At 57.8% G+C, this 56,659-nt stretch carries 51 protein-coding genes, 1 tRNA gene and 1 pseudogene (1 of these 53 running past the window's edge); 19 read left to right on the plus strand and 34 right to left on the minus strand.

All coding sequences use genetic code 11. From position 1 onward, the window contains the following. Window positions 1–81: 81 nt before the first annotated feature. On the minus strand, window positions 82–486 hold the full coding sequence (locus HCI85_RS16030; RefSeq protein ID WP_167145978.1) for a MerR family transcriptional regulator: 405 nt from the start codon (window positions 484–486) through the stop codon (window positions 82–84). Window positions 487–563: 77 nt separating this feature from the next. Here HCI85_RS16030 and HCI85_RS16035 point away from each other — a divergent pair, with 77 nt between their 5' ends. Continuing rightward, a complete protein-coding gene (locus HCI85_RS16035) occupies window positions 564–1,790 on the plus strand; it encodes an NADH:flavin oxidoreductase/NADH oxidase family protein (protein WP_167145980.1) in 1,227 nt (408 codons plus the stop codon). Here HCI85_RS16035 and HCI85_RS16040 read toward each other — a convergent pair. From HCI85_RS16040 to arsS, 9 genes are all read right to left on the minus strand, one after another. After that, the gene (locus HCI85_RS16040; RefSeq protein WP_167145983.1) at window positions 1,787–2,443 is read right to left on the minus strand and encodes a cupin domain-containing protein; all 657 of its coding nucleotides are present in this window, start codon (window positions 2,441–2,443) and stop codon (window positions 1,787–1,789) included. The genes HCI85_RS16035 and HCI85_RS16040 overlap by 4 nt on opposite strands. Before the next feature lie 25 nt (window positions 2,444–2,468). Then, window positions 2,469–3,152 carry a type 1 glutamine amidotransferase domain-containing protein gene (locus HCI85_RS16045; protein ID WP_090254298.1) on the minus strand — a complete coding sequence of 228 codons (684 nt, stop codon included), beginning with the start codon at window positions 3,150–3,152 and terminating at the stop codon, window positions 2,469–2,471. A 120-nt stretch (window positions 3,153–3,272) separates the two neighbouring features. Beyond that, entirely contained in the window at window positions 3,273–4,844 is a 1,572-nt protein-coding gene (locus HCI85_RS16050; RefSeq protein WP_176600650.1) for a methyl-accepting chemotaxis protein, read from the minus strand. Between the two features lie 258 nt (window positions 4,845–5,102). Beyond that, a complete protein-coding gene (locus HCI85_RS16055) occupies window positions 5,103–6,176 on the minus strand; it encodes an FAD-dependent oxidoreductase (RefSeq protein ID WP_167145985.1) in 1,074 nt (357 codons plus the stop codon). A 60-nt stretch (window positions 6,177–6,236) separates the two neighbouring features. Further along, window positions 6,237–6,941, minus strand: a complete 705-nt coding sequence (locus HCI85_RS16060) for a DUF3047 domain-containing protein (RefSeq protein WP_167145987.1) — start codon at window positions 6,939–6,941, stop codon at window positions 6,237–6,239. Beyond that, on the minus strand, window positions 6,941–9,082 hold the full coding sequence (locus HCI85_RS16065) for an FAD-dependent oxidoreductase (protein ID WP_167145990.1): 2,142 nt from the start codon (window positions 9,080–9,082) through the stop codon (window positions 6,941–6,943). Before HCI85_RS16065 ends, HCI85_RS16060 begins: the two co-directional genes overlap by 1 nt. Further along, window positions 9,075–10,043 (minus strand): hypothetical protein, encoded by a 969-nt coding sequence (locus HCI85_RS16070; protein WP_167145992.1) that lies wholly within the window; start codon window positions 10,041–10,043, stop codon window positions 9,075–9,077. Before HCI85_RS16070 ends, HCI85_RS16065 begins: the two co-directional genes overlap by 8 nt. Continuing rightward, entirely contained in the window at window positions 10,043–11,434 is a 1,392-nt protein-coding gene (locus HCI85_RS16075; protein ID WP_167145994.1) for a sodium:solute symporter, read from the minus strand. Before HCI85_RS16075 ends, HCI85_RS16070 begins: the two co-directional genes overlap by 1 nt. A gap of 10 nt (window positions 11,435–11,444) precedes the next feature. Then, window positions 11,445–12,410 carry an arsenosugar biosynthesis radical SAM (seleno)protein ArsS gene (arsS, locus tag HCI85_RS16080; protein WP_206678001.1) on the minus strand — a complete coding sequence of 322 codons (966 nt, stop codon included), beginning with the start codon at window positions 12,408–12,410 and terminating at the stop codon, window positions 11,445–11,447. Window positions 12,411–12,600: 190 nt separating this feature from the next. On the opposite strand from arsS, the gene HCI85_RS16085 reads away from it, so the two are divergent. From HCI85_RS16085 to HCI85_RS21385, 5 genes and pseudogenes are all read left to right on the plus strand, one after another. Continuing rightward, window positions 12,601–13,017 (plus strand): hypothetical protein, encoded by a 417-nt coding sequence (locus tag HCI85_RS16085; protein WP_090254313.1) that lies wholly within the window; start codon window positions 12,601–12,603, stop codon window positions 13,015–13,017. Window positions 13,018–13,028: 11 nt separating this feature from the next. Beyond that, the gene (locus tag HCI85_RS16090; RefSeq protein ID WP_167145998.1) at window positions 13,029–13,463 is read left to right on the plus strand and encodes a BLUF domain-containing protein; all 435 of its coding nucleotides are present in this window, start codon (window positions 13,029–13,031) and stop codon (window positions 13,461–13,463) included. An 85-nt stretch (window positions 13,464–13,548) separates the two neighbouring features. Then, a complete protein-coding gene (locus HCI85_RS16095) occupies window positions 13,549–16,440 on the plus strand; it encodes an EAL domain-containing protein (protein WP_167146000.1) in 2,892 nt (963 codons plus the stop codon). Window positions 16,441–16,952: 512 nt separating this feature from the next. Beyond that, window positions 16,953–17,225 (plus strand): annotated as a pseudogene (locus HCI85_RS21380) (methyl-accepting chemotaxis protein); the annotation flags it as partial. 27 nt (window positions 17,226–17,252) lie between these two features. Next, a complete protein-coding gene (locus tag HCI85_RS21385) occupies window positions 17,253–17,618 on the plus strand; it encodes a CZB domain-containing protein (RefSeq protein WP_241693812.1) in 366 nt (121 codons plus the stop codon). A gap of 73 nt (window positions 17,619–17,691) precedes the next feature. Here HCI85_RS21385 and HCI85_RS16105 read toward each other — a convergent pair whose 3' ends face one another. From HCI85_RS16105 to HCI85_RS16130, 6 genes are all read right to left on the minus strand, one after another. Then, window positions 17,692–18,399, minus strand: a complete 708-nt coding sequence (locus tag HCI85_RS16105) for a hypothetical protein (protein ID WP_167146004.1) — start codon at window positions 18,397–18,399, stop codon at window positions 17,692–17,694. A 244-nt stretch (window positions 18,400–18,643) separates the two neighbouring features. After that, on the minus strand, window positions 18,644–19,054 hold the full coding sequence (locus tag HCI85_RS16110; RefSeq protein ID WP_167146006.1) for a DUF4189 domain-containing protein: 411 nt from the start codon (window positions 19,052–19,054) through the stop codon (window positions 18,644–18,646). Between the two features lie 151 nt (window positions 19,055–19,205). Then, complete coding sequence (locus tag HCI85_RS16115) at window positions 19,206–19,697, minus strand: DUF4189 domain-containing protein (protein ID WP_167146009.1); 492 nt, start codon at window positions 19,695–19,697, stop codon at window positions 19,206–19,208. A gap of 97 nt (window positions 19,698–19,794) precedes the next feature. Beyond that, window positions 19,795–20,169: a hypothetical protein gene (locus HCI85_RS16120; protein ID WP_167146011.1), complete on the minus strand. Its 375-nt coding sequence runs from the start codon at window positions 20,167–20,169 to the stop codon at window positions 19,795–19,797. 193 nt (window positions 20,170–20,362) lie between these two features. Continuing rightward, complete coding sequence (locus HCI85_RS16125) at window positions 20,363–20,653, minus strand: hypothetical protein (RefSeq protein WP_167146013.1); 291 nt, start codon at window positions 20,651–20,653, stop codon at window positions 20,363–20,365. A gap of 148 nt (window positions 20,654–20,801) precedes the next feature. Further along, entirely contained in the window at window positions 20,802–21,500 is a 699-nt protein-coding gene (locus HCI85_RS16130) for a class I SAM-dependent methyltransferase (protein ID WP_167146015.1), read from the minus strand. 100 nt (window positions 21,501–21,600) lie between these two features. On the opposite strand from HCI85_RS16130, the gene HCI85_RS16135 reads away from it, so the two are divergent. Continuing rightward, window positions 21,601–22,485 (plus strand): LysR family transcriptional regulator, encoded by an 885-nt coding sequence (locus HCI85_RS16135; RefSeq protein ID WP_206677998.1) that lies wholly within the window; start codon window positions 21,601–21,603, stop codon window positions 22,483–22,485. A 22-nt stretch (window positions 22,486–22,507) separates the two neighbouring features. Here HCI85_RS16135 and HCI85_RS16140 read toward each other — a convergent pair whose 3' ends face one another. From HCI85_RS16140 to gabD, 3 genes are all read right to left on the minus strand, one after another. Further along, window positions 22,508–23,719, minus strand: a complete 1,212-nt coding sequence (locus HCI85_RS16140) for an HDOD domain-containing protein (protein WP_167146017.1) — start codon at window positions 23,717–23,719, stop codon at window positions 22,508–22,510. Between the two features lie 330 nt (window positions 23,720–24,049). Next, on the minus strand, window positions 24,050–25,330 hold the full coding sequence (gene gabT / locus HCI85_RS16145; RefSeq protein WP_090254332.1) for a 4-aminobutyrate--2-oxoglutarate transaminase: 1,281 nt from the start codon (window positions 25,328–25,330) through the stop codon (window positions 24,050–24,052). Window positions 25,331–25,506: 176 nt separating this feature from the next. Next, window positions 25,507–26,955, minus strand: a complete 1,449-nt coding sequence (gene gabD / locus HCI85_RS16150) for an NADP-dependent succinate-semialdehyde dehydrogenase (RefSeq protein ID WP_167146019.1) — start codon at window positions 26,953–26,955, stop codon at window positions 25,507–25,509. Between the two features lie 337 nt (window positions 26,956–27,292). Between gabD and HCI85_RS16155 the strand changes: the two genes are divergently transcribed. The 4 genes from HCI85_RS16155 to HCI85_RS16170 all read left to right on the plus strand — a co-directional run bounded on the left by HCI85_RS16155 (window position 27,293) and on the right by HCI85_RS16170 (window position 31,504). Then, window positions 27,293–27,369: transfer RNA gene (locus HCI85_RS16155), tRNA-Arg, on the plus strand. A gap of 769 nt (window positions 27,370–28,138) precedes the next feature. Next, window positions 28,139–29,305 (plus strand): PP2C family protein-serine/threonine phosphatase, encoded by a 1,167-nt coding sequence (locus tag HCI85_RS16160; RefSeq protein WP_167146021.1) that lies wholly within the window; start codon window positions 28,139–28,141, stop codon window positions 29,303–29,305. Between the two features lie 10 nt (window positions 29,306–29,315). Then, window positions 29,316–30,386 (plus strand): serine/threonine-protein kinase, encoded by a 1,071-nt coding sequence (locus HCI85_RS16165; protein WP_167146023.1) that lies wholly within the window; start codon window positions 29,316–29,318, stop codon window positions 30,384–30,386. Continuing rightward, on the plus strand, window positions 30,383–31,504 hold the full coding sequence (locus HCI85_RS16170) for a serine/threonine-protein kinase (RefSeq protein ID WP_206677999.1): 1,122 nt from the start codon (window positions 30,383–30,385) through the stop codon (window positions 31,502–31,504). Before HCI85_RS16165 ends, HCI85_RS16170 begins: the two co-directional genes overlap by 4 nt. Window positions 31,505–31,537: 33 nt before the next feature. On the opposite strand, the gene HCI85_RS16175 is transcribed toward HCI85_RS16170, so the two are convergent. The 6 genes from HCI85_RS16175 to HCI85_RS16195 form a co-directional block, all read right to left on the minus strand. Next, window positions 31,538–32,104, minus strand: a complete 567-nt coding sequence (locus tag HCI85_RS16175) for a recombinase family protein (protein WP_167146025.1) — start codon at window positions 32,102–32,104, stop codon at window positions 31,538–31,540. A gap of 453 nt (window positions 32,105–32,557) precedes the next feature. Further along, window positions 32,558–32,899, minus strand: coding sequence for a DUF6527 family protein (locus HCI85_RS21045; protein ID WP_342636246.1), 342 nt, complete (start codon window positions 32,897–32,899; stop codon window positions 32,558–32,560). Beyond that, on the minus strand, window positions 32,900–34,279 hold the full coding sequence (locus HCI85_RS16180) for a ThiF family adenylyltransferase (protein WP_167146027.1): 1,380 nt from the start codon (window positions 34,277–34,279) through the stop codon (window positions 32,900–32,902). Further along, a complete protein-coding gene (locus HCI85_RS16185; protein WP_167146029.1) occupies window positions 34,276–35,364 on the minus strand; it encodes a multiubiquitin domain-containing protein in 1,089 nt (362 codons plus the stop codon). Before HCI85_RS16185 ends, HCI85_RS16180 begins: the two co-directional genes overlap by 4 nt. Window positions 35,365–35,779: 415 nt before the next feature. After that, complete coding sequence (locus tag HCI85_RS16190) at window positions 35,780–36,340, minus strand: winged helix-turn-helix transcriptional regulator (RefSeq protein WP_167146031.1); 561 nt, start codon at window positions 36,338–36,340, stop codon at window positions 35,780–35,782. Between the two features lie 20 nt (window positions 36,341–36,360). Next, entirely contained in the window at window positions 36,361–37,392 is a 1,032-nt protein-coding gene (locus HCI85_RS16195) for an ATPase (RefSeq protein ID WP_241693798.1), read from the minus strand. Window positions 37,393–37,703: 311 nt separating this feature from the next. Between HCI85_RS16195 and HCI85_RS16200 the strand changes: the two genes are divergently transcribed. Beyond that, window positions 37,704–38,279: a hypothetical protein gene (locus tag HCI85_RS16200; protein ID WP_167146033.1), complete on the plus strand. Its 576-nt coding sequence runs from the start codon at window positions 37,704–37,706 to the stop codon at window positions 38,277–38,279. Here HCI85_RS16200 and HCI85_RS16205 read toward each other — a convergent pair. Continuing rightward, entirely contained in the window at window positions 38,276–39,004 is a 729-nt protein-coding gene (locus HCI85_RS16205) for a hypothetical protein (protein WP_167146035.1), read from the minus strand. The two genes, HCI85_RS16200 and HCI85_RS16205, sit on opposite strands and share 4 nt — an antisense overlap. A gap of 280 nt (window positions 39,005–39,284) precedes the next feature. On the opposite strand from HCI85_RS16205, the gene HCI85_RS16210 reads away from it, so the two are divergent. Continuing rightward, the gene (locus HCI85_RS16210) at window positions 39,285–40,199 is read left to right on the plus strand and encodes an HNH endonuclease (protein WP_167146037.1); all 915 of its coding nucleotides are present in this window, start codon (window positions 39,285–39,287) and stop codon (window positions 40,197–40,199) included. An 863-nt stretch (window positions 40,200–41,062) separates the two neighbouring features. Here the strand turns inward: HCI85_RS16210 and HCI85_RS16215 are convergent. Continuing rightward, on the minus strand, window positions 41,063–42,100 hold the full coding sequence (locus tag HCI85_RS16215) for a hypothetical protein (protein ID WP_167146039.1): 1,038 nt from the start codon (window positions 42,098–42,100) through the stop codon (window positions 41,063–41,065). Window positions 42,101–42,423: 323 nt separating this feature from the next. After that, the gene (locus tag HCI85_RS16220; RefSeq protein ID WP_167146041.1) at window positions 42,424–42,624 is read right to left on the minus strand and encodes a helix-turn-helix domain-containing protein; all 201 of its coding nucleotides are present in this window, start codon (window positions 42,622–42,624) and stop codon (window positions 42,424–42,426) included. A gap of 104 nt (window positions 42,625–42,728) precedes the next feature. On the opposite strand from HCI85_RS16220, the gene HCI85_RS16225 reads away from it, so the two are divergent. Next, window positions 42,729–43,316, plus strand: a complete 588-nt coding sequence (locus HCI85_RS16225) for a hypothetical protein (RefSeq protein ID WP_167146043.1) — start codon at window positions 42,729–42,731, stop codon at window positions 43,314–43,316. Between the two features lies 1 nt (window position 43,317). On the opposite strand, the gene HCI85_RS16230 is transcribed toward HCI85_RS16225, so the two are convergent. The 4 genes from HCI85_RS16230 to norR all read right to left on the minus strand — a co-directional run bounded on the left by HCI85_RS16230 (window position 43,318) and on the right by norR (window position 48,597). After that, window positions 43,318–44,529, minus strand: a complete 1,212-nt coding sequence (locus tag HCI85_RS16230; RefSeq protein WP_167146045.1) for a site-specific integrase — start codon at window positions 44,527–44,529, stop codon at window positions 43,318–43,320. 442 nt (window positions 44,530–44,971) lie between these two features. Then, window positions 44,972–45,484 (minus strand): DUF4410 domain-containing protein, encoded by a 513-nt coding sequence (locus HCI85_RS16235; protein WP_167146047.1) that lies wholly within the window; start codon window positions 45,482–45,484, stop codon window positions 44,972–44,974. A gap of 143 nt (window positions 45,485–45,627) precedes the next feature. Continuing rightward, on the minus strand, window positions 45,628–46,863 hold the full coding sequence (locus tag HCI85_RS16240; RefSeq protein ID WP_167146049.1) for an HD-GYP domain-containing protein: 1,236 nt from the start codon (window positions 46,861–46,863) through the stop codon (window positions 45,628–45,630). Between the two features lie 180 nt (window positions 46,864–47,043). Beyond that, window positions 47,044–48,597: a nitric oxide reductase transcriptional regulator NorR gene (norR, locus tag HCI85_RS16245; RefSeq protein ID WP_167146051.1), complete on the minus strand. Its 1,554-nt coding sequence runs from the start codon at window positions 48,595–48,597 to the stop codon at window positions 47,044–47,046. Window positions 48,598–48,771: 174 nt separating this feature from the next. Between norR and hmpA the strand changes: the two genes are divergently transcribed. From hmpA to HCI85_RS16260, 3 genes are read left to right on the plus strand one after another with little or no spacing between them, the layout of a single operon-like run. Continuing rightward, window positions 48,772–49,953: an NO-inducible flavohemoprotein gene (gene hmpA / locus HCI85_RS16250; RefSeq protein ID WP_167146053.1), complete on the plus strand. Its 1,182-nt coding sequence runs from the start codon at window positions 48,772–48,774 to the stop codon at window positions 49,951–49,953. Window positions 49,954–49,975: 22 nt separating this feature from the next. After that, window positions 49,976–50,230, plus strand: coding sequence for a transmembrane sensor/regulator PpyR (locus HCI85_RS16255; RefSeq protein WP_167146055.1), 255 nt, complete (start codon window positions 49,976–49,978; stop codon window positions 50,228–50,230). Next, window positions 50,217–51,407, plus strand: a complete 1,191-nt coding sequence (locus tag HCI85_RS16260) for an NnrS family protein (RefSeq protein ID WP_167146057.1) — start codon at window positions 50,217–50,219, stop codon at window positions 51,405–51,407. Before HCI85_RS16255 ends, HCI85_RS16260 begins: the two co-directional genes overlap by 14 nt. Window positions 51,408–51,413: 6 nt before the next feature. Here HCI85_RS16260 and HCI85_RS16265 read toward each other — a convergent pair whose 3' ends face one another. Next, entirely contained in the window at window positions 51,414–52,637 is a 1,224-nt protein-coding gene (locus HCI85_RS16265; RefSeq protein WP_167146059.1) for a CaiB/BaiF CoA transferase family protein, read from the minus strand. Between the two features lie 120 nt (window positions 52,638–52,757). Continuing rightward, complete coding sequence (locus HCI85_RS16270; protein ID WP_160014009.1) at window positions 52,758–53,936, minus strand: acyl-CoA dehydrogenase; 1,179 nt, start codon at window positions 53,934–53,936, stop codon at window positions 52,758–52,760. Window positions 53,937–54,132: 196 nt separating this feature from the next. On the opposite strand from HCI85_RS16270, the gene HCI85_RS16275 reads away from it, so the two are divergent. Both HCI85_RS16275 and HCI85_RS16280 read left to right on the plus strand, forming a co-directional pair. Continuing rightward, complete coding sequence (locus HCI85_RS16275; RefSeq protein WP_167146063.1) at window positions 54,133–55,041, plus strand: LysR family transcriptional regulator; 909 nt, start codon at window positions 54,133–54,135, stop codon at window positions 55,039–55,041. A 554-nt stretch (window positions 55,042–55,595) separates the two neighbouring features. Further along, on the plus strand, window positions 55,596–56,659 hold the 5' portion of the coding sequence (locus HCI85_RS16280) for a Re/Si-specific NAD(P)(+) transhydrogenase subunit alpha (RefSeq protein WP_090254353.1). Its footprint extends 58 nt past the window's final position; 1,064 of the gene's 1,122 nt are visible here — the first part of the coding sequence; it begins with the start codon at window positions 55,596–55,598; its stop codon lies off the right edge, out of view.

A 56,659-nucleotide genomic window follows, 5' to 3' on the forward strand; every position in this document is an offset into this window, starting at 1 on the left:
GGTTCACACAGGGCCATGCGTTGGTTAAATGCGGTTTTTTACATGCTTGGTTGCTGTTGGGCTAAACATTACGCGCGTCCATCAGCCACCGCGTAGCTGTGCCATCACCCGCTCGGCATTCTCGGCGCAGGGCATGCCCTCGGGTTTGCTTTCGATGCTGGCGATGATGCCCAGCAGTTGCGCCTTGTTCTGCGCCAGCCGTTGCTGCATGACCTCGATTTCACCGACTTTGCGCTGCAGGCTGGCCAGCAGCTCCGCGTGCGCCAGGCCCTGTGATTCGCCTTGCGGCAGCAGCCGGCGGATTTCGTCGAGGCTGAATCCGGCTTGCTGCGCACAGCTGATGATGCCCAGGGTCTGCACCGCCTGTTCAGGGTAGTGGCGGTAGCCGTTGGCCTGACGTTGCGCGCTGATCAGCCCACTGGCCTCATAGAAACGTATGCGCGACGCCGCCAGCCCCGTGCGGCTGGCCAGTTCACCGATTTTCATCCTCAGTACTCCGGGCTATTGACCTTAAAGTTGACTTTAACCTTAGCCTTGCTCCACCTGCTACCTCGGAGTACGCCATGACTGCCTTTCAACCGCTGCACCTGCCCAACGGTACTGTCATCCCCAACCGCATTGCCAAGGCGGCGATGGAAGAAAACCTGGCTGACGCCAGCCAAGGCCCGTCCGCTGAATTGCTGCGCCTTTACCAGGCCTGGGCCGAGGGTGGTGCCGGGTTGCTGATCACCGGTAACGTGATGGTCGACCGCCGCGCCATGACCGGCCCCGGCGGCGTGGTGCTGGAGGATGAGCGCCAGCTGGATAAATTCCGCGAGTGGGCCCGGATCAGCCGCGCTCAAGGCGGGCAGGTCTGGATGCAGATCAACCACCCTGGTCGGCAAATGCAGGCCAACCTTGGCCAGCAGACCGTTGCGCCGTCAGCGGTCGCGCTGGAGCTGGGTGGCCTGTCGAAAATGTTCCCCGTGCCCAAGACGCTGGATGAAGCAGAAATCCAAACTCTGATTCAGCGCTATGCGCGCACCGCACAGTTGGCCGAACAGGCCGGCTTTACGGGCGTGCAGATCCATGCGGCGCACGGTTATCTGCTCAGCCAATTCCTTTCGCCGATCAGCAACAAGCGCAGCGATCGTTGGGGTGGTCCGCTGGAAAACCGTGCGCGCTTTCTGCTTGAGGTGGTCAAGGCGGTACGGGCTGTGGTGGCCCCTAGCTTCTGCGTAGCAGTCAAACTCAACTCGGCGGACTTCCAGCGTGGCGGCTTCGACGCGGCCGATGCCAAGCAGGTGGTGCAGTTGCTCAATGAGCTGGCGGTCGATCTGGTCGAATTGTCCGGCGGCAGCTATGAAGCGCCCGCCATGCAGGGCGATGCCCGCGACGGCCGTACCCTGGCGCGCGAAGCCTACTTCCTGGAGTACGCCGGTGAGATTGCCGCTGTGGCGAGCATGCCGGTGATGGTCACCGGTGGGATTCGTCGTTTGCCAGTGGTCGAGCAGGTGCTGGCCAGCGGCGTGGCCATGGCTGGGATCGCCACGGCCCTGGCGATCAACCCGGCGCTGCCGAAACAGTGGCAGGTCGGGCAGCCCAGCAGCGCTGAATTGCCGCCTATTCGCTGGAAGAACAAGGCGTTTGCCTCCCTGGCATACATGGCCGTGGTGAAGTTTCAACTGCGCCAACTCAGCCTAGGCAAGCACACCCACGCTGGGGTCTCGCCGCTACGCGCGCTGTTGTTGGAACAGCTGAAAAGCGCGCGACGTACCCGCCACTACAAACGCCTGATGGCAGCGGGTTAATCGGGCAAATGCCCGGTTTTGACCCAGATCAGGCAGCCTGCTTCGCTGAACGGTGTGTGCTGTGACAGGTGTGGGCTGCGCAGCCAGCTGCCGGCCGGGTAGTCGCCGAACTCGTCCTGAAAGGTGCCTTCAAGCACCAGGATTTCTTCGCCGCCCCAATGCCTGTGTGCACTGAAGTAGGTGCCGGGGGCCCAACGCACCAGCGCCACGTGCTCGGTACCGTGCTGGTGCAACGGCAACACCTGCAGGCCCGGCACCAGTCCGGGTCGCCATTGCGCCTGGGTGCTGTCGATCACCACGGGCTGATCATCAGCTTCATCGAACTGCATCAGTTTGACGAAGATCGTGCAGCCTTCGCGGCTGAAGGGTGCGTGGTGGCTGCCGATGGGGTTACGTACGTAAGTGCCGGCGGGGTAATCGCCGCGCTCATCGGAGAACACCCCATCGAGCACGAGAAACTCCTCGCCGCCGGGGTGGTGATGCTCGCTGAAGCGCGAACCTGCCGCGTAGCGCACGATGCTGGTGGCGCGCGCCACCTCCTCGCCGATGCGGTCCAGCATGCGCCGCTCCACCCCTGGCATGGGTGAAGCCACCCAGGGGCTGTCGGCCGGACGGATCAAGGCGCGCTGACTAAAGTCGGCATTCAGTTGCATGGTCGCCCCCTTCACTCCGTCTGATTCAAGCCTGCTTGAGCAGGTGGATCAACGCGTCTGCGGTGGCATCCGATGAGGCCGGGTTTTGCCCGGTGATCAGCAGACCATCTACGGCTACATGGCTCTGCCAATCGTTCGTGCTGGTGTAATGGCCACCGTTGGCTATGAGCATATCCTGCACCAGGAATGGCACCACGTCGGTTAGCTGCACCGCAGCCTCTTCGCTGTTGCTAAAGCCGGTGACTTTCTTGCCGCTGACCAGCGGCAGACCGTTGGCCGCTTTGACATGACGCAGCACACCCGGAGCGTGACAGACCGCCGCTACCGGTTTGTTTTGTGCCTGGAAGTGTTCGATCAGTGCGATGGAGGTGCGGTCTTCGGCCAAATCCCACAGTGGGCCATGGCCGCCCGGATAGAACACGGCGTCGAAATCATCGGCCTTCACCTGGCTCAGCGGCACGGTGTTGGCCAGCGCCTGTTGCGCTGCCGGATCAGCACGGAAGCGCTCGGTAGCGGCTGTCTGTGCATCAGGGGCGTCGCTCTTAGGGTCCAAAGGTGGCTGGCCGCCTTTGGGCGAGGCCAGGGTCAGTTGCGCGCCGGCATCCTTGAACACGTAGTACGGCGAGGCGAATTCCTCCAGCCAGAAGCCGGTCTTCTGCCCGGTGTTGCCCAGTTGGTCGTGTGAGGTCAGTACCAGCAGGATCTTCATGGGTATTCCTTGGGGCGCAGGCCCTGATGAGCAAAGAGGCATGCAGCTTACGCGCGTTAGCCGCTGGCGATAATGTAAACGGCTTAATGGTGCCTATCACGTGCAGGCATACAGCGCCGATCAGGGTTCGGGTTTGTATCCGAGGCGAATGCCGCCCCAATGCCGGCCGTTGACCATAATTGGCACCGACAGGTCATGCATCAGCTCACCGGTGTCGCGCATATAGGTCTGCAGCAGCACCGGTTTCTGATGGCTGCCACAGCGGATGCCGGTGCGGTCGTTGAACAGGCGCTTGCTGCGACTCTTCAGCGTGTCCACAGCGCGGTCACCGCATGGTGGGTGGTTGAAGGCATTGTTGTGCGTTGGTACGTAGCCTTCGGCGGTGCAGGCGATGGCGAACACCAGGCCTTCGTGCTGGCTGAGCAGGGGTTCCTGAATGGCCGGCAGTACCTGATCGGCATAGCCGTCAAAGCGCGTTTTGTACTTGGCCGGGAAGCTGCCGGCAATCGGCTGGTAATGACGGTCGAACAGGTCACTGGCGCTGATCCGTCCGCTTTGCAGATCAGCCTCGAACTGCGCGGCAATCTGCACTGCGGCGCTGCGTGCGAGGTCGTAGATGCGCTGGTGGTAGTCATCCAGGCCGACTTCGGCGAGCTGTTCGCTGACGCTTTCGGCCTGCGCGACTAACCGCTCGGCGGCGCTGCTGAGTTGACGCGTCTGCCCTTCGCTGTCGCTAACATCGCCGCGCAGCTGGCCGACCGCCACAGACAGTTCAGCCAGGCGTTCGTGGTTCTGCCGGGTGCCGCTGTCGATCTGGCTGACCTGATCCTCTACATTTGCCGCCAATCCGGCAATGCCTTGCAGTTGCGCGCCGGTGTGCTCGACCTGCTGCGCGGCCAGGGTCAGTTGTTCGGCCTGCTGCTGCATATGGCTGACCACCGCCGCGCTCTGTTGGCGGATATCGCTGACGATCTGCCCGACTTCCTCGGTGGCGCTGCTGGTGCGGCCGGCCAGGTTACGCACCTCATCGGCGACCACCGCAAAGCCGCGGCCGAGTTCACCAGCGCGGGCCGCCTCGATGGCCGCATTGAGCGCCAGCAGGTTGGTCTGGCTGGCAATCGACTGGATGACCTGGGTGACTTTCTCGATCTGCTCGGTGCGACTGCTCAGGCCGTCAATCAGCTCGCGGCTGGTGGCGGTCTGCGCACTCAGGTGCTGCATGGCGTCGATTGCCTGACGCAGCTCCTGCTGCCCGCTGCTGCTGTCTTGCCGCACGCTTTGCGCGGCAATCAGGGTCTGTTCGGCGCGCTGGGCACTGTCCTGTTCGGTGTGGGTGATGGCCTCGGCGGCCTGGTTGATCTGCTCGGTGGCGCTCAGTTGCGATTGCAGTTTGCCGGCCAGCTGCTGCGCCGCATGCGCCACTTCAGCGGCGGCCAGGGCGTTGTGGCAGGTGTGCCGCGACAGGTTCTGGCTCAGGGTGCTGAACGCATCATGTGGCGTCTCGGCGGATACGGGCAGCTCTTCATGCTGGCGCTGCCAGGGCCCCAGCCACGGCCACAGGGCCAGCAGCAGAAAGGACGGAATGCTGATAAACCAGGGCAGCTGGATCTGCTGGTACGTCACCATCAACCCGGCCAGCCCGATGGCATGCAGCAGGCAGGCCTTGGGGTAGGTAATAAACGCAGAACGCATGACAAACCTCGTTATTTTTATTCTGGTCGAACCACGACCAGAAACTGCCTCGGCACGCCACCATGAAGTGGACGGGCCATGCCTGCTGAAATGGGAGTGCGTGCAGCTGGAGATGCCTGGGTAGGCAATCGGCCGCTGTCAGCGAATCTATAGACCATAGCGGGTGTCGCTCCCTGCGGCCAACCTTTGCTGGGAGGATGATTCGAGCACCCGTGGCGGTTCAGGGCCATGGCACTTTGGTAGCAGGTGGATCAGTCCTTACAGGCGATGGCGCTGAATAAAGCCCTTGTCGAGAAAATCCTTCCAGCGCCCGTAGAAACGCCCGCCGGCACTGTGTCCATGCCAGTCCAACAGGGCGCCGCCGTCGCCGGTGGCCAGCAGCGCTAAGCTCTGGCGTTGCGGCCGGTAGCGTTTGAGGGGCAGGCCGCGCAAGGCGGCGCTGAGGTTGTTCGCCAGCACCGGCCCCTGGCGCACCGCGTACACCCCGCTTTTGCGTGCGCCGGGCAGGCTGGCGCAGTCGCCCACGGCGAAAATCGTCGGGTGGGTGTAGCTCTGCAGCGTCGGCGCAATCAATACAAAGCCCTGCTCATCGCAGCCCAGCCCGCTGTGCGCCGGCCAGGCAAAAGCCTTGGCTCCGCTGGCCAACAGCAGTCGCTGACCACGCCAGACCGGTTCGTCGCCGCTGAACAGGCAGTCGTCCTCAATGCGGCTGATTGGGCAATCCTCGCGCACCCACACACCACGCTGACGCAGATGGCCGAGGGCACGCAGACGCACACCAGCAGACAAACCATCGAGCAGATGCCCGGCACAGAACAGCGCAAGTTGCGGCACCTTCCCGGCCAAGGCCAGCGCCAGTTCAACTCCCGCCGCGCCGCCGCCGAGAATCGCCAAGGGCTGAGGCTCGGCCTGCCAGCGTTGCCAACCATCAAGAAATTCCGCGAAGGGTTTTACTGCCAGCACCTGCATGGCATCACCGTGCTGCGCAGGTGCAGAAACCTGCGCGCCGACATTCAGCGACAGCCAGCTGCCATTCAAGGTTTGCCCATTGGCTAGTTGCACCTGTTGCTGTGCGGCGGACAGGCTTTCCAGCGGGCTGACAATCAACTCGACCTTGGCCGCGCGGCACAGCGCCTGCAGCTCGACCTGGCAATCCTCTGGCCGATGCCGGCCAGCCAGCAGCCCCGGTAGCATGCCGGAATACCAGGCCACCGGACCGGCACTGAGCAGCGCAACGCGCCCCGGCGGCCGCTCGACCAGGGCCCAGCGCCGCAGCACGCCGAGGTGGGCGTGGCCGGCGCCGATCAATAGAAGGTCGTAATGAGTGCTCACACGCGGACGTCCGTCAGGTAATCGGTGTGCGCTAATGGTACGGGCTTGCGCCGCGGCCCGTTAGCGCTGCAACTGCGGCACGGCAAAATAGCTTTCGGCCAACTCCCCGGTGTTGTCGCTGTCGGCGGCAAACACCACACCAAGAATCCTGCGCGGTGCGCTGCCAAAGGCGGCGGTGGCATCGGCATTCAGGTCGCGGGACTCGCTGAGCCATTGCCCCAGTGGCGCTTCGGGACCGCGCAGCACGTGCATTTCCACCGTCTCGGTGTAGGCGCTGCGCGCGTGGGTGCCGGGTGTCGCGCGGTTGTCCCAGACATAGCTGAGGGTTGCCGCTGGCAGATCAGGGTCGAAGAAGGTGCGCGCCAGGCGCAGCTTCTGCCGGGTGACGAAGCTCAACGAATCCAACGGGTAATCCAGCAGCACATAAACCCGCGCGGCGTAGTCGTCCCCTTCACGGGTGGCGAAGCGCGCCTGTTCCAGTTTGCGCTCGGTGCGCCACTGCCAGCTCAGTTGCCAGGGCTGATCGCCGGGCAGGTCCAGCGGATGCAGTAAGCCGCCTGCGGCGGCATCGGCCTGAATGCGCAACACCTGCTGGCCATCCTGCTCGACCAGCGTACGTTCGGACGGTTTGAGTTTGGGGATATCCGCCAGGCGCCAGGGCGCTGACCATTCGCTGCTGGGCGGGCCGGCCGTCCAGGGCGTCAGTTGGTTTTCGGCTTGCGCCAGCGGCGTCAGCATCAGCAGGGCCAGCAGTAACCTACTCATCAGCTGCGGCGCCAGGTATGGAAACGCTCGACCAGGCGCAGCAGGCCTTGCGGGGCATGGGCGCGTTTCCATTCGCCGGCCGCGTACTTGTTGGCCTCGGCCATGGTCGGGTAGGTGTGAATGGTGCCGAGAATCTTGTTCAGGCCCAGGCCATGCTTCATCGCCAGCACGTATTCGGCGAGCAGCTCCCCGGCGTGTTCGCCGACGATGGTCACCCCGAGAATCTGATCCTTGCCCGGCACGGTGAGCACTTTGACAAAGCCGTGGGCAGCCTCGTCGGCAATCGCCCGATCGAGGTCGTCGATGCCGTAGCGGGTCACCTCGTAGGCAATGTTCTGCGCCTTGGCTTCGCCTTCGGAGAGGCCGACGCGGGCGACTTCGGGGTCGGTAAAGGTGCAGGCAGGAATCACCCGGTAATCCACCTTGAAGCGCTTGAAACCTGAGAACAGCGCATTGACCGCCGCATACCAGGCCTGGTGCGCCGCCACATGGGTGAACTGGTACGGCCCGGTGACATCGCCCACCGCATAGATATTGGGGAAGCGTGTCGCCAGGTATTCGTCGGTTTCCAGGGTGCCGTTAGGCCGCACCGTCAGGCCCAGTTCCTCGACGCCGTAGCCGCTGACATTGGCCACCCGGCCGAGGGCCAGCAGCAGACCGTCGAAGGCGATGGTCACCTCCTCGCCGGTGTCCACGCGGCGGGCGACCATGCGTTGTTCGCCATTGACCACTTCAAAGCGTTCGGCGCGGTGTTGCAGGCGCACATCCACGCCGTCGGCACGCAGGCTATTCAGTACCAACTCGCTGGCGTCGGCATCCTCGCGCGGCAGCAGGCGTTCGGCCAGCTCCACCTGAATCACCTGGCTGCCGAGGCGCTGGAAGGCCTGGGCCAGCTCGCAGCCAATCGGTCCGCCACCGAGCACCAGCAGCCAGCGCGGCTGTTCACGCAGGCTCCAGATGCTGTCCGAGGTGTAGCTCTGCACCTGCTCCAGGCCAGGAATCTTCGGCACCAACGGCCGCGCCCCGGCCGCGATAATCAGGTTGCGGCTGGTCAGGGTCTGACCGTTCACCTCCACGCTCCAGGGCGAGAGGATCTTCGCTTCGCCCTGAATGACTTCGACGCCCAGGCCGGTGTAACGCTCGACCGAATCATGCGGTTCGATATCGGCAATCACCCGCTGGATGCGCTGCATCACGGCCGGGAAATCCACCGTGCCCTGCACACCGCTAAAGCCCAGCGCCGGGCCCTTTTTCAGTTCATTGGCCAGCTTGGCCGAACGCAGCAGCGCCTTGGATGGCACACAGCCGGTGTTCAGGCAGTCGCCGCCCATCTGGTGCTTTTCGATCAGACTGACCTTGGCCTTCACCGCCGCCGCGATATAGGCGCTGACCAAGCCACCGGCACCCGCGCCGATCACCAGCAGGTTGCGGTCGAAGGTTTTCGGTTTGTGCCAACCGGCATACACCCGCCGCGCCTGGATCAGGCCGAGCAGCTTGCGCGCGATCAGCGGGAATACCCCCAGCAGCACGAAGGCACCCAGTAGCCCCGGCGAGAGGATGCCAGCCAGGGAGTCCAGCTGGCCCAGTTCGCGGCCGGCATTTACGAAGACCAGTGTGCCCGGCAGCATGCCGAGCTGGCTGACCCACCAGTAGGTGCGCGCCGGCAGGCGGGTCAGGCCCATGGCCAGGTTGATCAAAAAGAACGGAAACAGCGGCACCAGGCGCAGGGCGAACAGGTAGAACGCGCCTTCACGTTCGATGCCCGCATCAATACCGGCCAGGCGCTGGCCGAAGCGGCTTTGCACCCAATCGCGCAGCAGAAAACGGCTGCTGAGCATGGCCAGGGTCGCGCCCAGCGTCGAGGCGAAGGACACCAGCACAAAGCCTTCGAGCAGACCGAACAGTGCGCCGGCCAGCAAGGTCATCAAGGCCGCGCCGGGCAGCGACAGCGCCGTGACCGCGACGTAAGCGATAAAGAACAGCCCCGCCGCTAGCCAGGGCTGCGCGGCCACTTGAGCATTCAGCGCCGCTTGCTGCGCCTTGAGTGCTTCCAGGTTGAGGTACTGGCCGATGTCGAAGACAAAGAAGCTGCCCAGCAGCGCGAGGATCAGGCCCATCAGGGCGAGTTTGCGGCTATTCATCAGTCAGCGCCTCCAAGGCGCAAAGGCTTTGGCACAGGCTAAAACCGGCCAGCAGAGCAGTCTCTGGGCGGTCGGTCAGTTGGCCGAGCACCCGCGAACGATAGGACAACGCCGCCGGGCTATGGGCAGGCCACTGGCGGTCGAAGTCGGCGAGAAAAGCAGTGTGGTCGTAGTTCAGCGGCAGCGCTTCGATAAACAGGCCGTCACGCTGGCAACGGTAAAGCGCCGCCGGGTGTGGCGTGGTGGCGATGCGACTGAGCAGGCCATAGCGGCCACCGGCAAAGTTCGGCAGTCCGGCCGCGCCGTTATTGATCAGCGCGCCATGCTCCAGGTTCAAGGCCACCGCCGAGCAGGTATGGCTGGTGGCGAGTACCTGCACCCTGTTGGCGGTAAACCAGGCGTCCAGTTGCTCCTGGCGCTCCGGCTCGCTGAGCGATTCCCGCGAGCAGCTCCAGCCAGCCAGGGACTGCTCGTCGCCATGGCTGATCGCCACGCGTTGGCCGGCCACGCTGACCAGTGCTGTGCTCGGCCGTGACGCCAGGCGCTCGGCCATATCCGGCAAGCTCTGCACGGTTCGGTTCAATTCCTGCTGAATGGCATTGGAGCGCTCGACCACTGCCTCATCCACCGTCATCGGGTAGGCGCAGCCGCAGCCTGCACCGCTGTCGTTGGCACGACCGAGTTCGGTTTCGACATTGCCGCGCAGGGCCATATGGGCGCTGATGCCCTGCTCAATCTGCTGGAAAATCTGCGGGTCGCGGTCAAACCAGTGCGCGTCGCCGTTAAACACCACACGCGCCTGTGGTTCGGCGGCTAGGCGCCGTTGCAGGGCGGCCAGGGCCTGGCGATTGCCATACAGGCCGCCGACCACATAGAGGGTGTCGCACTCGAATAGCGGCTCACCGCTAAAGGCATCCGGCGTCAGGCGATAGTCCAGCGGGCAGTCGCGGCCGGCGCGCATCAGGCTTTGCCTGCTTTGCGCTGCAGCAACCAACCGGGCAGCAGATAGCCGAGTACACACAGCCCAAGGCCATACAGGTTGGTGCCGAGCAGCAACGCATATTTGCCGTCGCCGATGGCCCAGCTCTGTGGAATCCAGTTCAGGGTCAGGGCGACGCCCAGGCCCAGGCCGGTCCAGAAGCTCAGGTGAAAGCCCAGCCGCGTCGGAGTGGTCAGGCCGTGCAGGACGAATACCGGGGCCAGGCCGATGACCATGGTGCCGCTGATGGTGGTGGCCTTGAGAATATCGGTGCCTGCGATCATTGGCAGGTTACCGAGCAGTGCGAACACCACCATCACCGCCATGCCGACGCCAATGGCTTTCTGTCCGAGGTCGCGCCCGGCCAGCTTCGGCAACTCGCGCCCGGCCAGTTTGGCCAGACTGGAGAAGGTCGAATCCAGGGTCGAACCAGCAGCGGAAACCATCACCACGGTCATCACCAGCAGCGCGCCGATGCCCAGGCTCTTGGCCAGGGCGGCGGGTACGTTGTCGGAGGCGGCCAGGCCGGTAAGTTGGGCGTGCACGCCGATTAGGCTGAAGGCGAGGATGGCGATAAAACCCAGCACCCCGGCAATCACGAAGGAGCGGCGCATAGCCTTCTCTTCGCTGATAAAGCCCCTATCTGTCAGCACTGGATCATGGAAGCCGTAGCTGAAGGCCTGCAGGCCGGCGACCAGCAGCAGGTCGACCCCGGCATTCAGTGCCCAGTTGCTGGTGCTGGCCAGCTCAGTCGGCGAATGCTGCGGCAGCACCAGGCCGAGCACCCAGACCAGGGCAATCACGAAGATCGCCGCTTGCGCCGCGTCGGTTAGGATCGAGCTGCGCAGCCCGCCGCGCAGGCTGTAGGCCAGGGTCACGGCGGTAAACAGCAAGGCCGAGGCAATAAATTCGAAGCTGCCGGAGTCACCGTAATAACCGCCGACCACCGCGGTATTGCTCCACACCTCGTTAAACAGACGAATCAGAATCGCGGCGGAAAACGCCAGCGCTGCGCCACGGCCGTAGTGACTGCTCAGGAAGCTGACCAGGCCGGTCGCCGCAAAGCGCCGACGCAGGCGGTAGATGACAAAGCCAGTGAGCGGAATTGACAGCCAGTACATGGCATAGGCCAAGCCGCCGACCAGGCCATAAGTGGCACCCAGATTGGCGGCATTGGTCACCGATTTGGCGAAGATCCAGCTGATAAAGATGCTGGAGGTGATCAGCCACGGGCTGGCGCTGCGGCCCTGGTTGTCCTCGCCATTAAAGAACCCGCCCAGGGTTACGGCGCGTGGCGACAAGGCCAGCATCAGCGCGCCGTAGACCACAAGAAAGCCCCAGAAGAACAGCCCGGTGAGACTGGTTGGTTGCATGCTTCGATCCTTAGGAAGTTAACGAGCCGCCGCAGCTGGAGCCCTGTCCGGCGGTGCAGGCATAACAATGATCACGGGTCACGATGGGGTTGCCGGCCAGTGTTGCACTAAGCAGATCGCGCAGGTGCGGCCGATCACGGCCGATCACCTCTGGCAGTTGCAGCGGCAGATCGAGCATCTGGTTGAAATCGCAGTCGTACAGGTAGCCCTGCCAATCGACGCTGACCAGACTGCGGCACATCAAGGGTTCGAGGTTTTCCGGCCGGTAGCTGTCGCGCAGCAGCTGCATATAGACGTTGAACTGGCCCTTGCTGACCAGGGTGCTGCCAAAGCGCGCAATCGGCTGGTTGGTGATGGTCAGCAGGTGGTTGAAGACGATGCCGAAGTCCTCGACCAGGTGGCGTTTGTAATCGGCTTCCAGCGCCGCTTGCGGTGGCGGCAGGCTCGGCCCTTGCGGGTTGTACACCAAGTTGAGGATCAGGCCGCTACCCGGCTGGCCGTAGCCCAGGGTATTGAGTTGTTGCAGGCCTTTGATGCTGGCATCGAACACACCATCGCCGCGCTGCTTGTCGACGTTATCGCGTGAGTAACAAGGCAGCGAAGCGCTGATTTCCACGCCTTGGTCGGCGAGAAACTGCGCCAGGTCTTCATAGCCCGGCTCACTGAGGATGGTCAGGTTGCAGCGATCGATCACCCGCAGGCCTTCGCGCCGCGCGTGGCTGACGATCTCGCGAAAACGCGGGTGCATCTCCGGCGCGCCGCCGGTGAGGTCGAGGGTGTGCACAGGGTGGGCGTCGATCACCTGATGCAGCAGGGCCAGGCTTTCATCGGTCATGGCCTCGGTGCGGGTCGGCCCGGCATTGACGTGGCAATGCAGGCAGCGCTGGTTGCAGCGGTAGGTCAGGTTGATCTGCAGTGCTTCCAGCTGGCCACGGCGGATGGCCGGAAACGCCAGTTGGTCGAGCAAGGGAAGCATGGCATGCACGGTGTCTGTTTCCTTGATGCTGATGCGTCGGTTGATTATGTCAGCCGCTAAGTAGCCACTATAGAGAGTGCCCGAGGGCTTTTGTTACGCGTGTAGGCAGAAGAATGTTACGCAATTAGTTATACAAATCTTATACAGATAGGGCAGTATCGGCTGATAATTCTCAGCAAAGGATGTGTCTATGCTACGTCTTAGCTTGTTCTTTGTAGCGGGTTTTCTGGCCGTGCCGTTCTTTCATCAGCCGGTTTTGGGCGTGTTGCATGCCTTGGCTGTGGTGCCGTTTGCGCCGTTCAACTTGACCCCAACGGCGCCGCTGGGAGTGCCGTCATTGCTTTCGGCATCCTTCTGGGGCGGTGTCTGGGCGGTGGTGATGCTGCTGGTGTTGCGCTGGGATGCACACAAGCCACAACCCTGGATCAAGGCTCTGCTGTTTGGTGGTATCGCCCTGACTACTGTTGCCCTGCTGGTGGTGTTTCCGCTCAAGGGTATGGGGGTTGATCCGGCGCAGTTGCCGGGCCGCTTTTTGATTGGCTTTCTGCTCAACGCCACCTGGGGCGTGGGCACCCTGATTCTGGCCCGGACCCTGCTTCCGCGCTAAAGGAGATCACCATGCTTGTGCGCCTCACTTACGCCAGCCGTGCCAGTCACGGCGTTTCTTCCGAGCTGATCCGCGAGATTCTCGACAGTTCACAGCGCAACAATCCAGGCAAAGGACTGACCGGCATCCTCTGTTGCAACGCGGATATCTTCCTGCAGGCGCTGGAAGGCCCGCGTGCAGAGGTGAACGCCCTGTACAACCGATTGGCAGATGACAGCCGGCACAAGGAACTGACCATCCTCGATTACGCGGAAATCAGCATGCGCCGTTACGGCAACTGGAGCATGGGCTGGGCTGGTGCGAAGCAGGCCAACCGCGAGTTGTTTCTGAAATATTCCTCCAGCGACCGTTTTGACCCCTTCAACATGAGTGCCGAGCAAATTACCGGGCTGCTACTGGAGCTGAGTGAGACCGTCAGCGCAATCAAATCGCCAGTTCTCAGCTAGAATTCTCGAGCGTCAACTCGCTCTAGCCGGCGAGCTGTGTTCACCCTGAGCCTTGGCGCACCTCGCAGTTTATTGAGGCGCCAGGATGCTCCGTTTGCTCAACCTTCCTTTGCTGGCTGCATTGCTCTGCTTTGCACTGGGCAGCGCTTCGGCGTTTGCTGAGCTGCCATTGTTGGTGCTGAGCAACGAACAGCTCACGCGGCCGGTAGAAGTGCCCGCCAGTTTGGTGCTGGAAGACCCCAGTGGCAATTTGACCGCGGCCGAAGTGCAGCAGCGAATTGACCGCGAAGGCACACGAATGGATGGCGTGCCGCGCCTGGGTTACTCCGCCAGCGCCTGGTGGTTGGCGTTTCGCCTTGATGCACCGGTGGCCGAACGCCTTGACCTGATGATCGACCGGCCTTTTCTCGACGATATCGAAGTCTGGCTATACGACCGTGAGCGGTTGATCGCGCCCTTCTACAGCGGTGACCACCGCGATTTTCTTTTGCGTGGTGCGCCCTCACCACATTTTCTGCTCAACCTGCCCCGCCTTGGCGAAGGTCCGCATACCTTGTTACTGCGGGTGCAAAGCGGTTCGGCGGTGAGTGTGCCGATGCAGCTGGTGGCGGCCGAACAAAGTCCGCTATTGCTGGCCGAACACTGGATGCGCAGCGGCTTGCTGTTGGGTGCGCTGCTCAGCCTGACTCTGTTCTTCCTGGTGAAATACAGCGCGTTGCGCGAAACGCAGCTGGTGTGGTTCTGCCTGACGGTTGCCAGTGTGGCGCTGTACAACGCCAGCATGCACGGCATCATCAGCCTGCTGGCGCCGCAGTGGGTGTGGTTGTCGGCTCAGATGGCCAATTTGGCCAACCCTGGCATGTTGATCTTCAGCAGCCTGTTTCTCGCCAGCTCGCTGAAACTGGAGTTGGGCCGTGTGCGCCATCTGCGCAACGTGCTATTTGCCGTGACCCTGCTGGTGTGCGGTTGGACCATAGTCAGCTATGGCCATTTCCGCTCCTACCAGGCACTGAATGTGCTGATCCTGTTTAACGGCATGTTCCAGCTGCTCTTGTTGATTCTCGGCGTGTACCAGCGGCGGCCTTATGCCATCGGTTACCTGCTGTGCTGGAGTTCGGCCCTGTTGCTGATGCTGTTGGTACCCCTCGGCCGCACGGGTGTGATTCCCTTGCCGCCGGGGTTTAATTACATGCATGCCTACCTGCCAGTGCTGAGCATGCTGCTGTTTGGCGCCATCCTCGATAAGCAACTGGAGCATATCCGCCGTGCCTTGTTGCAAAGCAAGGCTCAGGCGCTGGGCAATCTGGAGCAGTACCAAGCGTTGTTCAGCAGCAGTGGTGAGGGTATTTTCCGGTGCACCCGCAGCGGCGCCCTGATTGAAGCCAACCCCAGCTTTACCGCGCTATTGGGGCTGGCACAGGACAGCCGCGAGCTGTCCATGCAGCAGCTGTTGGGCACCGAACAGTGGGCCGAGTACGTGGCGCAACTGCATAACGAGCAACCGGCCACCAGCCAGGAATGTCAGATTCATGGCCTCGACGGGCAGAGCCATTGGGTGTACCTGTCGTTACACCTGCGCCCGACCCAGGATTGCATCGAAGGCATCGTGGTCGACCTCAGTGAGCGCCGCGCGCTGGAAGAACGTCTGCAGTACCTGGCTGCACATGACTCGCTGACCGGCCTGCTCAACCGCCGCGAGTTGGAGCGCCTGCTACGTGAAAGCCTCAAAGGCCAGAGCACCCCGCGCTACAGCCATTTGTTGTGCCTGGACCTGGATCAGTTCAAGCAGGTCAATGACCTGTGCGGGCATTCGGCGGGTGATCAGCTGCTGCGCCAGCTGTCTGGCCACTTACGGCACCAACTGCCGCGGCATGCCGAGCTGGCACGCATTGGGGGCGATGAATTCGCCGTGCTGTTGCGTGAAATCAACAACGAAGCCGCTCTGGAACATGCAGAAAATCTGCGCCACTGCGTTGAGCAATTCGTCTTCAGCTGGCAGGGCCGACCATTCCGTGTGCAGGCCAGCATCGGCCTGCTGGAGCTGGACAGCGGCGTAAGCGACTGGGAAACCGCATTGAACTGGGCCGACAGCGCCAGCCAGTTGGCCAAACACCTCGGCCGCAACCGCGTGCAGCAGTTCAACCCGGCCGATGGCGTGCTGCTGGAGCATCAGCGTCAGCTGCAATGGATCACCCGCCTGCGTGAGGCCATCGAACTGGGCCATTTCGAGCTGTTCTATCAGCCGGTAATGGCGCTGCAGAACGCCAGCGATGGCCTGCGCTATGAAGTGCTGCTGCGCTACCACGACCCGCACAGTGGCGAGTGGATCAGCCCGGGGCAGTTTCTCGGTGCCGCCGAGCGCTACGGCTTTCTCGGTGCCATCGACCGCTGGGTGGTGATGCGCCTGTTGCAATGGCTGGCGGACAACCCGCGGCATCTGCAGCAATTGGCTCAGGTGAATTTCAACCTGACTGCCAGCTCGCTGCTCAACGCGCACTTCCACGAGATGCTCCACAGCGAGCTGCTGCGGCACAACTTGCCGGCGCACAAGCTGTGCATCGAAGTGACCGAGATGGTCGCGCTGGGCGAGCTGGGGGTGTCTGCGCAGTGGATCAAGCAGTTGCGCAGCCTGGGCCTGAAAGTGGCGCTGGATGACTTTGGCAGCGGCTTTGCCTCCTACGCTTACCTGCGCCATCTGCCGCTGGATATCGTCAAGATCGACGGCAGTTTTATCCGCGGTATCGAGAGTGACCCGATCAACCAGGCCATGGTCGGCTCGATGCAGCAGATCGCCAGCCAGCTGGGTCTGAGCACCGTGGCTGAATTCGTCGAAAGCCCGGAGACGCTTGAGTGTGTGCGCAAACTGGGCCTCGACTATGCCCAGGGCTATTGCATCGGCCATCCGCAACCACTGACTCAGCTAAGCGATGCGGCCGATGCAGAAGTGCAGATGCAGCTCGCCCTCGACCGTCGTTGATCCAGCTCAACCTTTATCTGAGGTTGCCGAAATAAGCTGTATTGCCGGTAGTTCCGGCTGCTGTCTCCTGCCGTCTTTTTGGAGTTGCGTGCATCATGTTTGACCGTAAATGGCGTTTGCGTTGTGAGAGTCTGGAGCAGGAAGTCAGTCGTCTAGGTCAGGAAAAATCCGCCATGCAGCGCGAGTTGGACGAGCTGCGCAGCTTGCATCAACAGAGCCAGCAGGAGCGCAACGAGCTTAATGGCGTAACCCGTTATCAGCATGAGCTGCATGGCAAACTGAGCCGCTTTGAAGATTCCCTCTCGCAGACCCGTGATGGCGTGGTGGCCCAGGCCGAACAGCTGAACCAGGAAGTCGCCAAGCTCGAACAGCACAGCGGCATCTTCCAGCAAACCTCAGTGCTGCTGGCAGGCTTCTCGGACTCCCTGAGCAGCATGGCGGTGCAGGGCGTGAGCAGCGTGCAAAGTGTCGATCTGCTGCAGCAGCGGGTCAGCGAGATCAGCCGGATTGTTGAGCTGATCAAGGCGATTTCCGACCAGACCAACCTGCTCGCGTTGAACGCCGCCATCGAAGCAGCCCGCGCCGGTGAACAGGGCCGTGGCTTTGCCGTAGTAGCCGATGAGGTTCGCGCGCTGGCGCAGCGCACCAGTCAGGCTACCCAGGAAATCAGCACCCTGGTCGGCAGCATCAATCAGGAAACCGACAGTGCCAGCCGTTCCATCGGCAGCCTGTCCAGTGAGGCCACGCGCTTATCCGGGGATGTTTCGCACTCGGCGCAGACGCTGGATGAAATGGTCGTGCTGGGCGAACACATGAGCCAGCTGATCGAAAGCATCGCCCTGGGCTCGTTCTGCGAGGCGGTCAAACTCGATCATCTGCTGTTCAAACTCACGGTCTACCAGCGCCTGTTCCTGCATGACGGCAACACCCAGCTGAGCAGCCACACCAGCTGTCGCCTGGGGCAGTGGTACCAGAGCAGCGACACCAACGCGCGCTACGGCAAGCAGCGCAGCTTCCAGCAGCTGGAGCAGCCACATCGGGAGGTCCATGACAGCGCGCATGAGGCCCTGCACGCCGCCCAGGCGAAGGAGTGGAGCAAGGTGCTGCGCGCCGTCAGCGATATGGAGAAGGCCAGCATGGAGGTCAATTCGCTGATTTCGGAGCTGGCGGGTAGCTGATTTACCCGTGAGATAGGTTTTCAGGCGCCCTACCCAATGTGTTGAGCGTTGGGCAGGGCGGATAACTGCTGCACTACTGGGCGCATTGTTTGAGTTGATGAATCACGGGGGCGGCATCGGTCCACGCCAGGGTCATTACCGGTTTCCCGTCGATTGATAACTTGAAGTGCTGTTTGTCACGCATACCTTCCAGTGCCGCGGCAAGGCCAGATACGGCAAATGCTATCGCGCCGACCTTTCTTTCAAACCTGTAGCTGAATACCTGTACGGTCTGAGCCGGCTCATTGTCTTGCTGCAGGGTGAGCTTTATTTTCTTTACGTTTCTGGGGGTGGGTAGGCCTGCGCCGTAAAAAATCAGCCAGGCATCTGGCTTTGGTTGTTGAAACCCCAGAATGCTGACCAGCCCTCCGTTTTTACCATTATCTGCACGGGTGAATTTGGCAAAGGTCGCCACGCAAAGTTTGCCTTCAGGGGTGTCACTGGACGCGGAAAACCAGACCCCTTGAGCAATTTCCTGAGCAATTTTCAGATCCCTTTGTTCCTTTTCAGCTTGAAGTCTTCTTAGCTCTGCTAGCTCCTCGGGGCTTCTATAGACCGCTGGTGCGGGGGTTTTAGGGCCAAGGGAATCCAGGTAATCGTTTTTCTCGCGGATCCAATCGTCCATGCTGTATTGATACGGAGGACTACAGCCATAGCCGTCGTACTGCATACCAATTGGGCAGGCTACTGCAGTGAACGGCAGCGCAAGTGCGATGGAGAGCAGGAGTGCTGGTGCTTTCAAATTATCTGCTCCTGCTTTGGCAAGCAGCTGAAGTTCTGGTTTATTGATGCAAAGAGAAGCTCTATTGCTTGCAGCCTATGCCATCGCGAATAGCACGCAGCATTACTCGCACTTATTGAAGTACCTACAGAGCACGCCACATAGTTGGCGAAGAGAATCACTGCACGCGTTCGGCATAACTGCATGCGGAATAGTAGAAGTCGCAGTTGGTCGTAGTCTTTTCACAATTACGCAGTGCCGTCTCTTACGCATCTTTCAGATCGGGCGAGCGGGTCATGCGACTCCCCGCATCACCCCAGGCGACCGCAACGCACTGATTGTAATAGGCGATGCGGACTTCACAGGGCTTGCCTTGGGAGTGAGCTTGGCATTCGGACAATGCTTGCTGCTTGGCGCTTTCTTCGGATTCCTGACCGGCCGTAACGCCCATTGCTCCATCTGTAGTAGCGACTGCGCCCCAACGCGTTTCCCACTGAGGCTCTGGCTCCTCCGACGTCCCCGCCCCAGAGTCTGGCCCCATAGGCGCACAGCCTTCCCAGCCGGCGCTACCGCCACCAATTGGAAAATAGCCATCGGGGCAACGCCCTTCTGCACGGGCATCTGCATGTACCAACATAACAATCAGCAGAGGAAGGTAAAGAAACAGTTGTTTCATGGCATCAACATCCAAACGATTGACCGCTCAAATCACCAGTACGATTGAAATACATCACTCCGCCCCCTTTAGTTTACAAAACAGAAGTTGGCCCTCGTGGCCTGACCTCTGCTTCTGGTCAGTACTAAAAATGGGGAGAGTACCGAGCGGCTCACTGCACGCGTTCAGCATAACTACATGCGGAATAGTAGATATCGCAGTTGGTCGTGCTCTTTTGGCAATTACTCAGCGCCGTTGCTTCCGCGTCATATACGCCTGGGGAGCGTGCCCAAAGACTGCCGCCATCGCCCCAGGCAACGGCGACGCACTGGTTGTAGTAGGCGATAAGAACCTTACAGACCTTGCCCTCGGAGTGGGTTTGGCAATGAGCCAGCGCATGCTGCTCGGCGCTTTCTTGGGATTCCTGACCGGCTGCAACACCTAAGGCTCCATCAGCTGTCGCGACCGCGCCCCAGCGTGTTTCCAGCTGGGGTTCCTGTTCTTGCGCGCCATCGGCTCCAGGCCCCATCGGTGCGCAACCTTCCCAGCCGGCGCTACCGCCACCAATCGGGAAATAGCCATCCGGGCAGCGCCCTTCTGCGTGGGCATCTGCATGCATCAGCAGAACCAATAGCAGAGGGAGGTGAGTGAGCAGTCTTTGCATGGCATCAACACCCTGATGAGTGACCGCGCAAATCATCAGCGCGGTCGAGTGTAGTGAGCGCAATTCCCGGCCAGGGCTGACCGGGAAATCCTGGCAATCAGCAGCGTCCGGCTGCCTGCAGCAGGGCATTGCAGGTGCTGCCGGAATTATTGCTGCGTTGACCATTAACGGCTGGTGTACCTGCCATGGCCGTGCAGATGGCGTCCGAATGTGGCGTCATGCCAAAGCTCATAGCCTTCTGAAAGCCGGTGGCCGAGTACATGTAGCAGCGGTAGGTGCCGCCGTCCTTGGTGTTGACGTTGTAGTTGATGCGTCCGCCGGTTTCCTCGGTGCGCTCGGTGATGCTGAACTGCCCGATGGGTTGGCCGATGGCTTGGGCCGTGCGTTGTTCCAGCCCGCTTTGGTTGATGGTGGCGGCGCAGCCGGACAGGAGGAACGCGGTGGTCAGTGCGGTGATTGAGCGAAGGTACATGGCAAGCTCCAATGTTTTTAGTGGGTACAACATAGAGTTGGACCGGCAGGTCCAGGTTTGTAACTAAATTCTTTCACTGTATTAATAGTGATCTCCCAAGCAAACGTCCTATGCGCACTAACGCGCCTAGGAATTAAGGGAGGCAGAATATATAACGAGCGCAGTAAATGATGAGGCGGAGCCGGCGATTAAATTACCACCCCTCCATTAAGCCTTTAAGTTCATTTATGGTTTGCTTAACTTCATACACAGTAGATTTGGCTTCGCGAGCAGTCTGTGTAATATCTTGAGCTGTTTCAACCGCGCCTCGTGTTGTTAAGCCAGCATCGGAACTCTCCGCTGAGGTACTGTAGTCTGCGCCTGCCTGAGAGGGCTGCGGAGATTGAGTTGCAACTGCGCTATGGCCGAGCTGGCTACTTGTAGTTGCGCAGCCACTCAAAGCAAGATGGGAACCAAAAAGGAAAACTAAAGCATAGTTTTTCATAATAAAATTCCTAATTATTGGCAACAGATCAACGTCAAAAGTACAGGCCGCCAACTTGGCTGCATTGAAACTTCTGAGATGACGTATATATATGAGCCCGTGAATCAGCCTACTTTTTCTTGGAACTAAATATGCCGCGCACTTACTTTTATAATCGCGGCTTGCGCGCCACGATAAATACCCGCCAATCCTTGCTCTTGCAGCCATGGCGCTCGACGGACAGAATTTCCAGGCCTTGCTGAGTCATGGCCGCCTGGAGCTGGCGGGCGTCGAAGCACAGCACTGGCGGTGCTTTGCCGATGGCGCGCAGCAGCGGCAGGGCCAGCTTGGGGATCAGTGGGTTCATCTCATTCAGGCAGGGCGTCTTCGAGATCAGTAAGCCGCCTGGTTTCAAGGCGTTGATGGCTGAACTCAGCGCTTGCGGCAGATCTGTCACGAGATGCAGCAGGTTGAACGCCAGCACGGCGTCGTAGGTGCCCTGTTCGGCCGCAGGTGCGTCGGCGTCGGCTACTTTGAAGTGCAGCTGTGGCATGGGTTGGCTGACGAGTTTCTCGCCTGCAATGGCAATCATCTGCTCGGCTACATCGGTGGCCACCAGCCGCCGCGTAGCGGGAGCCAGACGCAGGGCGGTGGTACCCGTGCCACAACCGATTTCCAGCACCTCATGCTCTGTAGACAGCAAAGCTTGCACGCGCTGCAGCGTCCGCTCGTAACCGGCCTGATCCGCAATCGGATCGTTCGCGTATTTACGCGCAATCCGGTTCCAGAAGCGTGCCTTGTCGGCCATGGCAACCTGTGCTGCAGCTGCAGAGCAAGGGTCGACGGCTGTGGTGATGGGTGAGTGCATGGTGCGCGTCCTGTGCATGGATGTAAGGCGAAAGCCAACACAGTGCGGATGCTATCCTTGCGCATCATCACGGGGTATTGCGATAAATTGCAGACAACATATGCATTTACGTATGGATAAGGTCGACTGGAACCAGTTGCGCGCCTTTCTCGAGACGGCAGAGACCGGCTCGTTGTCGGCTGCTGCGCGTAAGCTTGGGCAGTCGCAACCAACCCTCAGTCGCCAAGTCGCCGCTCTGGAGCTGGCACTAGGGGTGACGCTGTTTGAGCGGGTCGGCAAAACCATGGCAATGACCACCACGGGACAGGAGCTGTTGGGCCATGCCCGCGTGATGGGCGCGGCGGCGCATGAACTGGGCCTTGCTGCGACCGGGCGCTCAGAAGAAGTGGCGGGTGTTGTGTCCGTGGCCACCAGTGACGCCGTGGCGGCGTATCTGATGCCGAAGATACTCCTGCAGATCCGCGAGTCAGCACCTGGCATCCAGGTCGAGGTGGTGGCTTCGGACGGTTTCAGCGATCTGCTGCGCCGTGAGGCCGACATCGCCATCCGTCATGTGCGTCCCGAACAACCGGAGCTGATTGGCCGCTTGGTACGGCAGAGTTCCGCCTGCTTCTACGCGTCCGAAAGCTGGGTGCGCGAACATGGCCTGCCGCGTACCGCCGAGGAGGCGGTACAACACGACTTTATTGGCATGGACCGCGCCGGCCATTACCTGCAGCACATGCGTTCTAAAGGCCTGCAGCTGAGCAGCGCGAACTTTCGCAGTTATGCAGATAATTCCGTGACCTACTGGGAAATGGTCCGCCAGGGCTTGGGCATTGGCGCAATCATGGAGGAGATCGCGCGGGAAACCCCGGGCATGGTTCGTGTGTTGGAGGATGTCAGCCCCTTCCAACTGCCGATCTGGCTGGTCACCCACCGCGAGCTGCGCACGGCGCGGCGCATTCGTATCGTCTTTGACCTACTGGCCGAGATTCTGGCCTGATCCCTGATCGCGACGACTGCTGTCAGGCTGCGGCAGCCAGAGGCATGCGTTCCAGCAGGCTGAGGTCCAAGCGCAGCATGCGCACACAACGTTCATCGCGCAGCTCTTTGGGCGACTGGTTACTGCGCAGGCGCAGCGCCTGGCAGACCAGGTTGAGCACCAGCGCCTCGCGACTAAAGACGCCGCTTCCGAGGTTGTAGAACGCCGCGATCAGCTCACGCAGACCAAACGGCAGGCGCCAACGGATGCGCAGCGCCGAACCGAAGCCGGCGGCGCGTTGCTGGAAGCTCTGGTGAATATCCTCATCGCGCAATACGCCGCCAGCGTCCTGCCAATCCTGCAGGCTGCGCAGTAGAGCCAGTTCGCCGATGTTGTGCAGTAGGCCGGCGGTAAAGCACAGCTCGGCATCCAGATTCAGCTCGCCCGCCAGCCAGCGCGCCAGTTCGGCGCTGCGCTGTGCGCTGTCCCAGGCGCTGCTGGCCAGCTCGGCCAGGCGCGGGTCACTGAGCCGCGCATTGCGTTGCACGGCCATGCCCAATACCAGATTCAGCGTGCGCGCCAGCCCAAGACGCGGTAGTGCCTGGCTCAAGGTCTGGCAGGGTGCGCCCTGGTGTTGGGCGGCGCTGTTGGCGGCGGCGATTAGCCGTGCGGTGATCTGCGGGTCACGGGCGAACACCTCTTCCAGCTCGCGCAGGTCGCTGTCGTCACCATTCAGGCACTGGCTGACCGAATCGCGTACCGAGGCAAGCAACGGTGCGCCCTGGCCTTCTTCGCGTACCGCATTGAGGTAGTCATCCAGGCTATCGACCAGCAGAGGAGCGGTTACTGCGGTTTCATTGCCGGCGGCGTAGCCGAGGATGCCAAGCAGGCGCTGGCGCAGTTGTTCGGCATTGAACGGTTTGGCCAGGTAGGCCGCCGGTGCCAGTGGTCGTGCGGCGCGCACGCTGCTGGCGTCCAGACGGCTGCTGATCAGGATAAACGGCAGTGCTGGGGTGCGCGGATGCCGGCGCAGTTGCCGCAGCAACTCCAGGCCATCCAGGACGGGTAGGTCGCCATCGGCAATCACCAGCGCCGGCAGACGGCGTTTGCATTTGGCCAGCGCTGCCTCACCGTCGGTGACTCTTATAACTCGCGCATCGGCGCGTACATCGAGTACCAGTTGCACGAGCAGATCGGCAGTCCAGGGGTCTGCTTCGGCGATCAGAATCTCCGGAGCGTTGGCCAGGGCAGTCATGAAAACCTCAGGGAAAAGCGTGATGGCAAAATAATGGCGCCATCGATATGGCGGCGCGCAGTGTACGGGTTGGCTACTTTAAAACCAGCGTCTCCCGACGAAATGCTGAGTCTTTAGTCAACTTTGTAAGTTTGCCTGAAAATACCGCAATAGAGCGGTCTGGTTGTCCTACAAAGCGCTTTTTGAACGCTTCAGGGACAGTAATGGAGGGATGCTGCCTTGGGTGCTTGTGCACTGGCGGATAGCGCCGTGCTGACTGTTTGATTACCGGGGCAGATGCAGAACGCAAAAAACCCGCCGAAGCGGGTCTTTTGTATGAGCGCTGCGGGCTTACGCCAGTTCGTCGAAGCACTCGGCGATGATCGCCAGGCCACGGTCGAGCAGGGCATCTTCAGCGGTCAACGGCACCAGCACGCGCAGGACGTTGCCGTAAGTACCACACGACAGCAGGATCAAGCCCTTCTCACGCGCCTTGGCAACAATCTGCCCGGTCAGCGCGGCATTGGGTTTGTGCACGTCGCCACCTTCGCACAGCTCCATGGCAATCATCGCGCCGAGGGCACGCACTTCGCCGATGCTGTTGTGCTTGGCTTGAATGGCCTTGAGGCCAGTAACCAGGCGCTCGCCGACGGCCTTGCAGCGATCCAGCAGCTGCTCTTCCTCAAATACTTCCATCACAGCCAGGGCTGCGGCGCAGGCAATCGGGCTGCCGGCGTAGGTGCCGCCCAAACCGCCGGGGGCGATGGCGTCCATGTATTCGGCCTTGCCGCACACACCGGCCACCGGGAAACCGCCGGCGATGGATTTGGCAAAGGTGGTCAGGTCGGCGGCGACGCCCATCTGTTCCATGGCGAAGAAGGTGCCGGTACGGCCCGCGCCGGTCTGCACTTCGTCAGCGATCAGCAGGATGCCGTGCTGATCACACAGGGCACGCAGGCGCAGCATGAAGTCTTTCGGCGCGACGTAGAAACCGCCCTCGCCCTGCACCGGCTCGATGATGATCGCGGCGATGTCGCGTGGCTCAGCATCATTCTTGAAGATGCGTTCGATGCTGGCGATCGCATCATCCGTGCTCACGCCGTGAAGTTCACACGGGTACTGGGCGCGGAAGATACCGCCGGGCATCAGGCCCATGCCGGCCGAGTACGGTACGACCTTGCCAGTCAGACCGAGGGTCATCATGGTGCGGCCGTGGTAACCGCCAGTGAAGGCGATCACGCCAGCACGACCGGTGGCAGCGCGGGCGATTTTGATCGAGTTTTCCACCGCTTCGGAGCCGGTGGTGACCAGCAGGGTCTTCTTGGCGAAGTCGCCTGGCACGCGTGCGTTAACTTTCTCGCACAGTTCAACGTACGGCTCATACGCCAGCACCTGGAAGCAGGTGTGGGTCAGTTTGGTCAGCTGCTCTTGCACCGCCGCCACCACTTTCGGGTGCAGGTGGCCGGTGTTGAGCACCGCAATGCCGCCGGCGAAGTCGATAAACTCGCGGCCTTCAACGTCGGTCACGGTGGCGTTCTTTGCCGACTCCGCAAAGATCGGGTGGATCTGGCCCACGCCGCGTGGAACGGCAGCGGTGCGGCGTTGCATCAAAGATTCGTTGGTCTTGCTCATGATGTCCTCATTCGCCGGTTAATCTCGGCGTGGTTCAAGGATGTGTCACCGGCGGCGGTTTGGCAGTTTTCGATGATCGACTGCCACAACACGCCCGGCCACAGCTATGTCCATATAAAGCCGAAGGCGCAGCGCTCTCGTGCGTCTTCGGCGGGGTTACTGCTACGTCGCCGGGATTAGATACCCAGGCAGAGGTATTTGATTTCCAGGTAATCCTCAATGCCGTACTTCGAGCCTTCGCGGCCAAGGCCCGAGGCCTTCACACCGCCGAACGGCGCGACTTCATTGGAGATCAAGCCGGTGTTAACGCCGACCATACCGTATTCCAGGGCTTCCGCCACACGGAACACACGGCCCAAGTCACGGGCGTAGAAATACGAAGCCAGGCCGAACTCGGTGTCGTTGGACATGGCGATCACTTCAGCCTCGTCCTTGAAGCGGAACAGCGGCGCCAGTGGGCCGAAGGTTTCTTCCTTGGCCACCGCTGCGTTCTTCGGCACGTCGACCAGAATGGTCGGCTCGAAGAAGCTGCCGCCCAGGGCATGCGGTTTGCCACCGGCGAGCAGGCGTGCACCTTTGCTCAGGGCATCGGCGATGTGTTCCTGCACCTTGGCCACAGCCTTGTCGTCGATCAGCGGGCCAGTCGTGGTGCCTTCATCCAGACCGTTGCCGATCTGCAGCTTGGCCACGGCGGCGGCCAGTTTCTCGGCGAAGGCGTCGTACACGCCGTCCTGAATGTACAGGCGGTTGGCGCAGACGCAGGTTTGGCCGTTGTTGCGGTATTTGGAGATCAGCGCGCCTTCGACGGCTTTGTCCAGATCGGCATCGTCGAACACGATAAACGGCGCGTTGCCGCCCAGTTCCAGCGAGACCTTCTTGATGTCCTTGGCGCATTCGGCCATCAGCTGGCGACCGATTTCGGTGGAGCCGGTGAAGCTCAGCTTGCGCACGATCGGGTTGCTGGTCAGCTCGCCACCGACTTCACCGGCGCTGCCGGTCACTACGCTCAGCACGCCTTTTGGAATGCCAGCGCGCTCGGCCAGAGCAACCAGGGCCAGGGCGGAGAACGGCGTCTGCGACGCGGGCTTGATCACCATGGTGCAACCAGCTGCCAGGGCCGGGCCGGCTTTACGGGTGATCATCGCCGCGGGGAAGTTCCACGGGGTGATGGCCGCAGTTACGCCGATCGGCTGCTTGATCACGATCAGACGCTTGTCCGGCTGGTGGCCAGGGATCACGTCGCCATACACGCGCTTGGCTTCTTCAGCGAACCACTCAATAAAGGAAGCGGCGTAGGCAATCTCGCCCTTGGCTTCGGCCAGCGGCTTGCCCTGCTCCAGAGTCATCAGGCGGCCGAGGTCGTCCTGGTTCTCGATCAGCAGTTCAAACCAGCGGCGCAGCTTATTCGAGCGTTCTTTGGCGGTCAGGGCACGCCAGGCTGGCAGCGCACGGTCGGCGGCTTCGATGGCACGACGGGTTTCCGCTGCGCCCATTTTCGGTACGGTACCGATGATTTCGCCGGTGGCCGGGTTGTTGACCTTGATGGTCTGGCCGTTGTCGGCGTCCAGCCAAGTGCCGTCGATATAAGCCTGCTGACGGAACAGCTGGGTGTCTTTCAGTTGCATGGCAGTCTCCTAAATTCCGACACCCTGGCATCGGTACGTGTCATCGAATGTGCCGTACTGCAGCGCAGCTGGGCCTAATCTGTAGGGCTGGTGCTGGCCGTGGGCTGGCATGGGTTGCGCCGCGCACAATTTCAGCAAGAGCGTTTGAAATCTCAAACGAATCCTAGGGTCAAGAGGGGTAAAGGGCAATAGCCTGTTCGAAAAAATTAACGGAATATTGCCCTTATTCAAGGGATTTATACGAATAGACAGCTGGCGGTCGCTTCGCGTGCAGAATCACGAACAAGGCAGCAGCATGGACGCCCGCCAGCGACATGCGTATGATTGCGCCCGCGCTGCACCAGTAGCTCAGCTGGATAGAGTACTGCCCTCCGAAGGCAGGGGTCGTGGGTTCGAATCCCGCCTGGTGCGCCATATAAATCAGCAGGTTACGTAGTTTAACCCTGGCAATTGCCAGAGCCGTGACAGCAGCGTGACAGCAGCAGTAACTAAAAGGCCCCGCTTGAGGAATCAAGCGGGGCCTTTTAGTTCTATTAATGAGCTAAGCGTAACCGCCCATTGTGCATAGCGGCTTAGCTCGGCCCTGCCGCAGAGTGCCTCCACTGCGGCTCATCCTTATATATAGTTATCGCACTGCGTCTGCCGAGCTAGGCGCTTGCATGGTCGTAAATTGGCCGGTGGCAAAGACTGAGCATGCGTGTTTTCGTAGCCATATCTAAGTGCCCGCCAAGGCCATTCGTGATCGGCCACTGTCGGCCTTGAGTCTGGCAGTGGGGCTACGCAAAGATTGGCTAGCTGAGCCTAGCGGTATGGCTTCGGCTTATTGCGAGGTCAAGGGAATTTGCTAAGCTACGACCGACTTGCATTCCCATCAAACGAGTCGCTCGCTGCTGTGATTTGTGACCGGCAGTGTGGGGGCATGCTCTCTCGATCCACTGCTTTTTGGTTAAATGGTCCGCAGCTAAGGATAGCTCTAGCCTCAAATTGACATGAGCCTAATCGTGAGACATTGGCAGTGTGCATTTCTTGCGCTAAAAGTGAGTTTTATTCGCGCCTGTGGGGTTCTCGGCCATTCAGTGCATCGAGTCTGCCATAGTGTTTTTCGTTCTAAAGCCTGTATTCAGTCCTTGGCGTCGTCTTTGCGCCTCCTCACACGCCCTCAAGAGCCTAAGTCAGTGAGCACATGAATTCTTTTTCTGCAGAACTTCGAAAGGCCGTTACTTCCCAGATCGGTCAAGATTTATATTCTGAAATAGAGCGGGCGTCCTGGGGCGCGATGCCACCGGTGGCCATTGCAGACCTTTCCGTCGCTATTGGAACCAGCATAGGGTTGGTTCGAACAAGAAATGAGGATCGCTTAGCGGTAGCTCAAGTATCAGCAGCGGATGGCGAAACCTACTTTGTAGTGCTCGTGTGTGATGGTGTGGGCGGTACAGAAATGGGGGATGTTGCCGCATCTATTGCAGTAACTTTCTTTATAGAAGAGCTGGCACATAATCGCTCGAAACTTGCTCTTTCTACGCTACTTCCTCTACTAGTCAGGCGTGTTGATGACCGCGTCCGTGGAGGGCTCCGTGGAAAGGGAGCTACAACTCTTAGCGTTTTCATAGCAACAGGCAGTGGGGAAATAGCTGCGACGAATGTAGGCGACAGTCGTATCTATGCGTGGTCACCTCTCAAAGATCGGCTAGTCCAGATTAGTAGAGATGACACAATGGAAAACGAGCTTTCCGAGCTTGCTATCAAAAATCCAGCTGCTCTGCGTTTTCGGGGATTGGGAGGTAGTCTGTCGCAGGCAATCGGCGAAGACGGCAGAACGGCTAATGATCTTCGAATAACACTCTTGGACCCCGAATATCTGAATGATGGTGTTGTTCTAGCTACAGACGGAACATGGAAAGGGGCCGAGGACGGATTTAATGCGCTGCTAAAAAAAGCCCCCTCCTCTACTGCTGCGGTCAACAGAATAATGTCGCTTTCCAACTGGACAGGTGGAGTGGACAATGCATCTATTGTTGTCGTTGAGAGGATTAAGGATGCAATTTTAAACATCCCGAAATCCGACCCAGGGTTGTTGAAAATTAATATATGGCTTGGAAACACTAAAGTAATTCTTTCTGCTTTAGCATCAGCTTCGAGACTGCCTAAATTAGAGCGTCCAATTATGAAGTCTGAGATCCGGAAGGCTTTGGGAAAAAGATATGTTCGCTCCGGGGTAGAGGATCATAAAAAACCGAAGCAGCTTGATTTTAGGATTGTTGAAGATTCTGGGCTAGAAAGAAAAAAAGAAGCGCGCGCCGAAATTGAAGTCTCAATCGCCCCTGAGCCAAACAAAGATAATAAAGATTGAATGGAATCAAATGATAAATTTACCCGATAGATACTCGGTAATTACAAATACGTTGATGAGTGGCGGTTTTGGTAGTGTTCAGCCTGTCCGCGATAATTTTTTGGGACGAGATGTTCTATTCAAATTCATGCGTTCTGGGAACGATGATGATCAGCTTCGTAACGAAATTCAGATGCTAGCCAAAGCGCGCTCTAAACACATCGTCGAGATCTATGATGTCATCAAGGGCGAGGCTGGTGAAGTTCAAGGTATAATTATTGAACACTTAAAAGGTCGATCTTTCGAAGATTTCCACTTAGAAGCTATTGGTGATCCTACAGGCTATTTGAAAATTCTATATCAAATTGCGCAAGCTATAACGGCTTTGCATGCAGCTGATATTATTCACAGGGATCTGAAACTCGACAATATCAAAACTTCTTCTGCTGGAGTGGTTAAGCTTTTTGACTTTGGTATTTCTGTTGAAGGTGAAGATTATCACACGCGGCTTAATCGGGGGACTTTAGTCTACGCCGCCCCTGAATTGTTCGTTCCAGACGCATGTATAACAAAAGAAATGGACATTTATGCGCTTGGTGTCTGTGCTTGGGCACTTGCCAGTGCTAGCACCCCAAGCGTGCTGTTCGAGAGGCCGCCTCAGACCTCTGCTCGCGTGCCTTCAATTGACACTGTGATGGGTGGTAAGTTGGCCAAAGAAGTCGTCGATCTTATTGATGCTTGTTTGTCGACTAATCCGGCTCAACGTCCAACCGCGAAAACTGTTTGTGACACCATCCAGAATCATTTGGTTCGGGACGAACATCGGGGAACTTTTGTTTACAACGATAAACTTTACACCCTCTCGAAAGATAATAGGCAGGTAGCGTTAAAGTTCCCTGGGATTGGCGGAATAGGCGCGGTCTATGATGGTGTTCGTTTTCAGATAACCAGTGTTCAAGGTGATGTTTACATCAACAATAGCGCTGCCGTTGTCGGATCAATTCTGCATGATGCGTGTGTTTTGACGTTTGGCCGAGCTGAACTCAAAAGTCACCGTTATTGGGTGACATTTTCCTCCTCTCATCCTGAGGTGATACTGTGAGTCAACTCCGTTTAAGTCCAGGGCAGGTACTTATAGGTCGTTATGAAATAATAGATTTTCATGCTGCTGGCGGTATGCAGGAGGTTTATTATGCTTACGACCACACTCTTGACCGGTATATAGCAGTAAAAATTCCGAAGGCGGGTGTTAAAGATCGACGGTTTCGGCGTGGTGCGGAAATGGGTGCTCGCGTCAATCATCCAAACATTGCAGCGACGCTTGATTACTTCGAAGATGATTCATTTACATTCATGGTCGAAGAGTTTATACCCGGTCGTGATTTAAATGATCGCTTACTTAATGATTTTCTATTTTTAGATCCCTATCTTGCTGCGCACGTTTCCCATCACATTGCGAAAGCCTTGTATGAGGCACACAAAGTGGGCATATGCCATAGGGATCTAAAGCCGAGCAATATAATGACTTCAGTTGATACATCAATGGAGTCTATAAAGCTCACAGATTTCGGAATCGCAAAGCTAGCTGAAGCTGAAATTCTAGCCGAGATGGAGCTTTTTGCAGAGGATGAATCAACTCTTCTTTCATCCAACACATTGCTGGGTGCTGTTCCCTATATGGCCCCTGAGTGTTGGGAGGACTGGAAGAGAGCAGGCATGCCAATGGATATATGGGCTCTAGGGTGCGTGATGTATCACTTGTTAGCCGGTGCGCCCCCATTTGGCACTGGGCGTATGGCTATTAAGAACGTCACACTATATCAAGTTGGGAAATATGCCATAGCTCAACCTAGTTGGTTTGGAAAGCATCCAGACACTAGAGAGTTAGAGAGTAATATTTGGGAGCTTTTAATTAGCTGTCTAGCTATAGAACCGTCAGATAGACCTGACGCAGAAGAGGTGATGAAAAAATTTAACTCACTTTCCTATGCGACTGGCGCTCGTAGAGTTGGACGAATTGCGTCCTACCCTATGAATTATCAGGGCGGTGGGACTGCCAATGCAGGTTTCATTGCTGAAGAAGGAGTGCATGAGAATCAATTTTTTCATGCATCCAATTTTTACGGCAGTGTTGCGCCCTCTGTTGGCCAGAAGGTTTGTTTTTCATCTTATCCGGGTGTGCCATCGCCCAGATCTGCCCCCATTCTTCTTCTTCGTTGACCTCTTTGGAGTCAAGTTTAATGTCGACGCTATTTAGGTCGCATTCCAGAGGCGCTTGACCGTGCTTAAGCTGATCTCAAGCTCGGCTGCAACTTGTGACTGAGACATGCAGCGCCCTTTCAGCGCCTGCACCTGTTCGGAAGATGCTTTTGTGGGGCGTCCGAGGGACTTGCCTTCGGCCTTTGCACGTTCAAGACCTGCCTGGGTGCGCTCAATTAGCAGATCCCTCTCGAATTGCGCCACTGCTGCGAGAACGGTCATTGTCATCTTGCCTGCCGGGCTAGTCAGGTCGACGCCTCCAAGGGCCAGGCAGTGAACCCTAATACCCATACCCTCTAGCCGCTGCACGGTACTCTGCACATCGATGGCATTCCGCCCAAGCCTGTCCAGCTTGGTCACCACAAGTACATCGCCAGACTCCATGCGGTCTAGCAGCGTGTTAAAGCCTTTGCGTTCACTACTGCCGGTACTGCCCGAAATTGTTTCCTCAATGCAGCGCTGGGGCTGAATATCGAAACCTGCAGATTTGATCTCTTGAACTTGATTCTCTGTAGTTTGGCCTACGGTAGAAACTCGGCAGTAGGCAAAGGTCCGGGACATGGTTGAGCTCTGTAAAGGTGTCAAAAACGTAGGCTCATTATTATATGTGGCTCATAAATAGTCAACCCTATTATTTGACACCGCTCTATGGCTCAATTTCAGCGGTGCCAAAAACGGTCGTTTGTGGTCTAGTCGATACGACAGATAGACGTGGGACATCTCCGGCACCACCACTGGCATGCAATGCATGCACTTTGGCCAGAGCGAAGTGACGATGTGATGGGCAGAAATCGGCCAATAGGTGCCGCTCGCGGAAAACATCTACCGGCCATCAGCAGCAACTCAGTGGCTTCCTGGCTACCCCCTTTAGGAGGCATCGAAACGTTGGGCGCCGCACTCAGCGTCTTTCCCATGCCTTAAGCGGGTGCATGTGCCGAGTCGAACACGAACCGGCTTTTTCCACCACTCACGTATCTTGCGTCCAATCCACGATTTCCCGCGGATCAGTTACTGTCACATCCAATGAATGCGACCCTTCTTAAGCCAGAAGTGCGATTTGCACCCACTCTTCAGCCAAATCGAAGGCATTAGCGACGGAAGGCCGTCCTTATCTATGCTGTAGTCCCAGCGAGGTTTAGCTTCCTTTATAACCAGTAACTCAATGGTTCGGCCGCAGCCGCACGGGCATCTGAGTCCAACACACCAATCTTCCGTTCCATCTCTCGCGAGTACGATCGAGCGCATCGGCATGTCATGCGGCAATGAATCTCCCTCCACGACGACTAGGCGCCGTGGAGGCAGCAGAGCCTCGGCTTTTCGTTGTACGTAGGAAAAGAGCCTATTCAGGATCGCCATTTAGTGATCCTCCAGCTCTGGGAGGCCAAGGAGAGGCTTCTTGCAGCCCTCACCTAGGCGGGAGTTAGGTGCTTTGGCGATTTCACTCTCTTCGGTGTAATCCTCTTCAGCTCCAGCAAGACTGAATCTAGTCCGTGCAAATCGACTGTTCGGGTACTCCCGAAAGGGAAAACACCTTGCGATGAATTCCGATACGCAGGCGGACGCCGCTCGCATGTTCAGGGTAATCACCGAGGGAGCCTCCTCCTGAACCCCCGCGATGTATCCCCGTGCAAGCTGATCCTCATAGTCCTGCGGGTTGACGGTGCGAAGATGCTCTTTATATAGCAGCTCAGGGGTGTAAACACCCCGATCAGCTAGCGTGGATCCACCTGGCTTAACATAGTCAACTCGGCCTGCCACATCGGTAATTACCCTTCCATCCTCAGGGTGAACATGGGTGGGGATCTTTACTCCCACGTCTAGCAATGGAATTAGGAATGCTGATGCAATGAGATCCGCGATCATGCGAGCCTGATAGGTATCAACACAGCAAAAGATCACATCGGCATCTGCCGCTGCGAGGATCGCGTTTCGCGAGCGGATAGTGCATTGAATCGGATGGGCGATCCCTTCTCCGCGGATGCGTTGGATAGCTTCAGCGAACATCTCGACTTTTGAACGGCCCGTGAGAGCATCGTCGAAAGTTGCGTTGAGAATCCGGTTTAGATTCTTCTGCTCCAGGTGGTCGTGATCGATTAAAAGGATCTCTGCAAAACCGAGTCTGGTTACCTGTTCTGCTACGACTGAGCCGGTACCAGAAACTCCGATAACGGCCGCTTTTAACCGCTTGAACGTTGCGGTCATCCCGGAAGAGAACGCCATGGTTGGCGGATGAGATTCGGTGCTGTCGTCCCACCAGTAGTGAATATCATCGCCGGCCACAGTTACGAGCTCCACTGACTCGCACTGTTCGCCATCCGTGTAGATGCGTGCCCGGACAGCGCCAGTCGAAACCATGACTGCTGAGCCGTGAATCGCTTCCACGCCTTGATAGAGCGAACACATGGTTTGTGCATCACTCTCGTCGTCGATGTCGGAGAACTCCAGCGAACCGTCTGGATGCGAATGCACCAAAATGACGGACATCGATGCTGCAGAAGCCGCATCGATGGCCTTCTCTAAATAGCTGCCTGGCCAGGTTATGGAGTTGACGCACCGCGATTTACACTCCTCATATGGCACGAGAATCAGCTCCTTGGACAGCAGCTTCAATCGGGTGCCGGTGTGACGATTACAAAGCAGGATCGCGGCGGCCTCCTTGCCGTCGCCCGGAAACAAATGTTCCCGGAGCGAGGCATGGATTTCTTGCGTCAACACCAAGCGAGTGCCGGTGCTCATTGACCTACCTCCTTCAAAAGACAGCCATCAGCCATCGCCAACTGCGAAATGACGGTGTCAGTCGCTGGGTTCCAAGGACGATGGCGAGACCAGCCTTGGAAAGTCACTCCGTCGACCACGCCCGTTACCTGCGTAGCGGGTATCTCGGCCCCATTCGACAGTTGAAGCGGCGGGTACACATAGAACATGTCGAGCATGTTCATGGGATAACCGGCAGTGATCAGCAAGGCAAGCTCGACTTTCCGATGGCTATACCCATCCGGTAACTCATAGTCATGGATGACCAGCCAGCGATTTTCTCCGTTCAAGCGAGCCTCCCAGCTGAGGCCTATCTCGGTAAGGTACTGCTCGTCTCCCGGAAGTAGCGAGAACTCGCGCCGGAGCGCCTGAGGGGCCTCACCGTTACCTACGTCCCGAGGAGTCAGGCGGAGCTTCTCAATACCGGGCGTGCGCAGGTCGATGACATCATCGATTCCCTTCTCTACCTTGGGCTGGCCCTCTACCTTGAAGTAGATGTGCCAAGCTTGATTGGGGTCCAGGCCCGCACGTACAACGGCGTCGCGGATGACAACGGTTGGGGTATCGAAAAGATAGTCCTTGCCTTGAACGTTGAGCTTCCAGGTGGCCTTCCGGCTGATAAAGCGCTCGATGCCCTCTGCGTCCAGATCAACGAACTGGTCGTCCTGAATCTCCAGGTCGGCCTCATCCTCGCGCTCAAGCAGCAACTTCTTATCACTTTCGACTTCACCAAGGACGCGGATGGTCTGCCCGTTGATGTGCTGACAAGGCCACTCGAGGCGATTACCGTCCACGGTGAACAGGTAAGTGCGATCAGACTCAACCACGATAAAGCGACCGACTTCAGCCCCGAGAGTAACTACCTCATTAGGCCGGATATCTTCCAGCGAGCCATTTGGAAGCACCTGCAGCACAACCGGAAGTTGATCAGAGTCGAACTCTGCAGCTTCAGCGATCTGGGCGCCCGTTGGGGTACTGTCGTCCACGGTTACCGAGCGGTAAACGAGGGTTTGGTTTGCCACCTCAACAATGCGATGGCGGGGGTGTTGCATTTGTTGGTCGTGCATTTGAATTTTCTCCATTCCGTTTCCGCGGATGAGCGGATTTAAGGGCTGCCCAGAGGAGCCCGTTTGTCGTCGACGGAGGGAGTTCCTGCATCAGTGCTTGACTGACTGGAAACGCACGAAGATACTTTTAGTCCACATCGATATCTTCGTAGCCAGACTGAACGCAACAGCCATTGCGCTCTAGTCACCTCCCAAACGATGACTTGCTTTCACAGCATCATCTTTTTCTCTATTCCATCCGTACCTCCTTACCTGGCGTGACCATCATCAGCTTTTTGGGTGTGCATTCTGCCGCCTGATTTGTTCGTCTTCGGCGGTCGCCAATTCTGCTTAACAAATCCTGTTTAACTCCGGGCAAAAAAAAGGGCCTCACTGAAAAACAGCTTAGCCCTTTTTTCTCGTTAAAGGAAGCCCTTTAAGCAGATTTTCCGATAACCTTATAAACGAACTCCTTGCCACCACTGTCTGCAGACTCCTCGGAGCGCAGCAAGAAGCCCTCGTCAGCAAGCCGCTTCAGCCGAGTGCTTGCATTTTGGACGCTAATGTTGAGGGCGGAAGCAGCGTCTGACGTTGTCGTCTCGCGATTGTTGACCACGAGCTGAAGCAGCGAAATGCTGGAGCTCGAAGGCTCAGGACCAACAAATCTGCACTCATTACCTACCCAACACGTGAGTCGATGACCGCCTGAAACCGCAGCCCCCTGCAGGTTGGAAACCAGGTCCTCATCGGTAATGTCAAAGGCGTAAAGCGCGATCTGCCCGTCGAAACGTTTCGCTGCGTAGATCAAACACTCGCGGAAGAAGGAAACATCTGCGCCATCAATCTGGGCAAGAGAGACACCTACAACTGTCGCAGCTGGGAGCGCGTCGATGGCCTCGACAAGCTTCGCATGCGCTTTGCGCCCTCTGGCGGTGCCATAGGGGTTTGCGCTATCAGTGAAGTCCCGAAGATTCAGAGTATAGTTTTTCTGCTTCATATCTTAAATTTAACCAGATCTTAGTCAGCTGTCAACGAGAACTCAAAGACGATATGTGTTCCTACCAATCTGGGTAGATTGGTCTTCCAGCTCTTACGTTCAAGTTTTCCTTCCTTGTACTTCAAATAGACAGCAAAGCTGTCTTGCCGAATCGTTACCTTAGCGCTGAGTTTGGCGGCTTCTTCGTGGCTGGTATGGAAACCAGCGCCTCGTCCTTTGCCTAAGCGGCTGAGCCCCCCTTCCTCCATAGCTCGAAGAATAAGCAGTGGATCGGCATCTTTAATAGTAGGGCTAAATTCCCTGGCGACATCGGGAAAGTGCTCCTCCAACCCAGGCCGCAAGGTCTGGCAAATGCCCCTGCCGCTGTCAGATACGACGACAACGACCGACTTCCTAGACGACATCTCATAGCACTGTAGACCCGCGAAGCCAGGGATCAAGGTGTCGGAGTGATCCTCCACGTTGCAGACCATTTCTCCAACGAGGGTGAAAAGCTTGTTCGCATCTCGACTGCCGAACGCTTCCTCAAAACTTAACTTGATGCGCTCAGGAACATTTACCTCAGGGCAGATCTCTAAAAGCTCAACGAGGCCCAAGTTATTGGCTAGGTACAGCTCCGCGAAGGCTGCGTCTGGCTTACTCGGAAGGACATCTACCGCTTGATTTAGCCGTGCAAAAAAGCATGCACGGCCCAGATACGAAACCGTCGAATTGTTATCGGTGAAGTCGAGTACAACGTGCTTTCCAGCGGCTACTAGCTGATTCGCGAGAGCTAAAATCCGCGCCGCAGCGCAGAAAAGGAGCTTCTTATCAGGGAGAACCTTAATGACCACGCGGTTAAGAGGGGAGTCAAGTGGCGATCCAAACTTGAGAAGCGCCTTCTCAAAGTGCTGGTGAGAAAGCCAGGTGCCGTTTGCGGTCAACTCAAGAACAAATTGGTGATCTTTCAATAGGTACCAGCCAAAGGAGTTTCGATCTTGACTGAAAGTCTCAGGGTTGCTGAAAAGAATCTGGTTGATCTGTTTACGGTCGATGTCAATTTTACGGGCCATCTCATTTGCCTTGAGGCCTGGCTTACTGGCAAGTAGGAGAGCTAGCCTCTTCAACATTTGAGGTCCGATCATTGAGTCTCTGGCAGAGATCGACTGAGTTTTCGGTGCTGGGAACTTACGGCGCGATTGTACACCGGCGATGCGGCTACATGAAGTCAAAATGACATAACTCAGCATGCCCCTATCAGAAGCTCATTGCATAAGTCGCCCTCTAGGTCTAGCAACAAACTTGAAGAGCGCCCTCTAGTTGCATTCGGGGTAGGAAAAATAGAAAACTAGTATTGTCCGAGCAGAAAAACTGAGTGAAAAACATGACTGAGTCTGGCCAATTTACAGCAACGTATCGCGATTTCCGCAAGAATACGGAGGAGCTCACGACCGAAATAGATCGCTTAACCGATGCCGTCGGCCAGATGGATGAGTTTCGTATCAGTGCTCAGGCGAAATTAGAGGATCTTAACGCCACATCGGAAAGTATTAAGGACGAAGTACAAAAAGCAGTAAAAGCCTGGGGTAATGGATCGGAAGTTTCGAAGAGCGCCGCTAAAAAAGCTTATGAAGAAGCATATAGCGGCACTATAAGCGCGGGTAAAGAACTGCAACGCGAGATGCGGGCGATTACACAAGAGGCAGAAAGTGTGGCGAGGCGATTGGAAAGTGTAGGCCGGCTAAGAGCTTCGATATGGGCTGCGTTTATTCTCATCTTGGTCGTAGCATACGCCGGGGGTGTTTACAGTGCACCTCACTTGCAAAAGTTCCTGAACGACTCCTGGACTCAAGCAGGCTCAAAGGAGCCAAGCCTGCATGACGTCTGGGCCCACTCTACTGAGCAAGAGCGTGAGACCATCCGCAAGATACTCAAGCGTACCGCTGAATCTAAACGCTAGGCCCTTTTAAATGAATTACCTGACTCCAAGGTTTTCAGGCCTAGCAACACCTCGGGACTTTTCGATAGGCGAAGCATATGGCTTAGCCCTCTAAAGCGAATTGAGCGATATCCAGCGGGATTATCGCCACTCGTTGGCCAATAAACATAAATATGCCCTTCCAAGGTCTCGCTTCCAGTTTTAGCCCCTTTTGCTATTTTTCCAAGCTCATCTGCGTAGCGATAAAAGCGCTTGTAATTGCCTCCCAATAGCTGAGAGCCAAAAAAATCTCTAGCGAATACATCTCCTACGCATGTTTCAAACTCAAAGCCTGGAGCAAAGTTATTCATGTAGGGCGCTACCTTCAGAGCATAGCTACTTACTTTTTCGTCCTCCTCTAAAAAATTTTCCTGAAGCTCACTGCTGTACTGTTCGCTGAGCTCTCCCCAGCAGATGTAGTGGCAGTCTCGACTTCTTTTTAATAAAGCTTTGTCTTGTGCAAAATTACGGAACAACTGAATGCGTAGCTCTTTAGTACTCTCGGTTTTAATCGCACTATGGTTGGCTTTGAACTCAACAAGAGCGAACCGAGCACCAGACGATAAGAGGTGATCCGCATGTTCCTGATCTTGTGCCCCCAGCGGGGCAGAAACATACGAGAGCACTCCTTGGCGTTCTGCATGTAGCTTAATTTTCTCATTAAACCGCTGGGCTACCCCCAGCTCGATGTCTCTCAGATCTTCCATTTTTCAGCTCTAGTGGCACACGAATCGCGTACAAAATGCGATGGGATTTAAGCACCCACAGGCTTCTATGGGCAGTAGCAGTGAGTCGCCCCCTAGTTTCGCATACGCCTTTGAATGTCCACTGTTTGCTGTGGTTTAACCGGTCACCAGCGTCCACTACCGGCCAACAGCGGACGTCCAAAGGTATCTACGAAATTTGGGACGATTCACCACTCATGCTTTTGTTGCTTCGATGATGGCGATATGGTTTCACGCCTGAGCCTAAACACAAGGACGAGCGATGAAATTTTTCTGGGTGAACCTTGGCGCCACCTTCAACGAAGTCAATCAGGGCGGCTTCCTTTGGGCCCCCCTCTACTCAACGATTGAGCGGAAGGATGGCTCCCTGAGACCCCGCACCAATCGGCATTGGGATGTGGTCGACGAGGTGCACACCGGGGACATCATTTTCTGCGTGAAAGACAAGCAGATCACCCGTGTCGCAGAAGCGCAGGCTAATGCCTATAACGCCGAACGGCCATCCACCCGTGGTTTTCATCAGTGGAATAAAGAAGGACGCCGCGTCGATGTGACGCTGCGCTCTACTGTGCGTCCGGTAAATCGCGACGAAATTGCTAAAGAGTTTTTGAGCCGGTTCAATGAGCACTGCGATCCTGCTGTGTTTACCCAGCACGGGACGATCAATGAGATTTACATGTCTCACATCGGTCCGGACGCAGGACTCTACCTGCTGGAGAAGGCGGGGTTAATCAGTGCCTTTGTGGACCGCATTGTTGATGTAGATTCGACGCGGAAGATCAGCAAGACCACCCGCGAAGCAATCATTCTCGCTCGGGTCGGCCAGGGTGAGTACCGCACTAATCTCATGAACCGTTGGAATTGCCGCTGCGCGCTGACTGGCCTCCAGAACCCTGACCTTCTCGTTGCCTCCCACATCGTACCTTGGAGCATGTCGGACAACGATGAGCGCCTTGATACAGATAACGGCCTGCTTCTCGCTACCCACATCGATCGCTTATTCGACCGCGGACTGATCTCATTCTGCGAACAAGGAAGATTGCTGATCAGCGATCAGCTTGGCCCTCATGCTCAACAGGTGTTTGGCCTTGCGCACTACCAAAAGCTCGCCCATGTTTCGAGGGGCACTTTGCAGTACCTAGCTCGGCATCGAACACGTTTCAAGTTCGACAGATAATGCGCTACCCGAGGCTGAGACCGACGTCGCCTCGGCTACAAATCGTCGATATCGCCATGCTGTTAAGCTACTCATAGCACAGCGCCTTTATTCGGGCATTTAATGAGTGGAGTGGGCACACTCCACATGATTTAGACTCTTAAGCACCTTGGATCACTGACTAAAAACGGCGCTTGTCGATGTTGCCTGAAAGGCTTCTTTTGGCTGGTTTCTGCCTTTCGCCAGCGACAGCTATGGGGGAAGCCACCGATCGAAACAACTCAACTCAACTTGGCCGGTAGTCGATGCCAATACGCACAATACTGATAAAGATATTCGTCGAGAGTCTGGTCATGCTCGTTTACTAGGGGCGTGATCTAGCACATGTTCGCCACAGATATAAACTTCAGACTCTTCTCATTACACTCGAAGCAGCGTGCAATTGTTTGTACTTCGGCAGTTGATGCTGAATAAGATCCGTTCTGATGAGAGTGCTCGACAAGCCCCAAATGGCCGCTTTCCGTTAATTCAAGCGTAACCACAACTCGCGGTGTTTGTGAAACGAGAAAGCTTTCTTGCGCGCCACATACACAGACGTAGCCGTAAATAACTCGGGTTAAAGGTTCAGAAGGGTAGCGAAGCTGATTTATCGAGTGGAATGCCATCGTGTTTACCTATCAGCGTAATATCATTTTTTCGAAATACTACTAAAAACTGCCTTTTACTCTATGAGTGCAGATAATCAGCCGGCTAGATTACTCTCGCTAGGATAATGCGCTTGGCCGATAGCCGTTTGTGTAATTGGTATAAAATAACCACGCACGATGCGTGCGCATAGTCAGTCGCTATGAAAGTAGGTGGCTGCATGTATAGCTCAGTGCTTATCAGGTTTTGGGAAATTTTAAATACATCATGAATTCCTTTTTGAATTCTTTGATGTCTAATATTTTTCCCGATAATGTGTTAAAGGCCGTGTCATAAATAAGATCTTTAAATTCGCTCCAATCTTCAGGGTTTTTAAGCATAGCCCTGGTGTGTTTTGGTTTGATAAGGCTTTCATAGTCGATATAAAAATACTTATTATATGTTCGGCTTGCCATTACTTTATTTAGGGCGATATAACCTATAATCATTAGTCTTCTTAGTTTCTTAAGCGGCTTCTTACTTTCGCCACCATAAGAAATGAATCTGGTTATTTCATTAAGATAGGCCATATATTTTGATTCGATGCCATAGCTTCTAGAGCGAGGATTTCTATGGCTAAGTTTAGCGAAGAAATCGCTTAGATATTTACCGCTTTGGCATAATAAATAGTCTCTGCTTTCTTCAGGGCATAGCTCAAGTATTCTTTCTACTACTGGTACTTTCCTGGATTTTAAAACTGAGTTTTCTGTAATATACCTATCAATAATATCGACTAAAAACAGATCAACCTTTTTAAGGATGTCGTTATTTGTCATTCGGCTATTGACATTCCACTTCTTGACAAGGCTATCGTTTTTTATAGAACGCCCGCCAGAGTGATACTTTTTCCCAAACTTCCTATTTTGGTGAACACCTCCGTAGAATAGATTTTTATAGTGAAGCAATCCTGTTGTGTTTGTGCCCTTCACCGGTGCTATATGACACCTCTCCACATCCCCTTTTTCTCTGTTTTTAATGAATTTCATTGTTTTAGTGAATGATTTTAAAGTGTGGCCGGTTAGAATTTGTACCGTGCCGGCTCTTCTGCACTCCCCTATAAGATAGATTGCTTCGTCGTTTTGTATCAGATTTGCTTTTCTCTGTTCAATACGTGTGTTTTTAGACTTACGCCGATTGAACGCTATTTTCCTGCATCGAGTACTACAGTACTTTTGAATACTCCATTGTTTTGACTTATTGGGTATGTCTATTCCGCATGTAGCGCATGCTTTTTTCATGTACCTCACCCTCATGATGCATGCTATATATTTACAGTTATATTGATTGTGTATCTAAGGCGTCCCTTTATCCCTACTACCTCACCTGTGTGATTGTGGTACTGCCTATAAAATGAGTTTGTGTGTCAGAGCAAGCGGGAATAGCCAGTAGACGTAGCGGAAGCGCATCTAAGGAATCTCTGAAAAAGAACTGAGCTAGAAATTTATGCGTCAAAAATTGCTTAAAACCGCTATTTACAGGCTGTAAATTCGGTATTTCAGCAAAATTTTCTGGCATATGCGTCGCTGGGCTCGTTTTTCAGAGGTTCCCTAAGCACTTACGCTCATCTGCTGTTTTCCTCGGCTTGGCGATTGATGTAAGCCTCCAGGTTTTTGACCAGAATCAGGCGGCGACGCCCCAGCTTGAAGCTTTCGATTTCCCCCCGCGCCAAGAGCTCATAGAGCATTGATCTAGCTACGCCGATCATCCGAGCGGCGTCTTCGACGCCTACAGATAGCGGATTCATTGAGGCTTGCAGATTCATGAGGTGACTCCTGGATGCGGTTTGGTATGTGCATATCGGTGTAGTTACACGCTAGAGCACATGCAGACAAAGGTCAATGCTTTTTCTTGTACAGAGCCATTTAGGTGTGGCAATCTGTTGGAAACCAATGCTGGCGGACAAAAATTATGGCGGTCAGGAAAAAATCAGATTCGATCAACTTCCGCGTAAGCCCGATGTTTAAGGCTTACCTTGAGGGGGCGGCAAACGCTATTGGAAAAACATCTACGCAGTTGGTTGAGGACGCAGTAACTGATGTCGCGGACAAAATATTTATTGAAATGCCTACTGTTGAAATCCATCCTGATTTCACGGAGGAAGACGGGAGCTTGCAGTTAAGAGTCGCACTGAGAGCTGCCTACTACCCTGGCGAGCCAATTCTGACGAAGCTCAGAACTGCCTATATTGCAGACATTGCCTTGAGCGCACGGGACAAAATAATAGCTAGCACTATCTTCGAGTCTCCAAGCTATTTCGCAGGTGAAACTAGAATATTTTCAGTTTCTGACGAGATAATAGCTGAGGAATATATTCCTCATTTTCCAGCGGTAGATTTAGATAAGGTCTCTAAAAGTATGCCTTCCCTTGAAGCCTATGCAGCGTTCAAGGAAAAGAATTCGAAAATCAAGTTGAGCTATGAAGCTTTTCTTGAAATGACGGTGGAGGAACAATAGGTTAAATCAGCTCCACAGCTGCCGCTTTGCTGTCCGGAGCCAAGTGGGCGTAGCGCAGCGTCATCGCGAGATCTGAATGGCCGAGAAGCTCACGCACTGTATTGAGTGGAATTCCGGCCATAACTAACTTTGATGCAAACGTATGCCGCAGATCATGCCAGCGGAATCCGTCTATTTTTGCAAGAGTCAACAGGCCGTCCCAAGACTTTTTAACATTGTCTAAGCGTTTTCCGTCTTTGCCAGGAAAAACGAAACCTTTGCTGACAGTTTGTTGTTTCCAGTTAGTCAATGTTTCTAATAATTCTTTATTGATTGGAATGTGTCTCGTTTGACCAGATTTCGAAGTGGCACCTTCTACTGTGATAATTTTGTTCTTCAGATCAATATCATCCCAGGTTAGATTAAATACCTCCCCCCTCCGCATACCAGTCTTTATTGATGTGAGAACAAGGGGGCGAAGGTGATCAGCAAAGTGAAGTTTACTAAGGTCGGGCATCAGAGCCTTTTTGCGTTCACTGCGCCATTTATTTGCATTGTCTCGCTCTGCGCAAATAGTCGCCTCTCGATCCACCATGGCCTTGAATAATGCATTTTCCTCCTCTGTCGTTAAATATCTAACACGCCCGCGCCTATCTACTTTTAGGCGTTTGAGTTTGGCCAGCGGATGAACCTCCAGAGCCCCCCATTCGACAGCCCGAGCCAGCACGCCGCGTAAGCGTGTGATGTTTCGATTGGCGGAAGCTGGGGTCAGGCCTTCTGCTAGCCAAGTAGTACGTAATTGCTCGACACGGCGAGTATCGATCTCGTCGAGGCGGAGGGGTAGCAGGTCGACAAAACTCTTTCGGATGGCGCGGGCACCATTAATCGCGTCTCTGTGATGCGCTTGCGACCAAGGTTCGAAGTGATCAGTAAGAAAGGACTCAAAAGTGGGCATGCGCCCCACCTTTCGCTCCTGAGACACGGCTAAGGGCTCGCCATGCGCATGCGCTTCCGCGAGATACTGAGCGGACTCGGTTCGAGCTTGATCGAGCGTCATCATGCCCACTCGCCCTAATGTAATCGCCTTGTTCCTTGCCCAGGTCACCATGTAAGAGGCATGCCCACTAGGAAGCACGCGGATGAAAAGCCCCGGCTGAGAGGTGTCGTGTATGCGATATGCTTTTTCTCGCGGAACCAGGGTGGTGAGCACTCTACTGGTGATTTTCGTCTTCATGATTTAGCCGTGACAGCAGAGTGACAGAAGAAATGACAATATCAGTCTGGTTTGACGGACTCAAGCGGACAGTAACTAGCTGATTTTATTGGTATGTAGCTAATATCTAAGAGATTATGTTTGCCCTCCGAAGGCAGGGGTCGTGGGTTCGAATCCCGCCTGGTGCGCCATATAAAACAAGGGCTTAGGTGAAAACCTAGGCCCTTTTTTTGCCTGAATGATTATGCGCGCTGCCGTCTTTTTAGCCCTGCCAGTGATCCGATGTTGAAAAATCGGTTCATTGTTTGGCCATATCGATCCGTCGGCTCAATCGCTGCACGCCATTGCCTGATGTGGCGCGCGTTCTGTCGATGTGCTGAACCAGGCAACACAGGCGTTCAGTGCTTGAAGGGCTAAGCCTGTTTGCAGATGCTTGTTGGCAGGACCGTCCTGGGCCTGCCACTCAGTGCGCGTTGGCCAATGCTTTGTTGATGTCGTCCGCCAGATCGGCCGCCACTTCATCAATGTTGCGGTTCAGTGCGCGACGTTCCAGCAGGAATTTTGCCGCTGCCAGCTGAGGGTTGCGCGTAACCAGCGCACCCGGCAGGCGTTTGGAGCGGTCCTGGGCTGTCAGTTGCTGCTGTTCTTCGGCGGCAAGGTCACTGATCCAGACGTGCGCTTCAACATTGCTGGCACCTGCGCCGAAGCCAACAACCGTGCGTACCAGGCGCCGACCGGCTTCGCTGGACACCTGCCCTTGCACTAACCAGCCGCTGGTCGGCAATGCCGCCTGCTGACTGACGGGCTTGACCTGAATCTGGCGAGCCTGCAGCGCCCGAAGGAGCGCCTCATCCAACTGCGCCGCACGCTCACGCTGTTGGCTGTCTGCCGGGTTGTCCACCGCGAAAGCCGTCAGGTAGATGACGTTGGTGGGTTCAGTGGCGGCCGCCATCATCGGCAGCAAGAGGGCAAACATAGCGAGCAGAATCGGGCGCATAGAAACCATTGGCAGAGTGTGGAAGCTGCGACGCTAGAACATGCACGAAGAACTGTCGAGCCGCAGGCAGCGAGTTGCTCAGTGGCTGTGATGAGCGACGCCCGGCGATACCGTGGCGACTCTCAGAGTGTGTTTGGGATCACCAAGCCTTTGCGTCGGTATGCCTCTATGTCAATGCCAAAGGCGCCGCTGCTATGCACCTCATGGATGCGGTAGGGTTTGCCGCTGGGGTCCTTGGCGGTTTTGCCCAGGTCGATGATGCTTTCCTTGCAGGGTTGCTTCTGCCCGTCGAGCACGCGCAGTACCCTGGGTTTGAGTTTGTTGCCAGGCGGGCAGCCGATGATGATGCCGACTTCGCCATTGGTCAGCTCGACGATTTCCCCTGGCGGGTAGATGCCGACCATGCGGATAAAGCAGCCCACAATCTCTTCGTCGAAATGGCTGTTTACCGCTTCCAGCAGGATGCGCAGTGACTCCAGGCTGGATTTGCCCTTGCTGTACACGCGGTCGCTGTTGATCGCGTCATAGCTGTCGGCCACCGCGATGATCTTGGCGAAATAAGGGATCTTGCTGGCATCCAGGCCGCGTGGGTAACCCTGGCCATCCAGGCGCTCATGGTGCGAGTAGGCGACGTCGACGGTGGCGGCAGTGACCTGCTGGTTACTCATCAGCAGTTTGCGGCCCTCGGCGGCATGGCTCTGCATGATGCACAGCTCTTCGGCGGTCAGCGCGCCGGGTTTGTTGAGGATTTCGTTGGGCACCTTGATCTTGCCGACATCGTGGAGCATGCCGCATACGCCGATTTGCTCAAGCTGATAGACCGGCAGGCCCAGTTCCTTGGCCAGGGCAATCGAAAGGATGGACACACGCAACGAGTGCTCGGCGGTGTATTCGTCGCTGTTCTTGATGCGCGCCAGCCAGAGCATCGCCGCCGGGTTGCGCAGGATGCTTTCAACACAGTCTTTGATGACGGCTTTGACCGCTTCAACATCCAGCTCCTGGCCGAGCTTGACCGCTTGCAGAATTCGCAACGACTCGTCGCGTGCAGCGCTCCAGGTGGGAGCGGCCTGGAGCATTTCCAGGTTGAAATCGACCTTGGCGATGGCCGGTTGCAGGGCTTCGGGCTGGGCGATATTGGCCGAGACCTGATCGTGTACCGTTACAGATTGCCGAGCATCCACCCAGACGTAGCTGCAGACTTCCTGCAGCAGGCGTATGTCCAGCTGCTGGCGGATGCGAAAGCCTTGAAAGAGGAAGGTGGTGTCTGTCCAGGGCCGATCCAGCTCCACCACGTACATGCCGATGGTCAGTTGCGCAGCGTCAACTTTGATACGGTCTGGTTTGGCTTCGTCGGCCATGGGGCTTTCCAAAGGAAGTCGCTAAATACTGGCCATTAGCTACCCGTGGTGTGTGGGCAGCAAATTGCATTTACCTATTGATGGCGCTGGGTTGCAGCATCAGCGTGCTGAACGTGTGCCACTTCCTCAAGATTAGCCACCAAACGGCCGTTGTGGGGCTCGCTGACGGCTGCTGGGCGATTAAGGGGACAGGCCCAGGCGCTTGGCCAGGCGGATCAGGTTGGCGCGGTCGATGCCCAGCTCGCGGGCGGCGGGGGCCCATTTGTGTTGATGGCGCTCCAGCGCTTGGCTGATCAGTTGTTTCTGGTAGGCGTCGAGGGCTTCGCGCAGTAGCAGTTGGCTGTGTGGCTCTGCTGTGCGTTGAGTCGCAGGTGCTGCTGTTGGCTGGCTGCTCGGCAAGTCCAGATGGGTGCTGTCAATGCTGAGGATGCGTGGGCGCTCGCTGCAGCCGGCCAGTGCCTTGAGCGCGGCGCGGCCGATCAGGTGTTCGAGTTCGCGCACGTTACCCGGCCAGTTGTACGCCAGCAGGCTGGCCTGAGCGTCGGCCGTCAGGCGCAGGCTGCGTAGGCCCAGGCGGGCACGGTTTTCTTCGAGGAAGTAGCCGGCCAGCAGCAGTACATCACGGCCGCGTTCGCGCAGCGCCGGCACTTTCAGCGGGTAGACGCTGAGGCGGTGGTAGAGGTCGGCGCGAAAACGCCCGGCGCGCACCTCCTCGGCCAGGTCGCGGTTGCTGGCGGCCAGCACGCGTACGTTGACCCGCTGCTCCTGATCGGCACCGACCCGTTGCAGCTGGCCGCTCTGCAGCACGCGCAGCAGCTTGGCTTGCGCGGCCAGCGGCAGCTCGCCGATTTCATCGAGAAACAGGCTGCCGCCATCGGCCAGTTCGAACTTGCCGCGCCGTTCGTTGTGCGCGCCGGTAAAGGCGCCGCGCACGTGGCCGAACAGTTCGCTTTCCACCAGGTTATCGGGCAGCGCCGCGCAGTTGAGGCTGATCAGCGGCTTTGCTGCGCGTGGGGATGCGGCATGCAGGGCTTCGGCAACCAGCTCTTTACCGACCCCAGTTTCACCGCTGATCAGCACGCTCAGTTCACTGTTGCCGACCAGCGCAATCTCCGCTGCCAGGCGCTTGTGCACAGCGCTCTGGCCGATCAGTTCGCGCGGGCGTTGCTGGACGGCGGCCTGCTTGTAAGCCTCGGCCAACTGGTGCTGATCCTCGGCGCGTTGCAGCAGTGCGTTGATCCGTTCGCTGGCCATCACGGTAGCAGCGGCCAGGCTGGCGAAAGCCTGCAGGTTGTCCAGATCGACGCGGCCGAAGCTCGCGGGATCGAGTGAGTCGAGGGTCAGCAGGCCCCAGGGCTGGTCCTGCACATACAGCGGGCAGCCGAGGCAGTCGTGCACGGGCAGGTGGCCGCGATGGCCGTCGACTAGACCGTCATAGGGATCAGGCATCTCGCAGTCGGTGGCAAATCGGGTCGGCCCGCGTTGCGCCAGCAGCGCCTGCAGGCGCGGGTGTTCGTCGAGCTTGAAGCGCCGGCCGAGGGTGTCGGCGCTCAGCCCTTCAACGGCCAGCGGAATCAGCACATCGCCGTCGAGCTTGAGCAGCGCCACGGCGTCGCACGGCAGCAGCTGCCGCAGCGCCTGTAGCAGGCGGCGATAGCGCTCGGCTTCTGGCAGCTCGCGGGACAGATCGGCGACCAGGGGAATCAGGGCGGTAAGCAGTGGATTTGCTGTCATAAGGACACACTAGTTGTCATTAAGACTCGGAATGCTTGCTGTCATAAAGACACAAGTATTTATAAGTCTATGATTTATATATTAAAAATAATTGGCACGCTTCCTGTAGTAGTCAGGGTGATATGAACCGAAGCGCTGCGCAAGTGCAGCGTGTCGCCCTGACGAGGAAGCCCTATGTTGACCCCTGCCCAAAACGCCCTGATCAAAGCCACCGTGCCGCTGCTGGAAAGTGGCGGTGAAGCACTGACTCGGCACTTCTACCAGATGATGCTGAGCGAGTACCCCGAGGTGCGCGCGCTGTTCAATCAGGCGCACCAGGCCAGCGGTGGCCAACAGCGGGCCCTGGCCAATGCGGTGCTGATGTACGCCCGGCATATCGACCGGTTGGAGGCGCTGGGGCCGTTGGTTGGGCAGATCGTCAACAAGCATGTGTCGCTGCAGATCCTGCCCGAGCATTACCCGATTGTCGGCAGCTGCCTGTTGCGGGCGATTCGTGAAGTGCTTGGTGAAGAGATCGCCACCGATGCGGTGATCGAAGCCTGGGCCGTGGCGTATGGGCAGCTGGCGGACATCCTTATCGGTGCCGAAGAAGCTGCTTATAGCGCCAACGCCACTGCTGAGGGTGGCTGGCGCGGGGCGCGCAGTTTCCGCCTGAGCCGCAAGGTGCAGGAAAGCGAGGAGATCGTCTCGCTGTACCTGGTGCCGGCCGACGGTGGCGCGCTGGCGGCATTCCGGCCCGGCCAGTACATCGGCCTGCGCCTGCTGCTGGACGGTGGCGAGCAGCGCCGCAACTACTCGCTGTCGGCCTTGAGCAATGGCCGCGAGTACCGCATCAGCGTCAAGCGCGAGGTCGGCGGCAAGGTCTCCAATTACCTGCATGACCAGCTGCAGGTCGGTGACAGCCTGGAGCTGTTTGCCCCGGCGGGGAATTTTGTACTGCGTGAGTCTGCCAAGCCGCTGGTGCTGATCACTGCCGGCGTCGGCATCACCCCGGCGCTGAGCATGCTGGAAGCGGCGCGCGACACGGGCCGTGATATCCACTTTATCCACTGCGCCCGCCACGCCGGTGTACACGCTTTCCGCGACTGGGTTGAGGCGCAGGTCGATGAGCGTCCGCAGCTGCGCCATTACGTGTGCTACAGCGAACCGCGTGCGGGCGATCAGGGTGATGCCGAAGGCTTGCTCAGCCTTGAACAGTTGGCTGAGTGGCTGCCCGAGCAGCGCGATCTGGATGCCTACTTCCTCGGCCCCAAGCCGTTTATGGCGCAGGTCAAACGGCATCTGCACAGCCTCGGCGTACCGGCGGCGCAGAGCCATTACGAGTTCTTTGGTCCGGCCAGCGCGCTGGACAGTTAATAACGCGGCCTAGGAGGTGATTATGTTGGCGTATCTATCCTGCCCATCGCGGGCACTGCAACTGGCGAACCGCATGCTGCTGGCTGGTGTGCTGCTGTTGCTCAGCGGCTTGCTGGGCGCTTATGGCCTGGAGGCGCAGCTGAGCATGGGCAGCCTGGTTACGGCGCACTCGCTGACGATCATTGGTCCAGGCCTGCTCAAGCTCGGTTATGTGCTGCGCCTGGCCGCGCAGCAACATCTGCGCACGCAACAGGAGCCCTGCTGTGCAGTTGCGTGATCGCCAGCAGGAACTGGCCATTGCGCCACTGTGGCGGCTGGGTTTTCGCCCGTTCTTTCTCGGTGGCGCGCTGTTTGCCGTGCTGGCAATCGGTCTGTGGGCGGCGGCGTTGCTGGGTTATCTGCCGGGTTGGCAGCCGGTGGGCGGCAGCCTGGCGTGGCACCGGCATGAGCTGCCGTTCGGTTTTGCAGTGGCGATCATTGCCGGCTTTCTGCTCACCGCCGTGCAGAACTGGACGGGGCGGCCAGGCCTCAGCGGTTGGCCGCTGGCGGCGCTGTTCGGCTTGTGGTTGCTGGCGCGACTGGCCTGGCTGTTCGGTGCGCCGTTGCCACTCTTGCTGGCGCTGCAATTGCCCTTTCTACCGCTGCTGGCGTTGTTGCTTGGACGGCAGCTGTGGCAGGTACGCCAGTGGCGCAATTACCCGCTGGTGGTCGTGGTGCTGCTGATGGCCTGCTGCGAGTGGCAGCTGCTGTATGGGCTGGCGCTGGGTGATGACGCTTTGCAGCGGCGCGGTGCATTGGCTGGGTTGTGGCTGATTGCTGCGCTGGTGAGCATCATCGGTGGGCGGGTTATTCCGTTCTTTACCCAACGTGGCCTTAATCGAGCGGAGCCCGCTGCACCGCGGCCGCGCTTGGATCTGCTGGTGCTGGTGTTGTCGCTCAGCTTAGCGCTGCTGTTTGCCAGCGGCCTGGCTTTGCAGCCGTCGCTATGGCTGCTTCCGCTGTTGCTGGCTCTGGTTGCGCTGCATGGTTTGCGTTTGTGGCACTGGTACGACGACGGGATCTGGCGCGTACCGCTGCTGTGGTCATTGCAGCTGGCCTATGCCTGGTTGCCGCTGGCCTTACTGGCCCTCGCGGCCTGGCATATCGGCTGGTTGAACAACGTCAGTCTGGCCTACCACGCCCTGGCGCTGGGTACGGTCGGCGGGGTGATTCTGGCGATGCTGGCGCGGGTCAGTCTTGGGCATACCGGTCGGCCGTTGCAGCCGCCGGTCGCGATGGGCTGGGCGTTTGCCAGTCTTCAGCTGGCGGTTTTGGCACGGGTGCTGCTGGTGCCGTTTGCGCCCGCTGTTGGACTGGGGCTTTCCAGCCTTTTGTGGATCGCGGCCTTTGCCCTGTTCGTACGCTACTACGCGGTGATGTTCTGCACTTCGCGCTTGGATGGGCAGCCGGGTTAGTGCGTTCTACAGCACCCCAGCTTCACGCAAGGCGGCGATCTGCTCTGCACTTAGACCCAGGTGACGGGTGAGTACCTGTTCGGTGTGTTCGCCGAGCAGGGGTGGTGCATTGCGGTATTCCACTGGGGTTTCCGATAGGCGTAGCGGGCTGGCGACCTGCGGGGTGCTGCTGCCCAGGCTGTTGGGCAGGTCGATACGCAGGCCGCGGGCTTTGACCTGTGGATCGTTGAAGACCTGAGCCAAGTCGTTGATCGGCCCACACGGTACGCCGGCGGCTTCCAGCAGCGTTACCCATTCGGCGGTGGTTTTGAACACCGTGGCCTGACGCAGCAGCGGGATCAGCTCGGCTCGGTGGGCGACGCGGGCCTTGTTCGAAGAAAAACGCGGGTCATCGACCAGCGTCGTCAGGCCGGCAACCTCGCACAATTTGCGGAATTGCCCGTCGTTGCCCACGGCGATAATGAAGTTGCCGTCGGCCGAGGGGAAATCCTGATAAGGCACGATATTCGGGTGAGCGTTGCCCAGGCGTTTGGGCGCGACGCCGGTGTTCAGGTAGTTCATCGCCTGGTTGGCCAGGCAGGCGACCTGCACGTCGAGCAGTGCGACGTCGATATGCTGACCGAGGCCGGATTGTTCACGTTGGTTGAGTGCCGCCAGCACGCCGACCGTGGCGTACAGGCCGGTGAGAATATCGGTGAGGGCGACGCCGACCTTTATGGGGCCGGCGCCCTCCTCGCCGTCGGGCTTGCCGGTCAGGCTCATCAGCCCGCCGAGGCCCTGGATCATAAAGTCATAACCTGCTCGCTTGGCGTAGGGCCCGTTTTGCCCGAAGCCGGTGATGGAGCAGTAGATCAGCCGTGGGTTGATGACTTTCAGTGAGGCGTAATCGAGACCGTAGGCCGCAAGGCCGCCGACCTTGAAGTTCTCCAACAGCACATCGCAGTTCTGCACCAGCTCGCGCACCAGGCGTTGGCCTTCAGGCTGGGTGAAATCCAGCGTCACCGATTGCTTGTTGCGGTTGGCGCTCTGGAAATAAGCCGCCTCGCGCGAGTCATTCCCTTCGGCATCCTTCACATAAGGTGGGCCCCAGTGACGGGTATCGTCGCCGCTGCCGGGGCGCTCGACCTTGATCACCTCGGCACCGAGGTCACCGAGAATCTGCCCGGCCCAGGGCCCAGCGAGTACGCGGGACAGGTCGAGTACGCGGATATGCGAGAGTGCGCCGGGCATAGGGATATCTCGAAAGTGGAAACGTAGGATGGGTCGGGCCGTGCAGGTTGAGCGCAGCGATACCCATCGGCCGAGTGATGGGTTACGCCGCTGCGCGGCTAACCCATCCTCCGAAGCGTTTTAGAAGAACGCCTGCAGGCCGGTCTGCGCGCGGCCGAGGATCAGCGCGTGGACGTCGTGGGTGCCTTCATAGGTGTTGACCACTTCCAGGTTGACTAGGTGGCGGGCCACGCCGTACTCGTCGCTGATGCCGTTGCCGCCGAGCATGTCGCGGGCCATGCGCGCGATATCCAGGGACTTGCCGCAGCTGTTGCGTTTCATCATCGAGGTGATTTCCACCGCAGCGGTGCCTTCGTCCTTCATCCGGCCCAGGCGCAGGCAGCCTTGCAGGGCCATGGTGATCTCGGTCTGCATGTCGGCGAGTTTCTTCTGGATCAGCTGGGTTTGCGCCAGCGGGCGGCCGAACTGCTTGCGGTCGAGGGTGTACTGACGCGCGGTGTGCCAGCAGAACTCGGCCGCACCCAGCGCGCCCCAGCTGATGCCATAGCGGGCGGAGTTGAGGCAGGTGAACGGGCCTTTCAGACCGCGCACGTCGGGGAAGGCGTTTTCTTCCGGGCAGAACACGTTGTCCATGACGATTTCACCGGTGATCGACGCACGCAGGCCAACCTTGCCGTGAATCGCCGGGGTGCTCAGGCCCTGCCAGCCTTTTTCCAGCACAAAGCCGCGGATTTCGCCCGCATCATCCTTGGCCCAGACTACAAATACATCGGCGATCGGGCTGTTGGTGATCCACATCTTCGCGCCGGTCAGGCGGTAGCCGCCGTCGACCTTCTTCGCGCGGGTGATCATTGAACCTGGGTCGGAGCCGTGATCCGGCTCGGTGAGGCCGAAGCAGCCGATGTATTCGCCGCTGGCCAGTTTGGGCAGGTACTTCTGCTTGGTCGCTTCGTTGCCGAATTCGAAGATCGGCACCATCACCAGCGACGACTGCACGCTCATCATCGAGCGGTAGCCGGAGTCGATGCGCTCTACTTCGCGGGCAATCAGGCCGTAGCACACGTAGTTCAGGCCGCTGCCGCCGTACTCGGCGGGGATGGTGGCGCCGAGCAGGCCGGTGTCGCCCATCTCGCGGAAGATTTTCGGGTCGGTCTGCTCGTGGCGGAAGGCTTCGAGCACGCGCGGTGCCAGCTTGTCGGCGGCGAACTGTTGGGCGCTGTCGCGCACCATGCGTTCTTCTTCGGTTAGTTGCTGGTCGAGCAGCAGCGGATCGATCCAGTTGAAGCTTGCCTTGGCCATCGCGAAAACCTCGAAATCAGACAGTGGTAGGGCGGGTATCTGCGCAGCCGCGCTGCGTCCGCCGGTGAGTGGATTGATCCTAGGCGGCTTGTGGCAGGCAGGCAAACGAGTATTGCGCACGCAGTTGTGCGATTTACTCACTTCGGGATAGCTTTAGCGTGCCTATTTAACCGAGCAAAGTGAGAGTGACGCACAGATGCGCCGCAAGATTCCCAGCACCGCCGCCCTTATCGCGTTCGAGTCCGCTGCGCGGCACCAGAGTTTTACCAAGGCGGCGCAGGAGCTGAGCCTGACCCAGGGCGCAGTGTGCCGGCAGATTGCTGCGCTGGAGGCCTTCCTTAATATCGAGCTGTTCCGCCGTTCACGCCGTGGCGTGGTGCTCACCGAAGCCGGGCAATCCTACGCGCGGCGTGTGGCCGGCCAGCTTGATGCCGTGGAGCGCGACACCCTGGCGGTGATGGGCCAGCAGGGCGCGATGAGCATCGAGCTGGCGGTGGTGCCGACCTTCGGCACGCAATGGTTGCTACCGCGCTTGAAGGATTTTCAGCGCCTGCATCCCGAGATCACGGTCAACCTGACCAACCGCACGCGGCCCTTTCTGTTTGCCGATACCGAGTTCGACGCGGCGGTGTACTTCGGCGATGGCGATTGGTCCGGTACCCAGGCCCATCTACTGATGGGCGAAAACCCGATGCCGGTGTGCAGCCCTTCGTTGCTAGGCGGCCAGGCGGCGCTCAGTGCCGAGCAGATCGCCAGCTTACCGCTGTTGCAGCAGACCACGCGGCCTTACGCTTGGCGCCAGTGGTTCAATGCCCAGGGGGTGAGTACCGTGCGAGACATGACCGGGCCGCGTTATGAGCTGTTCTCCATGTTGGCCCAGGCTGCCATGCACGAAATGGGCGTTGCACTGATTCCGCCGTTTCTGATTCGTCGTGAGTTGGATGAGGGGCGGTTGGTGATTGCCGCGCCACTTAGTCTGCCGACGGATAAGGCGTATTACCTGATGATTCCGGAGCGCAAGTTGGAGTCAGCAGCCCTTATGCTCTTGCGGGATTGGCTGGTGCGCGAGGCACACGCTTATGCCTTGGCCCATGGCCTGAAATAGACAACAGCCTGTCAGGTTGTTGGCGAAAAAGACCGTCAAGGCTTCGGCGGCAACTGGTCGTAAAATACTTTACCTCCCGAGACTGGCCGTCTAGAGTGCGCGCCGGAGGTATGTTGACCCCGTAGTCAGCTATCTGGATGGCTACACTTTCGCTACCTGCAGCAGGTCCAGGGTGTTGCATTTTTTGCACACAAACACCGCTGCAGCCCACTGAAACAGGGGTTTACTGCGCGAATAACGGCAACGCCGTTGATCTGATGGCGCTGTATTTGTTTCAAGAATGCATCGGTCTCGATTTATCCCAGCGAAAACGCTGCAGGCCTTTATCCAAAAGGCTTGCAAGGAATTGGCTGCCTATAAGGTCATGCAGTGACTTGTAGTTATCGCAAGGTTTTACTTCATAACGCCTTGAAGGCAATGGCTATCGCCTGCAAAATGCCGCGCCCCGCCATTGTGCAACTGAAGCCTGAGCGGGTTTGTGCTGATCCTCCCTAATGCCCGCGTGCCACCCGCAGTGCGCCGGTTCACCAAAAAGATCACGCAGGAGAATTGAAGTGCACATCGGTGTTCCTCTCGAAACCCATGCTGGTGAGACGCGCGTTGCCGCAACTCCCGAAACCATCAAGAAGCTGATCGGCCAAGGCCATCAGGTGACTGTTCAGACCGGTGCTGGCGTTAGCGCGAGCATTCCGGACAGCGCCTATGAAGCGGTTGGCGCGGCTATCGGCAACGACGCTGCTGCTTTTGGTGCCGATCTGGTGCTGAAAGTGGTTGCTCCAACCGATGCTGAGCTGGCGCACATGAAAGCCGGTGCCGTATTGGTGGGCATGCTCAATCCGTTCAGCAACGAGACCATCGCGCGCATCAATGCTCGCGGCGTGACCGCCTTCGCCCTGGAAGCTGCCCCGCGCACCTCCCGCGCGCAGAGCCTGGACGTGCTCAGCTCGCAGGCCAACATCGCCGGCTACAAGGCTGTGCTGCTGGCCGCGCATCACTACCCGCGCTTTATGCCGATGTTGATGACCGCTGCCGGTACCGTGAAGGCCGCGCGTATTCTGATTCTCGGCGCTGGTGTAGCTGGCCTGCAGGCCATCGCTACGGCCAAGCGCCTAGGTGCGGTGATCGAGGCTTCGGACGTGCGTCCGGCGGTGAAAGAGCAGATTGAGTCGCTCGGTGCCAAGTTCGTCGATGTGCCATTCGAGACCGATGAAGAGCGCGAATGCGCCCAAGGCGTGGGCGGCTATGCCCGTCCGATGCCAGCCTCGTGGATGGAGCGTCAGGCCAAGGCGGTGCATGAGCGCGCCAAGCAGGCTGATATCGTTATCACCACTGCACTGATCCCGGGCCGCAAGGCACCTACCCTGCTGCATGCCGCCACCGTGGCGGAAATGAAGCCGGGCTCGGTGATCATCGACCTGGCTGCAGCGCAAGGCGGCAACTGCCCGCTGACCGTCGCTGAACAGGTGGTGGTGCAGCATGGCGTGACCATCGTCGGCCACAGCAACTTGGCGGCCCTGGTGCCGGCTGATGCTTCGGCGCTGTACGCACGCAATCTGCTGGACTTCCTTAAGCTGGTTATCGACGGCGAAGGCAAGTTCCACCTCAACCTTGAAGACGA

It is taken from the genome of Pseudomonas sp. OTU750018 (genome assembly GCF_011636575.1).
Taxonomy (GTDB): Bacteria; Pseudomonadota; Gammaproteobacteria; order Pseudomonadales; family Pseudomonadaceae; genus Aquipseudomonas; species Aquipseudomonas peli.

Excerpts from the sequence above, each read along its gene's own strand:
- HCI85_RS16030 (WP_167145978.1), bottom strand. The coding sequence starts at position 486 with ATGAAAATCGGTGAACTGGCCAGCCGCACGGGGCTGGCGGCGTCGCGC.
- HCI85_RS16035 (WP_167145980.1), top strand. The coding sequence starts at position 564 with ATGACTGCCTTTCAACCGCTGCACCTGCCCAACGGTACTGTCATCCCC.
- HCI85_RS16040 (WP_167145983.1), bottom strand. The coding sequence starts at position 2,443 with ATGCAACTGAATGCCGACTTTAGTCAGCGCGCCTTGATCCGTCCGGCC.
- HCI85_RS16045 (WP_090254298.1), bottom strand. The coding sequence starts at position 3,152 with ATGAAGATCCTGCTGGTACTGACCTCACACGACCAACTGGGCAACACC.
- HCI85_RS16050 (WP_176600650.1), bottom strand. The coding sequence starts at position 4,844 with ATGCGTTCTGCGTTTATTACCTACCCCAAGGCCTGCCTGCTGCATGCC.
- HCI85_RS16060 (WP_167145987.1), bottom strand. The coding sequence starts at position 6,941 with ATGAGTAGGTTACTGCTGGCCCTGCTGATGCTGACGCCGCTGGCGCAA.
- HCI85_RS16065 (WP_167145990.1), bottom strand. The coding sequence starts at position 9,082 with ATGAATAGCCGCAAACTCGCCCTGATGGGCCTGATCCTCGCGCTGCTG.
- HCI85_RS16070 (WP_167145992.1), bottom strand. The coding sequence starts at position 10,043 with ATGCGCGCCGGCCGCGACTGCCCGCTGGACTATCGCCTGACGCCGGAT.
- HCI85_RS16075 (WP_167145994.1), bottom strand. The coding sequence starts at position 11,434 with ATGCAACCAACCAGTCTCACCGGGCTGTTCTTCTGGGGCTTTCTTGTG.
- arsS (WP_206678001.1), bottom strand. The coding sequence starts at position 12,410 with ATGCTTCCCTTGCTCGACCAACTGGCGTTTCCGGCCATCCGCCGTGGC.
- HCI85_RS16085 (WP_090254313.1), top strand. The coding sequence starts at position 12,601 with ATGCTACGTCTTAGCTTGTTCTTTGTAGCGGGTTTTCTGGCCGTGCCG.
- HCI85_RS16090 (WP_167145998.1), top strand. The coding sequence starts at position 13,029 with ATGCTTGTGCGCCTCACTTACGCCAGCCGTGCCAGTCACGGCGTTTCT.
- HCI85_RS16095 (WP_167146000.1), top strand. The coding sequence starts at position 13,549 with ATGCTCCGTTTGCTCAACCTTCCTTTGCTGGCTGCATTGCTCTGCTTT.
- HCI85_RS21385 (WP_241693812.1), top strand. The coding sequence starts at position 17,253 with ATGAGCCAGCTGATCGAAAGCATCGCCCTGGGCTCGTTCTGCGAGGCG.
- HCI85_RS16110 (WP_167146006.1), bottom strand. The coding sequence starts at position 19,054 with ATGAAACAACTGTTTCTTTACCTTCCTCTGCTGATTGTTATGTTGGTA.
- HCI85_RS16115 (WP_167146009.1), bottom strand. The coding sequence starts at position 19,697 with ATGCAAAGACTGCTCACTCACCTCCCTCTGCTATTGGTTCTGCTGATG.
- HCI85_RS16120 (WP_167146011.1), bottom strand. The coding sequence starts at position 20,169 with ATGTACCTTCGCTCAATCACCGCACTGACCACCGCGTTCCTCCTGTCC.
- HCI85_RS16125 (WP_167146013.1), bottom strand. The coding sequence starts at position 20,653 with ATGAAAAACTATGCTTTAGTTTTCCTTTTTGGTTCCCATCTTGCTTTG.
- HCI85_RS16130 (WP_167146015.1), bottom strand. The coding sequence starts at position 21,500 with ATGCACTCACCCATCACCACAGCCGTCGACCCTTGCTCTGCAGCTGCA.
- HCI85_RS16135 (WP_206677998.1), top strand. The coding sequence starts at position 21,601 with ATGCATTTACGTATGGATAAGGTCGACTGGAACCAGTTGCGCGCCTTT.
- HCI85_RS16140 (WP_167146017.1), bottom strand. The coding sequence starts at position 23,719 with ATGACTGCCCTGGCCAACGCTCCGGAGATTCTGATCGCCGAAGCAGAC.
- gabT (WP_090254332.1), bottom strand. The coding sequence starts at position 25,330 with ATGAGCAAGACCAACGAATCTTTGATGCAACGCCGCACCGCTGCCGTT.
- gabD (WP_167146019.1), bottom strand. The coding sequence starts at position 26,955 with ATGCAACTGAAAGACACCCAGCTGTTCCGTCAGCAGGCTTATATCGAC.
- HCI85_RS16160 (WP_167146021.1), top strand. The coding sequence starts at position 28,139 with ATGAATTCTTTTTCTGCAGAACTTCGAAAGGCCGTTACTTCCCAGATC.
- HCI85_RS16165 (WP_167146023.1), top strand. The coding sequence starts at position 29,316 with ATGATAAATTTACCCGATAGATACTCGGTAATTACAAATACGTTGATG.
- HCI85_RS16175 (WP_167146025.1), bottom strand. The coding sequence starts at position 32,104 with ATGTCCCGGACCTTTGCCTACTGCCGAGTTTCTACCGTAGGCCAAACT.
- HCI85_RS21045 (WP_342636246.1), bottom strand. The coding sequence starts at position 32,899 with ATGGCGATCCTGAATAGGCTCTTTTCCTACGTACAACGAAAAGCCGAG.
- HCI85_RS16180 (WP_167146027.1), bottom strand. The coding sequence starts at position 34,279 with ATGAGCACCGGCACTCGCTTGGTGTTGACGCAAGAAATCCATGCCTCG.
- HCI85_RS16185 (WP_167146029.1), bottom strand. The coding sequence starts at position 35,364 with ATGCACGACCAACAAATGCAACACCCCCGCCATCGCATTGTTGAGGTG.
- HCI85_RS16190 (WP_167146031.1), bottom strand. The coding sequence starts at position 36,340 with ATGAAGCAGAAAAACTATACTCTGAATCTTCGGGACTTCACTGATAGC.
- HCI85_RS16195 (WP_241693798.1), bottom strand. The coding sequence starts at position 37,392 with ATGGCCCGTAAAATTGACATCGACCGTAAACAGATCAACCAGATTCTT.
- HCI85_RS16200 (WP_167146033.1), top strand. The coding sequence starts at position 37,704 with ATGACTGAGTCTGGCCAATTTACAGCAACGTATCGCGATTTCCGCAAG.
- HCI85_RS16205 (WP_167146035.1), bottom strand. The coding sequence starts at position 39,004 with ATGGAAGATCTGAGAGACATCGAGCTGGGGGTAGCCCAGCGGTTTAAT.
- HCI85_RS16210 (WP_167146037.1), top strand. The coding sequence starts at position 39,285 with ATGAAATTTTTCTGGGTGAACCTTGGCGCCACCTTCAACGAAGTCAAT.
- HCI85_RS16215 (WP_167146039.1), bottom strand. The coding sequence starts at position 42,100 with ATGAAAAAAGCATGCGCTACATGCGGAATAGACATACCCAATAAGTCA.
- HCI85_RS16220 (WP_167146041.1), bottom strand. The coding sequence starts at position 42,624 with ATGAATCTGCAAGCCTCAATGAATCCGCTATCTGTAGGCGTCGAAGAC.
- HCI85_RS16230 (WP_167146045.1), bottom strand. The coding sequence starts at position 44,529 with ATGAAGACGAAAATCACCAGTAGAGTGCTCACCACCCTGGTTCCGCGA.
- HCI85_RS16235 (WP_167146047.1), bottom strand. The coding sequence starts at position 45,484 with ATGTTTGCCCTCTTGCTGCCGATGATGGCGGCCGCCACTGAACCCACC.
- HCI85_RS16240 (WP_167146049.1), bottom strand. The coding sequence starts at position 46,863 with ATGGCCGACGAAGCCAAACCAGACCGTATCAAAGTTGACGCTGCGCAA.
- norR (WP_167146051.1), bottom strand. The coding sequence starts at position 48,597 with ATGACAGCAAATCCACTGCTTACCGCCCTGATTCCCCTGGTCGCCGAT.
- hmpA (WP_167146053.1), top strand. The coding sequence starts at position 48,772 with ATGTTGACCCCTGCCCAAAACGCCCTGATCAAAGCCACCGTGCCGCTG.
- HCI85_RS16255 (WP_167146055.1), top strand. The coding sequence starts at position 49,976 with ATGTTGGCGTATCTATCCTGCCCATCGCGGGCACTGCAACTGGCGAAC.
- HCI85_RS16265 (WP_167146059.1), bottom strand. The coding sequence starts at position 52,637 with ATGCCCGGCGCACTCTCGCATATCCGCGTACTCGACCTGTCCCGCGTA.
- HCI85_RS16270 (WP_160014009.1), bottom strand. The coding sequence starts at position 53,936 with ATGGCCAAGGCAAGCTTCAACTGGATCGATCCGCTGCTGCTCGACCAG.
- HCI85_RS16275 (WP_167146063.1), top strand. The coding sequence starts at position 54,133 with ATGCGCCGCAAGATTCCCAGCACCGCCGCCCTTATCGCGTTCGAGTCC.